Source organism: Micrococcus sp. EYE_212, from assembly GCF_023147585.1.
GTDB lineage: Bacteria > Actinomycetota > Actinomycetes > Actinomycetales > Micrococcaceae > Micrococcus.
Map to the genome: position 1 here is coordinate 1 of NZ_JAHXOZ010000018.1, position 44,284 is coordinate 44,284.

The 44,284-nt window shown below is 69.5% G+C and carries 45 protein-coding genes, 2 pseudogenes and 1 other annotated feature; of the genes and pseudogenes, 16 read left to right on the forward strand and 31 right to left on the reverse strand.

Annotated elements, in window-relative coordinates:
* The first annotated feature begins 675 nt into the window (after window positions 1-675).
* Window positions 676-1,674 carry an IS481 family transposase gene (locus KZX60_RS10490; protein WP_248118222.1) on the forward strand — a complete coding sequence of 333 codons (999 nt, stop codon included), beginning with the start codon at window positions 676-678 and terminating at the stop codon, window positions 1,672-1,674.
* Window positions 1,675-1,721: 47 nt separating this feature from the next.
* Window positions 1,722-2,617, forward strand: a pseudogene (locus tag KZX60_RS10495) (IS5 family transposase).
* Window positions 2,618-2,860: 243 nt separating this feature from the next.
* Here KZX60_RS10495 and KZX60_RS10500 read toward each other — a convergent pair.
* The 5 genes from KZX60_RS10500 to KZX60_RS10515 all read right to left on the reverse strand — a co-directional run bounded on the left by KZX60_RS10500 (window position 2,861) and on the right by KZX60_RS10515 (window position 4,967).
* A complete protein-coding gene (locus KZX60_RS10500; RefSeq protein WP_248118224.1) occupies window positions 2,861-3,769 on the reverse strand; it encodes a HEPN domain-containing protein in 909 nt (302 codons plus the stop codon).
* Window positions 3,770-3,868: 99 nt separating this feature from the next.
* A complete protein-coding gene (locus KZX60_RS10505) occupies window positions 3,869-4,069 on the reverse strand; it encodes an IS3 family transposase (RefSeq protein ID WP_248118226.1) in 201 nt (66 codons plus the stop codon).
* Window positions 4,030-4,650, reverse strand: coding sequence for an IS3 family transposase (locus tag KZX60_RS10510; RefSeq protein ID WP_248118228.1), 621 nt, complete (start codon window positions 4,648-4,650; stop codon window positions 4,030-4,032). Before KZX60_RS10510 ends, KZX60_RS10505 begins: the two co-directional genes overlap by 40 nt.
* Window positions 4,588-4,689 (reverse strand) — a sequence feature (AL1L pseudoknot). It overlaps the preceding gene by 63 nt.
* Window positions 4,647-4,778: a hypothetical protein gene (locus KZX60_RS12025; RefSeq protein WP_282442810.1), complete on the reverse strand. Its 132-nt coding sequence runs from the start codon at window positions 4,776-4,778 to the stop codon at window positions 4,647-4,649. Its footprint overlaps the feature before it by 43 nt. Before KZX60_RS12025 ends, KZX60_RS10510 begins: the two co-directional genes overlap by 4 nt.
* 36 nt (window positions 4,779-4,814) lie before the next feature.
* Window positions 4,815-4,967, reverse strand: coding sequence for a transposase (locus KZX60_RS10515; RefSeq protein ID WP_248118230.1), 153 nt, complete (start codon window positions 4,965-4,967; stop codon window positions 4,815-4,817).
* Window positions 4,968-5,234: 267 nt separating this feature from the next.
* Here KZX60_RS10515 and KZX60_RS10520 point away from each other — a divergent pair.
* Window positions 5,235-5,739: pseudogene (locus KZX60_RS10520) on the forward strand (transposase); the annotation flags it as partial.
* On the opposite strand, the gene KZX60_RS10525 reads toward KZX60_RS10520, so the two are convergent.
* From KZX60_RS10525 to KZX60_RS10635, 23 genes are all read right to left on the reverse strand, one after another.
* A complete protein-coding gene (locus KZX60_RS10525; RefSeq protein ID WP_123244365.1) occupies window positions 5,736-6,008 on the reverse strand; it encodes a hypothetical protein in 273 nt (90 codons plus the stop codon). The pseudogene KZX60_RS10520 and the gene KZX60_RS10525 overlap by 4 nt on opposite strands.
* Complete coding sequence (locus tag KZX60_RS10530) at window positions 6,005-6,718, reverse strand: DUF4145 domain-containing protein (RefSeq protein ID WP_248118232.1); 714 nt, start codon at window positions 6,716-6,718, stop codon at window positions 6,005-6,007. The genes KZX60_RS10525 and KZX60_RS10530 overlap by 4 nt, the downstream gene beginning before the upstream one ends.
* A 9-nt stretch (window positions 6,719-6,727) precedes the next feature.
* Window positions 6,728-7,183, reverse strand: a complete 456-nt coding sequence (locus tag KZX60_RS10535; protein WP_248118234.1) for a hypothetical protein — start codon at window positions 7,181-7,183, stop codon at window positions 6,728-6,730.
* The gene (locus KZX60_RS10540; RefSeq protein WP_031943847.1) at window positions 7,180-7,959 is read right to left on the reverse strand and encodes a hypothetical protein; all 780 of its coding nucleotides are present in this window, start codon (window positions 7,957-7,959) and stop codon (window positions 7,180-7,182) included. Before KZX60_RS10540 ends, KZX60_RS10535 begins: the two co-directional genes overlap by 4 nt.
* Complete coding sequence (locus tag KZX60_RS10545; RefSeq protein WP_031943848.1) at window positions 7,952-9,721, reverse strand: hypothetical protein; 1,770 nt, start codon at window positions 9,719-9,721, stop codon at window positions 7,952-7,954. Before KZX60_RS10545 ends, KZX60_RS10540 begins: the two co-directional genes overlap by 8 nt.
* Before the next feature lie 45 nt (window positions 9,722-9,766).
* Entirely contained in the window at window positions 9,767-9,970 is a 204-nt protein-coding gene (locus KZX60_RS10550; protein WP_127434972.1) for a hypothetical protein, read from the reverse strand.
* Window positions 9,960-10,808, reverse strand: coding sequence for a glutaredoxin family protein (locus KZX60_RS10555; RefSeq protein WP_248118236.1), 849 nt, complete (start codon window positions 10,806-10,808; stop codon window positions 9,960-9,962). The genes KZX60_RS10550 and KZX60_RS10555 overlap by 11 nt, the downstream gene beginning before the upstream one ends.
* Before the next feature lie 94 nt (window positions 10,809-10,902).
* The gene (locus KZX60_RS10560) at window positions 10,903-11,457 is read right to left on the reverse strand and encodes a hypothetical protein (RefSeq protein WP_248118238.1); all 555 of its coding nucleotides are present in this window, start codon (window positions 11,455-11,457) and stop codon (window positions 10,903-10,905) included.
* A 4-nt stretch (window positions 11,458-11,461) separates the two neighbouring features.
* A complete protein-coding gene (locus tag KZX60_RS10565) occupies window positions 11,462-12,097 on the reverse strand; it encodes an A24 family peptidase (protein ID WP_143741627.1) in 636 nt (211 codons plus the stop codon).
* Window positions 12,078-15,539, reverse strand: coding sequence for a hypothetical protein (locus KZX60_RS10570; protein WP_248118240.1), 3,462 nt, complete (start codon window positions 15,537-15,539; stop codon window positions 12,078-12,080). The genes KZX60_RS10565 and KZX60_RS10570 overlap by 20 nt, the downstream gene beginning before the upstream one ends.
* Before the next feature lie 94 nt (window positions 15,540-15,633).
* On the reverse strand, window positions 15,634-16,686 hold the full coding sequence (locus KZX60_RS10575) for a hypothetical protein (RefSeq protein WP_248118242.1): 1,053 nt from the start codon (window positions 16,684-16,686) through the stop codon (window positions 15,634-15,636).
* 398 nt (window positions 16,687-17,084) lie between these two features.
* Window positions 17,085-17,252, reverse strand: coding sequence for a hypothetical protein (locus tag KZX60_RS10580; protein WP_157571201.1), 168 nt, complete (start codon window positions 17,250-17,252; stop codon window positions 17,085-17,087).
* A gap of 164 nt (window positions 17,253-17,416) precedes the next feature.
* The gene (locus KZX60_RS10585) at window positions 17,417-18,202 is read right to left on the reverse strand and encodes a hypothetical protein (RefSeq protein WP_135019327.1); all 786 of its coding nucleotides are present in this window, start codon (window positions 18,200-18,202) and stop codon (window positions 17,417-17,419) included.
* 155 nt (window positions 18,203-18,357) lie between these two features.
* Window positions 18,358-19,071 (reverse strand): hypothetical protein, encoded by a 714-nt coding sequence (locus tag KZX60_RS10590; protein WP_061867360.1) that lies wholly within the window; start codon window positions 19,069-19,071, stop codon window positions 18,358-18,360.
* 15 nt (window positions 19,072-19,086) lie between these two features.
* A complete protein-coding gene (locus tag KZX60_RS10595; RefSeq protein WP_049159529.1) occupies window positions 19,087-19,503 on the reverse strand; it encodes a hypothetical protein in 417 nt (138 codons plus the stop codon).
* 2 nt (window positions 19,504-19,505) lie between these two features.
* Window positions 19,506-19,955, reverse strand: coding sequence for a pilus assembly protein (locus KZX60_RS10600; protein WP_248118243.1), 450 nt, complete (start codon window positions 19,953-19,955; stop codon window positions 19,506-19,508).
* Window positions 19,952-20,362, reverse strand: coding sequence for a hypothetical protein (locus tag KZX60_RS10605; RefSeq protein WP_031943861.1), 411 nt, complete (start codon window positions 20,360-20,362; stop codon window positions 19,952-19,954). Before KZX60_RS10605 ends, KZX60_RS10600 begins: the two co-directional genes overlap by 4 nt.
* Before the next feature lie 43 nt (window positions 20,363-20,405).
* On the reverse strand, window positions 20,406-20,588 hold the full coding sequence (locus tag KZX60_RS10610; RefSeq protein WP_061867359.1) for a hypothetical protein: 183 nt from the start codon (window positions 20,586-20,588) through the stop codon (window positions 20,406-20,408).
* 99 nt (window positions 20,589-20,687) lie between these two features.
* The gene (locus tag KZX60_RS10615) at window positions 20,688-21,560 is read right to left on the reverse strand and encodes a hypothetical protein (protein ID WP_061867358.1); all 873 of its coding nucleotides are present in this window, start codon (window positions 21,558-21,560) and stop codon (window positions 20,688-20,690) included.
* The gene (locus KZX60_RS10620; protein WP_061867357.1) at window positions 21,557-22,423 is read right to left on the reverse strand and encodes a type II secretion system F family protein; all 867 of its coding nucleotides are present in this window, start codon (window positions 22,421-22,423) and stop codon (window positions 21,557-21,559) included. The genes KZX60_RS10615 and KZX60_RS10620 overlap by 4 nt, the downstream gene beginning before the upstream one ends.
* Complete coding sequence (locus tag KZX60_RS10625; protein ID WP_061873037.1) at window positions 22,420-24,003, reverse strand: ATPase, T2SS/T4P/T4SS family; 1,584 nt, start codon at window positions 24,001-24,003, stop codon at window positions 22,420-22,422. Before KZX60_RS10625 ends, KZX60_RS10620 begins: the two co-directional genes overlap by 4 nt.
* On the reverse strand, window positions 24,000-24,824 hold the full coding sequence (locus KZX60_RS10630; protein WP_248118245.1) for a hypothetical protein: 825 nt from the start codon (window positions 24,822-24,824) through the stop codon (window positions 24,000-24,002). The genes KZX60_RS10625 and KZX60_RS10630 overlap by 4 nt, the downstream gene beginning before the upstream one ends.
* Entirely contained in the window at window positions 24,821-25,498 is a 678-nt protein-coding gene (locus KZX60_RS10635) for an SAF domain-containing protein (protein WP_248118247.1), read from the reverse strand. The genes KZX60_RS10630 and KZX60_RS10635 overlap by 4 nt, the downstream gene beginning before the upstream one ends.
* Window positions 25,499-25,669: 171 nt before the next feature.
* On the opposite strand from KZX60_RS10635, the gene KZX60_RS10640 reads away from it, so the two are divergent.
* From KZX60_RS10640 to KZX60_RS10650, 3 genes are all read left to right on the forward strand, one after another.
* Entirely contained in the window at window positions 25,670-25,966 is a 297-nt protein-coding gene (locus tag KZX60_RS10640; RefSeq protein ID WP_248118249.1) for a MarR family transcriptional regulator, read from the forward strand.
* A gap of 184 nt (window positions 25,967-26,150) precedes the next feature.
* Entirely contained in the window at window positions 26,151-27,074 is a 924-nt protein-coding gene (locus KZX60_RS10645) for a ParA family protein (protein ID WP_061873039.1), read from the forward strand.
* Between the two features lies 1 nt (window position 27,075).
* Window positions 27,076-27,702 (forward strand): hypothetical protein, encoded by a 627-nt coding sequence (locus tag KZX60_RS10650; protein ID WP_248118251.1) that lies wholly within the window; start codon window positions 27,076-27,078, stop codon window positions 27,700-27,702.
* 52 nt (window positions 27,703-27,754) lie between these two features.
* Here the strand turns inward: KZX60_RS10650 and KZX60_RS10655 are convergent, their stop codons facing one another.
* Window positions 27,755-28,660 carry a replication protein RepA gene (locus tag KZX60_RS10655; RefSeq protein WP_248118253.1) on the reverse strand — a complete coding sequence of 302 codons (906 nt, stop codon included), beginning with the start codon at window positions 28,658-28,660 and terminating at the stop codon, window positions 27,755-27,757.
* A 398-nt stretch (window positions 28,661-29,058) separates the two neighbouring features.
* On the reverse strand, window positions 29,059-29,865 hold the full coding sequence (locus KZX60_RS10660; RefSeq protein WP_031943871.1) for a hypothetical protein: 807 nt from the start codon (window positions 29,863-29,865) through the stop codon (window positions 29,059-29,061).
* Between the two features lie 262 nt (window positions 29,866-30,127).
* Here KZX60_RS10660 and KZX60_RS10665 point away from each other — a divergent pair, with 262 nt between their 5' ends.
* The 9 genes from KZX60_RS10665 to KZX60_RS10705 all read left to right on the forward strand — a co-directional run bounded on the left by KZX60_RS10665 (window position 30,128) and on the right by KZX60_RS10705 (window position 41,026).
* Window positions 30,128-30,355 (forward strand): hypothetical protein, encoded by a 228-nt coding sequence (locus tag KZX60_RS10665; RefSeq protein WP_031943872.1) that lies wholly within the window; start codon window positions 30,128-30,130, stop codon window positions 30,353-30,355.
* Window positions 30,352-31,446 (forward strand): conjugal transfer protein, encoded by a 1,095-nt coding sequence (locus KZX60_RS10670; RefSeq protein ID WP_248118255.1) that lies wholly within the window; start codon window positions 30,352-30,354, stop codon window positions 31,444-31,446. The genes KZX60_RS10665 and KZX60_RS10670 overlap by 4 nt, the downstream gene beginning before the upstream one ends.
* 26 nt (window positions 31,447-31,472) lie before the next feature.
* Window positions 31,473-31,742, forward strand: a complete 270-nt coding sequence (locus tag KZX60_RS10675) for a hypothetical protein (RefSeq protein ID WP_061867344.1) — start codon at window positions 31,473-31,475, stop codon at window positions 31,740-31,742.
* Between the two features lie 17 nt (window positions 31,743-31,759).
* On the forward strand, window positions 31,760-32,275 hold the full coding sequence (locus KZX60_RS10680; RefSeq protein WP_061867343.1) for a hypothetical protein: 516 nt from the start codon (window positions 31,760-31,762) through the stop codon (window positions 32,273-32,275).
* Window positions 32,272-34,827 (forward strand): ATP-binding protein, encoded by a 2,556-nt coding sequence (locus KZX60_RS10685; protein ID WP_248118257.1) that lies wholly within the window; start codon window positions 32,272-32,274, stop codon window positions 34,825-34,827. Before KZX60_RS10680 ends, KZX60_RS10685 begins: the two co-directional genes overlap by 4 nt.
* Complete coding sequence (locus KZX60_RS10690) at window positions 34,824-36,767, forward strand: hypothetical protein (RefSeq protein ID WP_248118259.1); 1,944 nt, start codon at window positions 34,824-34,826, stop codon at window positions 36,765-36,767. Before KZX60_RS10685 ends, KZX60_RS10690 begins: the two co-directional genes overlap by 4 nt.
* The gene (locus tag KZX60_RS10695; RefSeq protein ID WP_248118260.1) at window positions 36,764-38,530 is read left to right on the forward strand and encodes a peptidoglycan DD-metalloendopeptidase family protein; all 1,767 of its coding nucleotides are present in this window, start codon (window positions 36,764-36,766) and stop codon (window positions 38,528-38,530) included. Before KZX60_RS10690 ends, KZX60_RS10695 begins: the two co-directional genes overlap by 4 nt.
* Window positions 38,527-39,312 (forward strand): hypothetical protein, encoded by a 786-nt coding sequence (locus tag KZX60_RS10700; RefSeq protein WP_248118262.1) that lies wholly within the window; start codon window positions 38,527-38,529, stop codon window positions 39,310-39,312. The genes KZX60_RS10695 and KZX60_RS10700 overlap by 4 nt, the downstream gene beginning before the upstream one ends.
* A gap of 539 nt (window positions 39,313-39,851) precedes the next feature.
* Window positions 39,852-41,026 (forward strand): IS3 family transposase gene (locus KZX60_RS10705; protein ID WP_248118264.1). Its coding sequence is split into 2 segments (ribosomal slippage): window positions 39,852-40,136 and window positions 40,139-41,026, totalling 1,173 coding nucleotides; the frame shifts between segments, so codons are not numbered across the junction.
* A gap of 252 nt (window positions 41,027-41,278) precedes the next feature.
* Here the strand turns inward: KZX60_RS10705 and KZX60_RS10710 are convergent.
* A complete protein-coding gene (locus tag KZX60_RS10710; RefSeq protein WP_248118266.1) occupies window positions 41,279-42,532 on the reverse strand; it encodes an IS256-like element ISMlu1 family transposase in 1,254 nt (417 codons plus the stop codon).
* A 231-nt stretch (window positions 42,533-42,763) separates the two neighbouring features.
* Here KZX60_RS10710 and erm point away from each other — a divergent pair, with 231 nt between their 5' ends.
* The gene (gene erm, locus KZX60_RS10715) at window positions 42,764-43,582 is read left to right on the forward strand and encodes a 23S ribosomal RNA methyltransferase Erm (protein ID WP_031943903.1); all 819 of its coding nucleotides are present in this window, start codon (window positions 42,764-42,766) and stop codon (window positions 43,580-43,582) included.
* Window positions 43,583-44,284 lie beyond the last annotated feature (702 nt).

Below are 44,284 nucleotides of genomic sequence, written 5' to 3' on the forward strand. Positions count from 1 at the left end.
CGACTCGTACAAGTCCACCGCCCGCTGCCGGAACCCGTCCGTGTAGTTCTTCCTAGCCATCCCTTGGATTCTCGCTTCCCCATCATCGTGCTGGAATCAGCGTGTCCAAGATCAGGGGTCAAGCGCCGACCGCGAAGCAACACGCCGGGGCCAGCCATCAGCACATGTACCGTGGCATCTTGAACCGCGAGTTCAATTCCGGCTACTGGGCCGTCACGGGTTGCGAGCCCGTGGCGGCTCAGTGCTGTTTCGCTGCCAGAAAGCTTGAATCGAGATTCAGGCTTCGTGACACGAGAAACACTACATGCAGGATGTGAGGACAGACCCCTTCCCTACATGTAGTAGTCACACCTATGTAGTTGTCTGTCCACAGCCACTCAACGCATTACCCACAAGAGGATGCATTAGGAACTGGTGTGTTCACGCGCGATACGCGAGAGACCTGGGCGGCTGTCCACAACTAGGGGAGACCTGAAGAGGTGGTTTCCCCAATGCTGGTGTGAAATTCCCCCTGTCGCACAGCGGCGTGTCTGAACCCGCCAGACCACAACATCTAGGTGTGATGTCCAGGGACGTTGTTTCGGCGACACGGCCGTGAGGAGCTGAGAGGCGAGGGCCTCTGGTTGTGAAGTGGAGCTGTTGAGTTCAACCGCTTCACAAGACCTGGAGGCCCTCGTGTCCCACGCTAACGCTGCCCTGACCCCACGCGCACGACTCCGCCTGGCGCGCCTGATCGTCGAGGATCACTGGCCGCCATCAGTCGCGGCGAAGATGTTCATGGTCTCGCCTGTCACCGCCCGGAAATGGGCGGCGAGGTTCCGTGCCGAGGGCTCGGCAGGGATGGTCGATCGTTCGAGTCGGCCGCGGTCGATGCCGACGAAGACGCCGCTGCCGGTGGTCAAGCGGATCGTGAAGCGGCGGTGGCGGAGTCGCCTGGGACCGGTCCAGATCGCTGGCGAACTCGGCCTGCCCGCCTCGACCGTCCACGCGGTGCTGGTTCGATGCCGGATCAGCAGACTCAGCCATATCGACCGGGTCGACGGTGAGCCGATCCGCCGGTACGAACATAACTATCCCGGCTCGCTGATCCACGTCGATGTCACGAAGTTCGGCAACATCCCCGACGGCGGTGGTTGGCGCTTCGTCGGCCGCGTCCAGGGCGAACGTAACCGGGAGGCCACTGCCACCCGCCTGCGGAGCCGGAACAACCGCTACGAGCCTCGCCTGGGCACCGCGTTCGTCCACACCGTCATCGATGATCACTCCCGCGTCGCTTACGCCGAGATCTGCTCGGACGAGAAAGCCGCAACAGCGATCGAGGTCCTGCGCCGCGCCGTGACCTGGTTCGCAGCCCGCGGTGTCAGCGTCGAACGCGTCCTCTCAGACAACGGCTCGGCCTACAAGTCATACGCCTGGCGCGACGCCTGCGCAGAACTTGGGATCACGGCGAAGAAGACCCGCCCCTACCGACCACAAACGAACGGGAAGATTGAGCGCTTCCACCGCACGCTCGCCGACGGCTGGGCATACGCCCGCTTCTACGGATCCGAATCCGAACGCCGATCCGCGTTACCCGGCTGGCTCCACTTCTACAATCATCACAGGCACCACTCCGCGATCGGAGCCCCACCCATCAGCAGAATCGACAACAACCTGCCTGGACATCACATCTAGGGCGTGTCTGAGAATGAATCCAGGGGCCGGATGACACCCTGGAGGACGTGTCTCGTTTCCAGATGCTCTCCGATGCCCAGTGGGAGCTGATCGCCCCGATGCTCCCAGCCAGGACGGGCCGACAGGGGCGGCCGTTCGCCGATGCCCGCACGATGGTGGAGGCGATCATCTACCGGTACCGGTGCGGGATCCCCTGGCGGGATCTGCCCGAGGTCTACGGGCCCTGGCAGAGAAGTGTGGACCTGGCATCGGCGCCTGGCCGCCGAGGGCACCTGGGACACGGTGCTGGCAAAGCTGACCGCCGCAGCGGACGCGGAAGGCCTCATTGACTGGTCGGTCTCGGTGGACTCCACGATCGCCCGCGCGCATCAGCACGCGACGAACATCACCCGGCTCACAGGGGGCTGGATCGAATTACACGAATCTGCAGGATGAGCCTGCCGATCATGGCATCGGGCGCTCTCGGGGTGGGTTGAGCACGAAGATCCATCAGCTCGTGGACGGGGCGGGGCTGCCGTTGGTCAGCCTGATCACTCCAGGCCAGGCAGGGGACTCCCCGATGATGCTTCCTCTACTGGAAGAGCTGCGCGTGGCCCGGCCGGTGGGACGGCCTCGAACCCGCCCCGAGGCGGTACTGGACGACAAGGCCTACTCCTCCCGGGCGATCCGCACCCATCTGCGTGCCCGCCAGATCAAGGCGGTCATCCCTGAGCCGGCGGACCAGCAGGGCCACCGCAGACGCCGCGGCACCCGCGGCGGCCGACCCGTTGGCCTCGACGCGGCCGCCTATAAGGGCCGCAATGTGATCGAGCGCCACTACGCCCACCTCAAGCAGTGGCGAGGCCTGGCGACCCGGTACGACAAGTACGCGATCGTCTACCGGGCTGCCGTGATCCTGAACGCGGTGATCGCGTGGTCCAAACTATTGTCAGACACGCCCTAGACGCATGGAGGTCCAGATCACGTCCCTGCAGCCATCCCAAGCTTCTAACGCGACTTCGACTGAGGCGCAGGCCCGCCCAGTAAAAAACTGAACTCGATTGATGTGCACCGGCCGTACGCTTTCACTGCATATCAGACGCCAAAGACCCTGTTCTGGCAACAGATCAATAGAATCAGCGCCGAGACCACCGCTCACGCTGGCTCTGCCTAGGTAGCGCATTTGGTACTGGTCAAGCAACCCCCTCTATGCAAGCAGCTCAGCCTCCAGGTCTTCAGCACTCGGCAGCTCTCCCCTGTCAACAATCGCTTGGGCCGTGGAATGAAGAATCGACCAGCAGGCTGACCACGCCTGCCGATTCGCATCGGTCGGCTCAGAGAGGTCGTGACCATGTGCAACTTTCGATCTAACCTTGTAGGCGTCCTTGGCCTGCTTGAAGCGACGCACCCGGTCCGTCGAGTCCAATTGCGCAAGGTAGAGCGCGAGCCGAAAAGAGAGCTCGGCATGAATGGTCGGGAAGAGCGCTTCCAAACCAGTCCACATCTGCAAGATCCCCTGTCCGAGGTTGGCGATCTCAGGCGCGGTCAGGGCAGCGTCTTCGAGCACACGAAGTCGTGGGGTCTCTGCTAGCAGGCCGACCCAGACTTCCGCGGCCCGAGCCGCCGCAGAGAGAGTAGCAAAGTCTACTGATCGCTTCGCGTCATCAGGCGAAATTACGACCCTGCCACCGCGAACGCCGGCCAACCACACCGTTTCCTTTCCGGAAGCCAGAGCGCTGGCGCGCGCATGGCGCGGGTCGGTCTGATCGTCAGCGGACCGCTTGATTTCAGAAAAGTCATTGATCGAGTGGGTGGAGATCGTCGGGGTAGACATGGGCGCGACGTAGTTGGCCGCGAGAAACAGTCGTAGCGCCCGCACAAGACGAACTGCTTCAGATACGCCGTTGGCCTCGACAGCAAATTCCAGATTCACTTCCCTCGCCGCCAGATCAGCAAACTGGTATGGGACCTTCAAATTGTGTTCTATTGAAAGTAAAGCCCAGTCCCAGATGCCGACCCCCCATCTGCGCGGCACGAGCCGGAAGGGGCCGGCCTCGACCGAGGCCGAGACCTGGTCAGGAACTAGCCCCTGGGCCATGAAGTAGTAGGTGGACACTATGCAACTCTCCCCTATCGTCCGGGCGACGATCCACTGCGAAGTCAACATTGCTGCCAACTCCGCGAACGGGTCTGCCCTGAGTTTGGTTGACACGGGTTAGCAGGCGGCGGCAGCCGCCTGGACTGATTGAACCATCTCGAACTCGGCGGGGGTGAGCCTCACGAGACGGGCCTGCCTGCGACGGCCGTGATAGGTCCGCTCGATCCAGCTCACGATCGCGAGCCGGAGCTGGGCGAAGGAGTCCCAGCGACGCCGGTTCAGCACGTTCTTCTGCAACAGCGCGAAGAAGGACTCCATCGCCGCCGTGTCCCCTCGGGCACGTCACTGATCTTCCTCGCCCAGTCCTTGTTGGCCATCGCCCATACCTCCAGTGATTCTGGGGGTGTTGCGACGACCGATTGAATCCACCCGTCGGTGATGAAAGCGACGTAGCAGAACCCCGAGATCGTGCGCACGTAGGTGATGTCTGCGACCCAGAGCCGGTGTGGGCGCTCGGCAGTGAAGCGGCGCTCGACGAGGTCAGGACGAGCATCCGGCTCACCTGCCGGCCTCGTGGTGATCGGCTTACGGCCGCGCCGAACCCCTTCCACGCCGGCGAGCTTCATCAGGCGGGCGACCTGGTCCCGGCCGATCTCCCACCCGACGCGGGCCATCGCGTGGTGCATCTTCCGGACGCCGTAGACGCTGTAGTTCTCGGCGTGGATCCGGCGGAGTTCCTCCACGAGGATCTCGTCCCGCAGCGTTCTCGAAGACCTGGGGCGTGTCTTCGCGGCACGGTAGGCCCGGGAGGTGATGAACCCACACTCTGTCGCACGCAGGGTGCGGCAGATGGCCTCGACCCCGAACTGATCGCGGTGTTCGTCGATGAACGCGATCATCTCGTCGTGGGGCGGTCGAGTTCCGCTGCGAAAAAAGCCGAGGCCTTGCGCAGGATCTCGTTCGCGCGGCGCAGCTCGAGGTTCTCCCGGCGCAGCCGGCGCATCTCTTCAAACTCGTCAGTGCTCACACCGGGGGTCTCGCCTCGGTCGACACGGCTTTGCTTCTACCAGTTCCGCAGGGTGTGGGGTGAGATCCCGCCGAGGGCTTCGCCCACGGCCGCGCAGGCGGCCCAACCGGAGCACTGCTCGGCGCGGATGCGCTCCTCGATGAGCTGCAAGGCCTTCGCCTTGAACTCGGGGCTGTACTTCTGGGGCATGGTCCGATCCTCCTTGAGGAAGTAGGTTGGAACGAAACCCAGGGCGCTTCAGTGTGGGCCCGATGCCGGCGCATGACCGCCGAGGGCACCTGGGACATGGTCTTGGTCAAGCACCCCGCGGCCGCTGACTCCCAGGCGCTGGAGGACCGGTCTGTTTGAAATGGACTCCACGACCGCCCGCACCCACCAGCACGCCACGAACACCAGGCGCCACACTTCGGGGCTGGATCGAGCTACACGAATCCGCTGGATGAGCCCGCCGACCATGGGATCGGCCGCTCCCGGGGCGGGCTGAGCACGACAATCCACCAGCCCGTCGACGGGCCCGGGCCGCCACTGGCCAGCCTGACCACCCCTGGCCAGGTGAGGGGATTCCCCGATGCTGCTGCCCCTGCTGGGCCAGCTGCGCGGGGGCCGGCCGACGGGCCGGACCCGGACCCGCCCGGAGGCGGTTTTCGGGGGGGGGGGGGGACAAGGCGTACTCCTCCCGCCCGATCCGCGCCCACCTTCGCGCCCGAGGGATCAAGGCCGTCATCCCCGAGCCGGCGGACCAGCCAAGGCCACCGCCGGCGTCGTGGTTCCAGCGGCGGCCGCCCCGTCGGCCTCGACGCGGAGACCTACAAGGGGCGCAACGTGATCGAGCCCAGTACGCCCACCTGAAGCACTGACGGGGCCTGGCCACCCCGTACGCCAAGTACGGGTCGTCTACCGTGCCGCCGTGGTGTTGAACGCGGTCCTGACATGGTCGAAGCGATTGTCAGACGCGCCCTAGCCGTGCGTGCGCCCGTAGGGGGCGCGCCAGGCCGATTCTTCTGCCCGAATGCGGGTGACCCACCCAGCGGGCACCCATGCCTGCAACCGTTCGGTGCTGGGCGGCTCCTCCCAGGCGATCAGCACATGGGTGCTCGACCAGCGGGCAGCCATCGCATCGACCCGTCCCCGGTCGGGGAGCATGACCCGCACGTAGGGGGCGTCCTGGTAGAGCGCGGAGTGGACCTCCTCGGGGCTGCGGAAGGCCGGCGGCTCGTAGACCGGGATCACGATGCCGCGCGCGGGCCGCGGGCGGCGTCGTGGCGAGCCTTGCGGGCCGCGCGCATGCTGGCCTTCTGGGCCGGCTGCTCGTAGAGGACGAAGGCGGCCTCCCAGAGCAGCTCGGCGACGTCGGCGATCTCCTCGGCGGCGTACTGCACGCCGGCATGGATGCTGTCGTTGCCCACGACGCGGGACTCGTGCAGGTCCTCCAGCACCTCGGCGTCCAGCCGCGGGGTCAGGCTGTTGATCTTGGCCTTGAGGTCCCGGCCGGTGCCGCCCTGGTCCTTGACCATCTCCTCGGTAGCCGCCCGGTAGAGCACGCCAGCGGCGCGCAGAGCTCCCGCGCTCTCACACAGGCTGGCCTCCCGGTAGAGCGAGCGCATCTTCTCCGGCGCCTCCTCGGGCAGGTGGCGGACCGCGGCGAGCGGGTAGACCAGCGTGCGGGAGAGCCGGCGTGGCTCCGTGCCTTCATCCCACTGGTGCTCGGACCATGTGTCCATGACGGTGACGGGCTGCTCGCAGTGGTGGCACTGCATCACCACGATCTCTCGCGCCCCCGAAGTCGGCGGCGGAGAGTCGTTCGTCGGCGAGGGCCGGTACGGCTCCTCGTCGAGATGCGCGTACCTCGGGTAGATCTCGATACGGGACTCAGGGTCCATGGCCGCGTAGGCCTGGCAGTGCGGGCAGACGCCGGCCATGTTCTCGAAGAGGTACTCCATGGCCGCAGTTTAGGAGCGGGTCTGCGTGCCCTTCTCGCGCTGGGCCACACGGGCGCTGCGCAGGGCCCGGGGTCGCGGGGAGGTCTCGTGCTTGAAGGCCAAGTAGTCGACGACGTCGGCCTCGCACCAGAGCCGGCCGCGGGTGACCGGCTCGGGGAACTGGCGGTCGCGCTGGCGCAGGGAGCGGGCCGAGCGCTCTCCCACGCCCAGCAGCTCATTGACGCGGGCCTCGGCGACCAGGCCGATCACACGGGGGTCCAGGCCGGCATCGTGGAGCTGCTCGGCCGCAGCCGCCACGCGGTGGCGCACGGCGGTGGTGGCCGCCTCGTAGGAGTTGGCCCCGGCCGCGCGGGCGAGGATGTCCAGCAGTGCTGCGGGGGGCCGGTAGGGGCCCTGGTGTGCGTGGGGGTCCAGGGCCTCGTCCCACCGGCGTGCCGGCGGGGCCGGCTTCTCGTGCTGATTCATCCCCATCGGGTGCGTCCTCCTCGTCGTCCCCACCGGCGGGCGCCGGCCTCATCCTGGGCCACGCGTTCCTCCTTGGAGCGCACGGCGTTGAAGCTGGTCACGGACAGTCCCACCAGCTGGCCCTGCGTGACGGCGTCGCGGGCGTAGCGGTCGCCCATCTGGGAGGCGATCCATCCGCCCATGTCCCCGCCGTTGCGGTCGCGCACGTCGGAGACGACGTCGGCGGCCAGGTAGCCGCCCTTGGAGCCGACGTCGAAGGTGCGGGTGCGGCCGCCGCCGATGTCCACGGTGGCGCGGATGTGCACGCGCTTGTCCTGGTGGCGGGCGCCGCGGGCGACGTTGACGATGGACATGCGGGCCGCGTGCAGGCCGGCCCCGCGCTCGGGCGATCCGACGGTCTTGGGCAGCTGGATCCGCACGATGCGGTTGCCGTCGGGCAGGTGGGTGGTCGTGGTGGAGTGGCGGGTCAGGGAGGGCCCGCGCCGGGTGTCCTTGGGGACCACGGTGGGCTTCTTGGCACCTCGCTTGGCTCGCACGGGCACGATCTTGCCGGCCGCGTTGCGCCGGCGCCGGGGTGCCTTGGAGACGGCGCCGGTCTCGTGTAGCTCGGTCAGCGCGTCCCGGTAGGACTCGCCCGAGGTCTCCCCGCGGGCGATCTTCTGCATCATGCGCGGGGAGCGGTTCATGGCCGCACCGAGTTCGGCCCAGGTGAGTCCGTAGGCCGAGCGCACCCGGGTGACGAGCTCGGCGGGGCTCAGCTGTGCCGGGTCACTCACCGTCGGCCTCCTGCTCGTCGTCGCCGGGCAGGTAGTCCGTCCCGTCGACGGGGGCGGCCTGCATCTCGTATTCGGAGTAGGCGGCGTCCACGCCCAGGCGCGCGGCCTTGGCGCGCAGCCTGTTGCGGGCGGTCTCGTCGGCGGGAATCTTCAGCGGTCCGGGGACGTAGCCCTGGAGGCGCATGCGTCCCACCCGGCCGTCATCGCCGCCGCCACGCTCCTCGGTCAGGGACCAGGAGGGGACCTCGGTGGTGTAGATCGCGTCGCCGCGCACGCCCAGCAGGGTGTGGGCCGGCACGTGCAGGGCCCCGCCCTGGAGGCCACCGGCCATGGGTCCGGAGAGCATGCGCGCCCGGGCCCGGCCCCAGACCTGCACGGCGAACTCGGGGTGGTAGTAGCGCTGAGCCTGGCCGTCGAAGCGCGGCTTGGTGGTCCAGATGAAGGCCTTGCCGTGCTGCTTGACGTCGGGGGCATTGGCCGGGACCTCCTTGGGGTCGAAGGTGATGTGGGTCTGCACGCGCCCGCGGGCCGCAAAGTTGCCGATCGTGTTGATCAGGATCGAGCGCAGTGCCGCGGAGACGGCGGTCTTGATGATCTCGTCCATCAACGGGTCGCCGGCGACGGCGGCGCGAGCCTTGACCAGGTTGTCCTTCCAGGTGTCCAGCGGGCGTGCACGCACGCGCCGGTCGCGGTCGCGGGCGCCGGGGACATCGGTGGTGAACGCGACGGACTCGATCGGGTCCAGCTGCCAGCCGTGGCGGGCGGCGACGAAGAACTCGGCGGCGTCGATCCAGGCGCTCCCGGTGGCGCCGGGGCGGTTGGGCCAGTACCAGCCCTCGGAAGCCTTCTCGTGCTGGACGCCGATCAGGCCGATGTGGTCCCAGGTGTCGGGGACCTTGAACTGCACGTGCACGCGAGCGCGGGCGTAGGGGTTCTCCCGGAGCATGTCCGCGGTGTCGTCGCGGCGCAGCCGGTAGCCGGGGCCGATGCCCAGCTCACTGCACATGGCTCCGTACATGAAGCGGCCGTCGACGTAGGCGAAGCCGTCGATCTTGGGGGTCTTCGCCGGGTCGTGCAGGGGGATGCAGTCCGGGTGAGTGTCCGAGGAGGATCCGGCCACGAGGTGCTCGACGTGGTGCTGGCCGGAGGTGCGGTGCAGCTCCTCGGCGATGTCCTCGGTCAGCGGGTACGGCTCGAGGTTCTTCGGCAGGGTCAGGGCCCAGAGGTTGGCGCCGGTGGCGGTGGGGCTGTCCATGAGCTTGGCTCCGCGGAAGTGCGCACCGATGATGCCTTCGGTGGCCTGCCAGGCCAGGCGGGCCTGCTCCGGGCTCAGCGGGGCGTCGCCGAACCACCCGGAGACGAACTGCACCAGCATGCGCTTGCCGGTCTGGCGGTGCTCGAAACGGCCGGTGGCCGGGGAGCCGAGGTTGTGTCCTCCGTCGATCCAGCCGGGAGTCTGCACCAGCAGCCAGTGGCGCTTGCCCGGCGTGGCCACCGGGGTCTTGCCCGTGAAGAAGATCCGGTCCACACCGACGGCGGCCGCAGTGTCGAGCATGTCGGTGAGGTTCGGGTTCTTCCGACGCGGGCCGATCTTCGGCGGCACCGCCTGCCCGTTGTCCAACACGCCCCGGCCCGTGGTGTAGTCCGCCCACAGGTTCTTGCGGGCGGCGAGGTTGCGGTAGGCCACGGGGCGGAACGTGGTGGGGGTGTTGTCGCGCAGGCCAGCGCGCCCTCCGGGACGCTCGCGGTTGGAGTAGGCCATGGGGACCTCCGGTCGATCTGACAGTTAGGGCAACCCTACATTGCGCTAAGCCTCCTCGGTAGGGAGCAGGTCCAGCGCGTCGAGCTGGCCGGGCAGCACCGCGGGCGGGGACGTGTCGTGGAGATCGTCGGTGCCGGCCTCCGGGGTCGGTTGGCCGGCGTGGGCCAGCAGGGCGAGCTCGGCGGCCAGGGTGTGGGCGCCGCAGTGGCGGCTGCGGTGGCGGGCCAGGCGGCGACGGTCACCTGGCATGGGCCATCTCCGTCTCCAGGGAGATGCGCCAGAGCGAGGTGTGCACCACGGTGGAGCCGGCGGCCATGGTCTGGCCCAGGTGGTGGGCGATGCCGTGGCAGGAGACGGACAGGTGGATGCCGACGGAGCGGCCCAGGCGGTGGATGCCCAGCAGGAGGTTCTCGGCGACGTCGGCCTCGTGTTCCCCGGCCGGGGCGAGGTCGGCCCAGCGCTGGCGCAGATGGGCGTAGTCGTCCAGGACGAGCACGATGGGCTGGAAGGGCTCGGGGCGCTCCTTGGCGAGGGAGGCGACCTCCACCAGGTGGTAGCGCTCGCGCATCAGCTCGCTGGCGGCACGGATGCGCTCGAGCTGGTCGCTGACGTCGGCGGTGACCACCTGCGCGTACCGATGGTCCTCGACCTTGTCCAGCTCCCCGGGCAGGCCCAGGCCCCAGGCCTGCCAGCCCACGGAGACCGCGGTCTCCATGATCCCGCGCTGGATCACGCTCTTGCCGCTGTCGCGGTCGCCGATGATCAGCAGGTGACCCTGGTGGGGGTCCCAGAGCACGTGCTCTCCGGCCTCGACGGGGCCCAGGTCGATCGTGGCCTGCATGTCGGCGGCCGGCGCGGCCTCTGGGGCCGGGGAGGCGTAGCGGTCGGGGAGGTAGCCGTGCCAGTGCTCCCCGGTGGCCTCGTCCACGGTGACCGGCGCGCTGGAGTAGCCCATCTTGCGCAGCTTCTCGACGGCCGCGGGGTCCTGGGAGACGTCGACGAGGGTGTGCGGGATCTTGTGGGCGCGCAGGTGGGCCTTCACGGTCATGCAGGGGCCGCAGCCGGGGCTGGTGTAGATCGTGTACATGGGTGCTCCTCGGTCGGAGATGGTCGGGGCCGTGGCCGGCCCTCACTTCCCATAAGGCCGGCATCCGGCGCTGATGTCCCTCCCCGTTCCGGGGTCAGCTTTCATGCGCCGGGTGCAGCAGCAGCGCGTCGGCGGGGATCGTCGAGGTGTGCTCGAGGTGCCCGACCTCGAGGCCGGCGGCCAGCAGGGCCTGGACCGCGGGGTGGTCCTCGGCCAGGTCCTGGAGGAGGACCAGGGGGACGTGTCGCGGAGATGCGGCCGGCGCCGCTTCCTCGGCCGGCGCGGCCGGCAGCGGCGGCTCCGTCGCACTATCCGCAGTGAGGGTGCCTTCTGGCTCGGCTTCTGGCGTGGGTTGTGGTGTGGGGTCCAGGCCGGCCTTCCGTTGCAGGCGGGCGAGGTCGGCGTGGCGGGCCGGGGGCAGCTTGGCGGTCTCGAGCAGCTCGAGGGCGCGGGTGAGTCCGGTGTGGTCGCCGCTGGCGAGCCAGGTGGCCACGATCAGGCCCACGCGGCCGGCCTTGCCGGAGTCGTGGCCGGGGTCGCCGGGAACAGGGTGGGCCGCGGTGAGGTCGTCGAGCTGGGCGTGCTTGAGCCCGGCGGTGAGCAGGCCGGTCAGTGCACGGCGGTCGCGGGCGGAGAAGGTGCGGGGCACCTGGTCAGGATGCCAGGTAGCCCAGGACGGCGAGCAAGGCGAGCACGTGCCCGGCGACGAGGTACGGGGCCATGGGTACGCGGGTCTTGCGCTGGCCGCGCAGCAGGGCCGGGACCGCACCGAACAGGGCGGCGAGCACGTAGCTGGCCAGGATGGCCAGCACCCAGGCACCGGGGCCGTGGGCGCCGATGGCCAGGGCGGCCACGGTGACGAGCTTGACGTCGCCCATGCCGGTGCCGCCGATCAGGTGCATCACCATCAGCACGACGGCGGCGATCACGGTGACCACCAGCCCCTGGAGGGCCCAGGCGCCGTAGCCGGTGACCAGCAGCCCCACCGCGGCGCCGAGGTTGATGGCGCCCAGGGCGGCCACGGCCCAGTTCGGGATGAGCCGGTGGGCCCGGTCCACGCGCGCCATGTAGATGCCCAGGCAGGCCAGGGCGATCAGGGCGAGCGCGGCGTGGACCATGAGCACGGGCAGCCCGGCGACCGCGGCGCCAGCGATGCCCAGCAGGGCAGCCAGGGCCCCGCCGGGGCCGATCAGGGTGCGCACCGTCCGCGGCGGCACCGTGTAGGGCGCCGGCGCGGGGTCGGTGGCCGCGGGGGACGTGTCGTGGAGATCAGGCGACACGGTAGCCATGGGCCCGCAGCTCCTCGATCAGGGCGGTGGTCTCCACCTCGGGCTCGAGGTCCTCCTCGAAGGACTCCAGGTAGGAGTAGAGCTTCTCGATCAGGCGGGTGACCTCGGTGTGGTTGCCGGCGGCGGCCTCGGTGACCAGAGCGTCGCGCCAGGCGGCCTCGTTGGCGGGGTCGATGGCGCGGCCGACGCGGGCGGCCAGCTGGGCGTGCTCGCGGTGGCCGGCGGCCAGGGAGCGGGCCACGAGCTCGTGGGCGGCGTCGCAGATGGTCTGGACCATCTCCTGGACCAGGGTCTCGGTCCAGGCGACGTTGGAGGCCTTGGCGTGCTCGAAGGGCACTCCCCTCACCAGACGCATGGCGGCGACCAGGGCGGGGGTGGAGGCCTTCACGGGGTCATCGCCGATCAGGGACTGCACGACCTGCCAGTCGGTGAGCACGTCCTCGTGGACGCGGTAGCCCTCGCTGCCCACGGCGGGCAGGTAGGGGGCGCCGTCCGCGGCCTGGCCGAGCAGGCGGCGGGTCTGGCCGGTGAGCTTGTTGCGGTTGCTGGAGGCGGACTTGCCGTCGGAGCGCTGGGTGGGCCAGAACGCGGCGTGGACGGCCTCGGCGCTCGCGCCGGGGTGCAGGGCCAGGTAGGCGGCCAGGGCGACGCAGCGGGCGGTCTGGGTCGTCGAGACCTCGCCGGTGGCCGCGGTGACGGGGGCCTGGCCCTGGGCGCCGACGAGCTTGAGCTCGCCGAGCATCAGGATCATCGGGGCCTGGGTGGTGGCCTGCTCCAGCAGGTGTGCGGCGTCCAGGTCGATCTGCTTCTGCGGGTCGGTCGAGGCCAGCTGCTCGGGGGCGGCGTCCTTCTCGTCCTCGTCCTCGTCCTCCGCGGGGGACGTGTCGTGGAGATCGGTGGCCGCCTCCTGCTGCGCCGGCTCGGGCTCGGGCTCGGGCTCGGGCTCGGGCTCGGGCTCGGGGGCAGTCTCGGCGGGTCCCGCGGTCTCGGTGACTGCGACGACGGCCGGGGTCTGGTCCTGGGCCTCGGGGGTGATGTCCTCGGGCTCGGTCGGCACGGCGGTCGCCGCGGCCTGGTGCTGGCTCTCCTCGTCCTCGTCCTCGTCCTCGTCCATGGTGTCGTGCGGGGCGGGCGCAGGGGTCGGGGTGTGGCGGGCGGCCTGGGCGGCGAGCACGTCCTCCTTGTTCTCCTCGGCCGGATCGGTCTCGTCCTCGGCGGTCTCAGCGGCGGGGACCGCGGGCTCGGGGGTCAGGGGCAGGTCCTGGGTGTTCTCCTCCTCGTGGAGCATCTCCTCGAGATCGGCCACCGCGCTGAGGTGGGGGCGCTCGTCCAGGACGGTGTTGATGTCGATCGTGGCGGTCGTCCCACGGCCGGTGGAGCGGGGGTCCTCCAGGGCGGTGGCCAGCAGCTCCTTGATCCGCTCGCCCTCCTCGGGGGTGATCTTCTGCGGGCGCAGGTGCTGATTGACCGGGAGCAGGTCGGCGTGGTCCTCGTCCTCGAGGTTCAGGATCCAGTCGGAGGCCAGGGGGTTGGCGGTGGTGACCGCGGCGATGCCCAGCCGCGGGATGGCGCCGGCCAGGTCGGTGAGGCGACGAGCCTGGGCGGGGGTGGGCTCCAGGCCCAGCAGGACGATCTCGGGGCCGAAGGCCTCTTCCTGGTTGGCGGCGCGGGCCTGGTCGAGGGTGGCGGCGTCCTGCTCGTCGAGGGCGCGGCGGATGTCCTTGGCCTTGCCGTCGAGCTGGCCGATCAGCTGGTCCAGGTCGTCGATCTGGCGGACGCGGCCGTCGCTGACGACCTTGGCCAGGCCGTCGGCGACTCCGACGAGCGTGATGGTGACGTTCTCGGACCAGCTGGAGGTGGCCAGCTCCACGGCCATGGCATCGAGGACCTGGGTGGTCAGCTGGGGGTCGCCGTCGATGCCGAGGGTGCCCAGGCGTTCGAGGTCGAGCAGGACCTGGGAGCGAGTGTCGTCCTGGCCGACGGTGACCAGCGAGGGGTAGGGGGCGGCGGGCAGGTCGGGGTCGATGTCGATGGAGCCGGAGGCCAGCGTCCAGACGACGCCGTCGTCGGTCTCGGCCACGAAGGGCTCGGGCAGCTGCGCGGGGGCCATGAGGTAGAGGGCGATCTGCTCGGGCGAGACGCGCACGAGGAACAGCTCGGGCAGGTCCTGGCCGTTCTCGTGGGCCCAGCGGGCCAGCCAGCGCTGGACGACGTCGAGCTCCTCAGCCTGCTCGGGCTCGGCGACCACGCGCAGCTGGGTCTCCAGCTGCGCGGTCTGCTCCTCGGGCATGGGGACGGACTGGCCGGGCTGGCGGCGGCGGCGCTGGAGCTGGCGGCGCAGGCCGACGATGCCCAGCAGTCCGGCCGCGGCGAAGGCGCCGATGCCGCCGATGGTGGCCCATGCGGGGACCTCCTCCGGGGCAGCCTGCTCCTGGTGGGAGGACAGATCGGCGGGGGCCGGCGCGGTCTGCGTGAACGCGCCGCCGGGGACGGCGGAGGGGCCCTCCTGCTCGGCGGGGGCCGTGGAGGGTGCCGCAGACACGGCCTCGCCGGGCAGCGGGTGCTGCGCGTCCTGGGCCGGCGTGGAGTCCGAGGCGGCGCTCGGGGCGGCGGCCGCCTCGGGGGCCGGCGTGGCCGAGTCGTCGGCAGGGGCGGAGGGTTCGGCCGACGCCGATACGGAGGGGGCCGCAGGAGCGGGGGCGGGCTGGCTCGGCGCCGCCGGTGCGGGGGCCGGCTGGGCGTCCGTGCCGGTCTGCGCCGGGGCGGGTGCCTGCTGGGAGGGGGACGGTGTCGCGGAGGTGGAGCCGGCGCCGGTGGGGCCGTCGGGCAGCTCCACGGTCCAGCCGGTCATGATGAGGTCGGGATCGGTGAGGGTCTGGCCGTCGGCCTGGGGCGTGGAGCGCATCTGCTCGGCGAGCTCGCCCCACCGGCTGCCCTGGCCCAGCTCGTCCCGGGCGATGCCCCAGAGCGTGTCTCCCTCCTGCACGGTGTAGGTCCGCTCCCCCGCGGCGGCCGGGGTGTCCTGGGTGGTCTGGCCCTCCTGGGCCATGGCGACGGCGGCGGGAGCGGAGGCGGTGTCCTGTGGGGTCAGGGCGAAGGCGGGGCTGCCACCGCCGAGAGCGAGCACGGCGGCGATCAGCGCGCCGGCCAGGGCCTGCTGCGGGCGCAGCGCTCCGCCCAGGTTGGGGGTCTCGACGCGGCGGATGAGGCTGATCACCTCGACCACGAGCGAGTAGACGAAGGAGGCCCAGAAGCCCCACGCGATCAGGGGCAGCACGGTGCCCATCAGGAACGTGCCGCCGAAGTCGATGCCGGTCAGGGCCTGCTGGAGCTCGGCGGTGCTGGGGATGGGGTTGCTGACCAGCAGGATCAGGGCGGCGGGGATGCCGACCACCAGGGCGGTCAGGGCCAGCAGGGCCGCAAGGCCTTTGAGGGTGCGCATGGGGCGTGTCTCCGCTCGCGTGGGTAGAGGTCTTCACGGGGTAGAAGGCTGGGGCGGTCCCCCGATGTCCCTTCTAAGTTGATCTGAGGTCAGTTTAGGCGGTGAGGTGGGCCGCCTCAAGGCTGTCACGCTCCGCGCCACCTTGCCGGAACAGCATCCGCATGGCCGCCAGGGCCGCGATTCGAGCCGGAGACTCCACTCCCGCGGCCGCCGCGCGCGCTCGCGCATCCGCCTGGCGATCCCGGTGCATCGCCTCGCGCGCCGCCTCCGCCCGCTCACGAGCTCGGGCAGAGGCTGAGGCGAGCACGAGCCCGCCGGGGTCCTTCCAGTGCTCCAGGCGCCACCGCAGGTAGCCGCGAGCTCGAGCGGCGTCCTGGCCGGCGTCCAGGCTGTGGAGCCGGTGCGCGCCCTGGGGGGTGTGGTCCAGGGCGTGGAGCAGGTCGGCCGGGGTCCAGCCGGCCTCGAGGAAGGGACGGATCAGCGAGCGGACGTCCCGGGCCGAGAGCACGCGCAGACCCAGAGCGCGATCCTGGACGGTGCGGGCGGCGGCCAGCTGCTGACGACGGGTGGCCACTGCGCGGTTGCAGGGCCAGAGCTCGACGAGTCCGCGGTCGCGCGCGTGCGTGGTTCCTCTACGAGTTCTAGTAAGTGAATCCTCTAGCGAGGAAGGGTGCCAGTTTTTCTCCACAGCCCCACGGATCCGACGCTGACCTGCACGCTCCCGTGCTTCGGCCGCGGCGTCGGCACGGTGCCTGGCGAGGATCTTCTCCACGTCCAGGTGGGCGGTGCAGCACAGCACGTAGACCGCCGCCTCGTTGATCCGCTTGCCACGCTCGTCCGGGGTCGCGTAGGCGGCAGAGCGTCCGGCGGCGACGCGTCCGATCACCCCGTGTCGCATCAGCCAGGCGATGGCCGCGGTCACCGTCGAGGCGCTCCGGCCGATCATCTTCGCCAGGCGCTTGTGCCCGGGACGGGAGATCATCTTCGACCAGTCCGCGCAGGCCGCCAGCGCACCCACCAGAGATTCCATCAGCCGCCGACGGATCCGGGAGAGGTCCTGCCAGGCAGGCAGTGCCCGCAGGGCGGGAACGGCGTCGCCCAGGTGCTCCAGACGCCGGGACCCGGCGGGCACCGCGGCCAAGATCACGTCGATGTCGCCCTCCCGGGCACGCGAGGGCCGGCGCCAGTTCTGACGACACGGATTCGTGATCCGACCCCGCACGGGCCGGGCTGGTTTCTGGCGATGGCGCAGCAGTCGGGCGAGGGTGGACTCCCCCAGGCACGGCGCCGAGGACACGGCCGACGGGAGGGGGGACGTGTCGCGGAGAGGGATTTTGGGTAGACTTGGGCACGACAAGAGCGACGTACCTCCTTCCAGGGAGGGACAGAGCCGGATCCCTTGGCGGGGATCCACCCGAGATCGAGAGCTTCACTGGCGAGTGAGAAGCAGCTCTCGAACAACTGAAATCTTCAGACAGGCACCCTTGGCGGGGTGCTAGTCGCAAGAAGGCGGTTCCGTTGGCGCGGGGCCGCCTTCTTGCATGCTCAGGCGATCTTCACGTCGAAGGCCTCCTGTCCGTTCGACTCGGGGACCTCGTTGGCGTCGAGGTCGGCCAGGATCAGGGATGCGACGTAGTCGGTGACGGTCTCGCCCCGGTAGTCCACGCGGGCGTGCAGCTTCTCCTCGTAGGACCTGGGGAGCTTCGTGGTCACGCTGAAGCGGTCTCCCTTGGACGGGCGACCGCCAGTGCGCCTGGTGGGGCGAGGGTTCGACGGGGGCGTGCGCATGGTCACAGAGTATCCCAATCCGATTCGTCCGAGCCTGCATCTGGAAACAACACGCCGGGGCAGACCAAAGGCCTGCCCCGGCGCGCACGTTACGGCCGCACGTTCAGCGCCTGGAACTCGCCGATCCGCACGTCCTGCGAGGAGCGCGTGAGGGTCTCGATCACCCCGGACTGGCCCTGGGCGGTCCACTCCACGGACCATGTCGTGATCGCCGTGACCTTGTAGGTGGGGTTGGACATCTTCATGTACGTGTGCCCGCAGTCCGGGGACTCCTGCTTGCCGAAGCGGTCCTCGTAGACGGTGCCGGGACCGTCGCAGACCACCTGCGTCCCATCGCCCATGTCCCAGGTGACGTGCACCGGCCGCGCCGTGGCCTGCACGGCGATCCCGTTCACGTCCTTGGAGACCGTGTACGGCCCCCACGCCTGCGGATCGTCAGGGTTCCCGACCCACATCCACGCCGGCAGACCCACAGCACCCGTGCCGTTTTCCGCCACCGGGTACGGCACCATGCCGATCTCGATGCCCTTGAGCTGCATCTCCTTCACGACTGTCTGGGCGGCCTGGCGGATCTCCCCCGGCCCGGCCTGCGTGGAATCCATCCAGCGCGTCTTCACTGGCTGACCGAGCGTCAGCCCATCGCTCGGGTTGCACTGCTCCCACGCGCCCCGTTCTGGATCCTTGCCCGCCGGCGGAGTCGGCTGCGGCGACATGTTCACCCACACGCAGTCATTGACCGGGTCGTAGTTCACGTCACAGCGGTACGGGACGCTGTCGCCAGGCAGAGGCTCGTTGATCTCGCAGAAGTTCGCCCGCTTCGGGGCCTTCCCGTCCCGGCCCAGCACGGGCTGCGCGTTCTGTCCCTTACCCGGCACCGTGGCCTCCACCAGGCAGCTAGAACCCGTGCTGCCTGCACGGCATCGCCCATCAGCGGTCGTCCCCGTGGCCTGGGCCGCTGCCCCCGTCGCGCCGACGAGAGCGCTCGCGGTCAGAACCCCCGCGGCCGCCATGGCGGCCCACCTGTTACGGGTCAGCACGAGGTCTCCTCCGGTCCGTTCAGCGGAGGCAGCTCGCTGGAGACGACGCTCCAGACGCCGTCGTCCTCGTTCCAGAGCACCGCGTACTTCACGATGAACCGCTGCGTGGCGCCGGTGTCCACAGGCTTGCCATCCTTGCCGGTGATCTTCACACCCGAGTTGTCCTCGCACACGCGCAGGTTCACCGAGGCGTTCTCGACCAAGGTGCCATCAGCATGGACGGACGGGCCCGCCAGGCCGTCGATCAGCTCCACCTTCGAGGCGCCCCGGTAGGTGGCCCCCGTGGCGAGCGTCTTCTCCACGTTGGCCTTCTGCTGAGTCAGCTCGCCCTGCTGTGCCGCCACGGACAGGCGATCCGCGTTCTTCGCGTCACCGCTGTTCAGCACGTCCGACGAGACCGTGTAGAGCAGCTCAACCGCCTTGAACGCGCTCGCCTTCGCCTCCTCCTGGCCCCCCGGCTTCTTCGAGGTGACCGGCTTGTACTCCGGCAGCGCAGACGACGACGCGCTCGTCGAGCTCGAGGAAGCGGAGGACGAAGACACGTTCGCGGACGACGACCCGTCCTCGATCGGCGCAAGCGAAGACTGCGAGGCGCTCGCGGACGTGGAGTTGCCACCCGGCGTGCCACCGCCGTTGCAGCCGGTGAGCGTGAGCGCCAGAGCCAGGACGGCTCCGGTGTATGCGGTGGTCTTGGTGACGCGGCTCATGGTGTCTCCTTGCGGTCAGCGGGTGTTCGAGTGGATCTGGGCGGTGCCCTGGCCGTGGCCGGTCAGGACGCCGGTGGGGATGAAGCGTGGGGTGTAGGGGACGTCGACGTCCACAGTGACCTTGGTGGGGGTGACGTTGACGGTGCCGGTGGCTCCGGCTTCGGCGATCATCCCCTGGGCGGCGCGCGCGGCGGCCGCTCTGTCCAGGGTGATGTCCTCGCCGCGGGCGGCTCCGGCCGTGGTGCCAGCGTTGGCGCCGGCGCGGGCGGCCTGGTGGGCGATGGTGACGGCCTCCTCGGAGGCGCGCACCTTGCCGTTCCAGTCGATGCCGATGCCGAAGCCGACGAGCACGATGATGGGGACGAGCATCAGGACCAGCAGGGAGGACTCTCCGTGCTCGCGGCCGAGCCAGGCGCGGAAGCGGGCGATCATGCTCAGCCCCTCTCTCGATAGGTGTCCACGGGGGACGTGGCGTCGGCGGTGATGGTCCAGGACCCGGGAGTGCCGGGGATGGCCAGGTCGGAGAGCGGCACCGTGCAGGTGATGGTGGCGGAGACGGACCCGGGGATGCCGGGGGCGTTGCGCAGGGCGGAGGTGTCCAGCGTGATGTTCTGGGAGCCGCACGTGAAGTCGGTCTGGTCCAGGGTCATGCGGGCGGACTGGCGCGCATTGGACTCGGCCTGGCCGGGGTTGCGGGCCAGGGTGGCCTCGCGGGCGGCGACGCCGGCCGCCGACTCGATGGAGGTCTGTGCTGCTCCGATGCGGCCGCCCATGACGGCGATGGCGATGAGCAGTCCGATGGCCGGAGCCACGATGAGCAGCCCGACGCCGGACTCGCCGCGCTCATCACGCAGCCAGGTCAGGGACGTGTCGCGGAGGTTCACTTGACCACCCTCTCGACGGGCCCGGTCACGGACCGGGAGACGGACGGGCTGATCCACTGCCCGGTGTAGGCCGGCGCGGTGCCGGTGACGGTGACGGTCATCCGCTCCCCGGTGGTGCTGATGTTCACGGAGGCGCCCTGGAGGGTGCCCGAGTGCTGGGAGATGACCTGCTGGGCGGCCGCCTGGCCCTCGGCGCTCGAGCCGCCCATGACTCGGGAAGTTGCGTAGGCCGCGTTGGCCGCGGACTGGGCCACGGTCGAGGCCTGGTAGTAGGCGCCGGCCTGGGGGACGAGGAACACGAGCAGGAGGGCCACCGGCACGATCAGCAGCGAGGCGATGTTCGAGGAACCCGTCTCGTTGCGTGCATGGGCCTCGAGGTGCGCTCGAAGCGGTGCCGTGATGTTCATGGTGACCCCCCTGCTCGTGGTGTTCCGTCCCTGGCTGGTCTAGTCAGCCCAGCTCGCCGACCTTGTTGGTAGCGAAGGTGTTGATGCCGGCCCAGACCAGGGCGGCCAGCACGACGGCGGCGAGCACGCCGAGGATGATCTCGATGGTCTCGGCGCCGGCCTCGTCCTCGTGCTTGTCCTGGATCCAGGCGCGGAGGATCAGGTACTGCTGCATCAGCTTGTTCATGGTGAGTCCCCTCGTGTGGTGGAAATGGCCTCGGGACGGTCCCGATGCGGGTGGGTGGGTGGATGGGAGATCACGATCTCCGGGAGGAGCTCGCGCGTCTCACGCGCTCATCAGCGTCAGCATCAGAGGGGTGAGGACGATTAGCGTGAACATCAACGCGATGAACATGATGATGTTCTTCATGCGGCCGGAAGCCTCATTCTCACGGGCTGCCTCGGCGTTGAGCATCCGCACGCGCATGTTGCGACCCAACGCGCGCAAAGGCTCGTAGACGCTGGCCCCATTGTCTCCGCTCAGGCGCATGATGCGGGCGGCATCGGTGAGCTCGGGGACGTGGAGCTGCGTGGCCAGGGTCTCCAGGGCGGTCCAGGGCTGGACCTTGGTGAAGCGAGCCCGGACCAGTTCCTGACGGATCCGCTGGAAAGCCCAGGTGTCGCCGATGGCGGCTGCGTTTTCCAGAGCCACCGTGGGCTGGGCGTTGCGGCCGCGCTCAGAGGCCAGCAGCTCGACGAATACCGCGACCGCGCGTGCGAAGTCAGTGCGTGCCTTGGTCGCTCGCTTGCGGGCGGCCGAGTCAGGTGCCAGCCAGGCGACGGCGGCGACGAGCAGGCTGATCAGCAGGGACAGCCACAGCGGCAGGGAGTAGAGCACCTGTGCGGCCACGCTCAGGGCGAGGCAGACCACGAACACGAGTGTGGCGCCGTAGATCTTGGCCCAGGTGTGGCGGCTGCGGGTGGTGCCCAGGATGTCCAGGTCGGCGTCGGTGAGGCCGTTGACCAGGGCCGGCGGCAGCGTGCGCATCGTCCACTGCGAGGCCCGCTCCTGCCAAGAGAGCGCGCCGCCTCCGGAGGTGCTGGTCACGATGCCGTCGAAGGCCGCCGCGCGCAGGCGCGGACGCTGGGGCAGCAGGGGCCAGATCAGCGCGGTCGCGGCCAGGCCGAACAGCATGCCGGCGATGATGATCATCATCATGACGAGCTCCTAGCGGTCAGCAGGCGGACCTGCGGCGGCGGGGCTACCACGCGGGTCATCCAGATGATGAGCCCTGCGGTGACCAGAGCCAGGACGAGGTAGAGCGCCTGGCCCAGCGGGGTCTGGTAGGCGGCCATGGGCCCGCCCATTCCGGGGACCAGGCACAGGGAAATCACCACGATAGTGATCACGATGCGGGCCTCACGGCGGGCGCCGGCGCGGTCGGCGTAGATGGCCCGGCGCTTGGAGACCTCTTCCTCCACGGAGGTGGAGAGGTCGTCCAGGGCGTTCGCCAGGCCCTGGCCGCGCTGATTGGCGGCCAGGATCAGCTGCATGACGACCAGGTCGCCGGTCTGGTCTCCCCATTCCAGGCCCAGGCGCTTGAGGGCGTCTGCGGTAGGCCAGCCGGCCTTGATGCGGGCATTCATCGTGGCGATCTCGTCCCGGATCAGGTCGCCGGCGTTGGGCATGGAAGCGGCCAGTGCGGTCTCCAGGGAGGTTCCTGCGACGATCAGGCCGGAGAGCGAGCGCGTCCACATCTCCATCTGCGCCAGCTTCTCGATCTGGGCCGATCCCCCGCCGGAGCCGAAGGCCAAGCGCAGAAGGATGACGGCGCCGGGCAGGGCGACGAGGTAGACGAGCAGGCCGGTGAACAGCGCAATGAAGAAGCCCACGGCGGCGGCGATGCCCACCATGATCCACGTGTTGCGGTCCATGCGGCGGCCGAGTCCCTTGAGGGCGGTGAGCCAGCGCGGATCGGGTGCAGGGGCCTTGGGAGGGGCGGGCCAGAGCCAGTTCACGGCAGCCATGCCCAGGCCGAGGATGCCCAGGGCAAAGCTCAGAGGGAGCAGGAGCGAGCTCATCGGGCACCTCCGGCCAGGCGCAGCAGGTCGAAGCCGGTGCGCTCGAGATCGTTGCGCAGGCGGTTGTCCACGGGAGGGGCCACGGGCACGGCGTTCTCGTCGCCGGGACCCATGCGGAACAGGTCGGCCACCGAAATGCCCTTGTCGGTGTCGCCGGGCAGCACCTCGGAGATCGAGATGATCTTGCGCTTCACCGAGCCATCGGGCTGAGGCACCTTGCGCATCTGCACGACGACGTCGATGTGGTAGCCCAGCTGGCGAGCCATGTAGGTCTCGGAGAACTCGTTCATGCCCAGGCCGACCAGACGGCGCACGGCCTCCTCGCCGGAGTAGGCGTGGACGGTGCAGTAAGTTCCCGCGCCGGTCTGCATCGCGGAGATCATCGCGCCGATCTCCGAACCGCGGACCTCGCCGACCAGGATGCGTGCGGAGTTCAGACGCAGGGCCTTCTCCATGGCCATGGTCAACGTGTACTCGCCGATGGTGCTGCCGTCGGCGGCGCGCTCGCCCGATCCGGGGCGAGCCTGAAGCTCGATCGGCGGGACCAGGCGAGAGTCGAGCCGGTCCAGGTGCAGCTCGCGCTCCTTCTCGATGGTCACGATCTGCTCCAGCGGGCCGATCTTCTCCGCCAGGGCGCGCATCAGGGTCGTCTTGCCGTCGCCGCCGAAGCCGCTGATGACGATCGTCTTGCCGGCCTGCACGAGCGCCGTGAGGAACTCGGCGGCCAGGGGGCTCAGGGTGCCGTTGTCGACCAGCTGCTCCAGGGTGATGTTCACCAGCCGATGGATGCGGAATACGGCGGTGGGCCGCGTGGAGACCGGGCGGGCGGTGGCGGCCAGACGGACCGAGCCCATCAGGTCCATGTCCAGGTCGGGGTGGGCCGCAGAGAAGGGGCGGGACTCCTCCCCCGCGTTCGCGGCGAGGAACTGGAGCTCGGCCATCATCTGCTCATCGGTCTCGAAGACGGGAGGGCGGCGCTCCATGCTGCCGCCGGCCTTCTCCACCCAGACGTGGTCGGAACCGATCATGTGGATGTTCTCCACCCCGGGCTCGTCCACGAGTGCCTGGAATCGGCCCAGACGGAACATCGCATCGAAGGTGGCCTGGCGCAGTGCCGCCTGCTCTTCGGCAGTCCATGCGGCGTCGCGGCCGCCGGTCTGCACGTTCTCACGCATCTGCTCGATGATCGCGCGGTCGATGTGCCGCCAGCCCATGGCGTGCAGCTCGCTCTCGGGCAGGTCGATGCGGTCGGCGGTCTCCTCGGCGTGCCAGTCCACGGCCTTGGCGCGCAGCACGTCGACGATCGACCAGAAGCCCGTCAGCTCCGTGGTGTTGCTCGGCCGGGCCGGGGCGCTCTGCTCGGCCTGCGGTGCCGGCTCGGGCACAGCAGTCAGCGGCCGGGACAGCCCGGGCAGCTCAGCGGAATCGGTGGGAGACGGGGTAGTGCCCAGCGGGCGAGCCAGGTGAGCGCCGGCGGAGGCGGGGATCAGGGACGGCCGGGCCGGCTTGGCCGGGGTGCTCTCGGTCAGGAACGGGAGGTTGAGCAGGTCCAGGGACATGTCGGGGGTCTGATCCTTCATCGCTGCTCTCCTCCGGTCTCGGTGGGCATGTCTGCCTCGATGAGCTGGCGGCGGGCCATCAGCGCGTCCGCGAGGGAGGCGTTGGCGGCACCGATGGCCCGCGTGTAGGAACGCAGCCTCCAGGACGTCGCCTGGGCGCCCCCGCCGAAGTGAGCGCCGGCTTCCGGGCTCTGGGGAAGGCGTCCACGCACCGGCAGGCCCAGCACCTTGGAGATGTCCTTGGAGGGGAACTCCTGGGCTCGATCTTCGACCACGAGCAGGGAGGACGTGTCCACTGCCCCCGCGGTGGCGCGGGCCTCCAGCACGGCCGGCAGATAGGCACGCGCCGCGGCCACGGAGACCAGGTCGCTGCGCACCACGACGCTCAGGTGGTCGCTGTCGCGCCAGAGCGCCTCCCGGCCGTGGGCGTTCTCGGAGCGGCCAGTGTCGACGATCACGTCGATGTCCTGGCCGGAGACGGCGCGCAGAGCCATCATCAACTCCGGCCAGAGGCCCCGCATGGATCGCGCGGCCAGCGGCTCGGACATGGCGGGCAGGAGCCAGCGGGAAGGCTGGCCAGCGTCCTGGCCCGTTCCCAGGTCGACGGCGTAGTCCCAGATGTCCTGCTCCGTCAGGGCCTGTCGCATGGAGTTGTGGGCGATGCCCATCAGGCCGCTGTCGGCCGGCATGCTGCCCTGCAACCACCCGGCGAGCACGGATGAGGGCTTGCTGACGTCGGCCTCCACGAGCAGCACAGGGCGCGGCCACTGCAACGTCATGGCCACGGCCGTGGTGCTCACCCCCGGGCTGACGCCGAAGGCCGCAAGGGTCAGGATGCTCACTTCTGCGCTCCCTGCATGATCACGCTGGCGGTGCCGGCGGCACCCCAGGTGGCGACCTTCTGGGCGTCGGCCTGCTTCACGCGCAGATCCACGGTGGTCTTCCCGCTGTTCTGGTCATGGTGGCTGGCCTCGATCACGGCCGCGACGGGGTCGTGATTCTGGTTCTCGTCACCGGCCTTGGTGTTCTGGTTGCCCGGGGTGAAGAGGACCTGGACGTGATCTCCTGCGGCCATCTCCCGGGCAGGCAGGCGCCCGACCTCCAGAGCCAGGCCCACCAGCGATTCGCCGTCCTCCACACCCAAGGACGTTGCCGTGGACGTGCGCGTGATGGTGCTGCCCGGCTGGAGGTCGGTCGTGGCCACCTGCCCCTGGATCTGCTGGGCCTCGGTCGCAGGGACCAGCGCGCTGGGGTCGCCAGCCACGCGCACGGACGACAGCATGGATGACTCGATCTTCTGCCCTCGCTCCACGGGAGCGTTCACCACCAGGTAGGGCTTGGCCTCGTTGGCCTGGGTCCCCACGAACGCGCCGAGGCCGCCCAGGGCAGCCAGGGCGACGGCGACAGCCACACCGCCCACGCGGCGCTTGGCCACCGGCGTCGGCGCAGGACGGCCCACGGGAGCCGCCGCGCTGGAGCCGGCCTCGCTGACGCGCGGGTTCTCGGTGGGGGTCACCTTGGGCGACCGCTTTCTCAGAGCCACCTTGGCCTGCCTTTCTCGCTACTGAGGGGACTGCACGGGGAGCGTATCAAACCTGCCAGCCGTAATGGCAGGTGGCTTGGTCCTTCACCAGACATAAAGCCCGGACCGCCCCCTCATGTCCCTCTGTACGGTAGACATTTCTGCATGAGCGCCCCCGCATCCCCCCTCGACACGGCCGTCGTCGCGTTCAACTCCACGCTGCGCATGCGCATCCTCGTGTTGATCGCCCGCTCCCCCGGCCTCGGCGCCCACGACCTCGCCACGTCCCTGGACGTCCCCCGCGCAACCCTCTCCCTGAACCTGCGCACCCTCGAGGAGGCCGGCCTGCTGACCTCCAGCGACACCTCCGAAGCGCGCCGGGGCCGACGCCTGACCTACCGCCTCAACCGGGAGGCCTACAGCGCGATGATCGAGGCCCTGGGCGCGATCGTCGAGCGGTGACCTCATGCCATACCGGCGCCACATCAGGAGTGCCGTGCATGCCATAACACCGCCGTCTGCGCGCCAGTCCCCAACCGTCCGCTACACCAGTTGAACGCCATAACACTGCGGGAAATCTCTCGGTATTTCCCGAGAGATGCAGTAGACTGGAGGAGTCAGATCACAGGGAACCTAGGAGGTCCTCATGTCCACCCCTGCGCGCTCATACGCCATCCCAGGCGTCCTGGCGGTCGCCAACGGCAAGGGCGGTACCGGCAAGACGTCGCTGGTCGCCAACCTCTCCGGTCTGGCCGCGGCCGCCGGCATCCGCACCCTCACCATCGACCTGGATCCCCAGGGCAACCTCTCCCCCGACCTCGGCCTAGAGAAGTCGGACGGAATCGAGCTGCGTCGAGCCCTCGAAGATGGGGCGCCGCTGCCGATCTCCACGGATCCCATGCGCCCAGGCCTGGGCGTCGTTCGCGGCGGTCCTCGTTTGGCCGACATCATCAGCCTGCTGGTGGCACGCGGCTACGACGCCCCGCCCCTCGGGGCTCTTCTGCACCGGAGCCTGAGCCAGGTCATGGAGGAGTGGGACCTGGTCGTCATCGACACGCCCCCGGGAGACCGCGCCCTGGTCGAGGCCGCCTTCAGCGTCGCCGAGGGCGTGGTCATCGTCTCCAAGACGGATCTCCGCTCCCTCGATGGCGTCGCTGTGACGGCCGAGCGCTTCCAGGCCGTTCACGAGACCACGAACCCCGACGTGCAGCTGTTGGGCCTGGCGCTGTTCGACGTGGAGGCGCGCGCCGTGAAGATCGAGCGAGAGGCCCGCCAGGCGCTCGAGCAGATGCTCCAGGGGCTGGCCTTCGACGAGGCCGTCTTCACCGCCCGTATTCGGCACGCCGCCGGCGCCGCCCAGGACCTGCGCAAGAGCGGACGCCTGGTGCACGAGCTCGAGAGCGATGTGGCCCGCGCTCACCGAGAGCGCTTCGCGCGCATCAAGGCCGGTGAAGCCTCGACCTTCCATGCGTCGACCATGGATGGCCTGGCAGGGGACTACGCCGCACTGGCCCAGGAGATTCTGGGACGCCTGAGCGCCCTGGGCCAGGACGAGGAGGAGGACGCCTGAGATGGAGACCCCCAATCGAGCAGACGGACTCGGCGCTGTGTTCAACGCGCGTGGCCGGGGCAAGAAGAAGCCGGCAGAGAAGGTCGACTCTGTGCCATACGCCATGCCAGAAACCACGCCAGATGCCACACCGGAATCCACGCAGGACACCACACCGGAAACGGTGCCTGTCGCCACGCGGGATACCGCACCGGAACTGATGCCAGACGTGAGGCGCGCGGTCCCGCAGGAAGGCGCGCAGGTGGTCGAGCTGGACCGTGTGGACGTCCCCGAAGAGGAAGAGCTGGTCGTGCGCAACACGGCCGTCTACCTCCCCGTCCCGGTCCTGGATCGGTTGCGGACCGCGGCCGCCAAGCGGCATCGGACCTACACGGACCTGCTGATCGACGCGTTCGACGAGCTCAGCGACGATCAGCTCTTGGCGGCCTGCGGGCACAAGCCGCGTGGGGACGGGGGGATGCCGCGTGGGCGCCGAGGTGCCGCGCGCGGCCAGGGCGGCGTGCAGGTGCAGCTGCGCCTGGATCAGGAGCAGCGGGGTTGGCTGGATGAACAGGTGGCCCGTCTAGGCGCCCCCTCCCGGAGCGCCATGGTCGCCTCGGTGTACGACGCCTGGCTGCCGAAGAGCTGAGCCGGCATGAGAAGGGGGGCGGCCCGGCAGGGCCGCCCCCCTTCGTGGTGCATCAGCCCACGCGCAGGTGCCGGGGGCGCTGGTGGGCTGCCCGCGGGACGTGGGTGGCGGAGGGGTGCAGGCGCAGGCCGGAGTCCACCACGGCCACCTTCGCCTGGGGGTAGATCAGCTTCACGGGCTCGAGGTTCTTCAAGAAGGCGGCCTTGAACTGGCGCGGCTGAGCGTACTGGGCGCCGAACTGGGTCTCCAGCTGGCGCCAGGAGACGGTGGTGGTGCGCTGGAGCGTGGACATCCTGTAGGAGAGCCAGACGTAGAGGTCCATGCGCATGGGGGAGCCGCCCAGGGCTGCCAGGGCGGAGGAGAGGACCGGGACGGGGGAGCGCATGACCTCCTCGAAGTAGGGCTCGCTGAGCTCGATGCGCGCGTGGTCGGCCCCACGCTGGTACGTGAGCTCGTAGCGGTGGGCCACGTGCATGTTCTGGCCGCTGAGGGTGCGCCGGTCGGGCGTCTCGCGGCTGGTCTCAATGATGATCGAGGTCGTGCTGAGCCGGTGGAGCTGGTCCATCACACGGCGCTGATTCGCCCCGGAGGGGTAGGTGCCGACGCTGGAGAGGAACGCGCGCAGGGAGGGGCCGGGGTCCAGGTGGCGGGAGCGGGTGCGCACGGCCTCGGTGGACATCCAGGTGAGCAGGGAGCGGGCCAGGACGCCGAAGGGGAAGCCAGCCGGGCCAGGGGAGAGCGTCAGGGTGGTGTCTCCGTTGCGTCGGCTCCAGTGGGGGACCGTGGCTCCAGGGTCGCGGTAGGGCAGGCTCAGCTGGGCCCAGATGCGGGTGGAGAAGGCGACCTCGCCGGGGTTCTGCTCGATCTCCTCGCTGAGCTCGAGCAGCCGCAGGCGCCTGGGCGAGAGGGCCGGGCGCGGGGCCGCGTCGATGGAGGTGATGTCCGGCGTGTGGTTCATGGCTGAGGTGACCTTTCGGACCCGATGACGGGTGGGCGTGGAGGGGACGGAGCGGGTGTGGAGAACTTCGGTCGCCGGGGAGTTATCCACGTGCATCTTGTGACGGGGGCTCATAGTCGGCGGAGTGGACGCAGATTGGGGGCGAAATCGGCGGGATCAAGCCGATCGCGTGTGTGCATCTTCTGACGGTGCGCCGGTCGGGCCGGAGGTTATCCACGTGCATCTTGTGACGGCCAGTGTGTGCATCTTGTGACGGCCACCCCGTCAGAATCGGCATGATTGCAACGATTTTGGAGGGTCCCCATGTAGTAAAACCACATGTATTCCTCCTGTAGTGGGGGGCGGTTTCGCTGTGCATCCGTGGATAGCCGTTCGGTGAGGTGGTCGCGGTCTGGGGTTCAGGCGGCCGGGGCCTGCTCCATGAGGGCCGCGTAGTCGGGAGCCAGCCCGCTGCGCTCCATGGCGTAGTCCTTCACGGCCTGGGTCAGGCGAGTGCGCAGGACGTTGATGCGCTTGCACAGGCCGCGGCCGCTGTAGCCGTACTCGTCGCTCAGGGCTGCGCGCTCGGCCTCGTCGGCCAGCTGGTAGCGCAGGAAGACCGCGGCGTCGCGGCTGGAGAAGACGGCGTTGTCTCGAGCCCAGGCGATCAGGGCGCACAGGTCCCGGGTGGCACGGCCGTTGTCGGCGGCCTCATCGTCGGCCGGCTCCTCGGCCAGCTGCGGCAGCCAGGAGGGCAGGGCCTCGACGTCGGACTGGCCGTCGTAGAGCTTGCGCTCGAGCAGGGAGTCCTTGAGCACGTCCATGGCGAGGTTGCCGATGCACGAGCCAGCCCGGTGCAGGGAGGGCCTGCGGATCCACTTCCACGCTGCGGCGATGACGGCGGCGGAGACCTCCTCGCGGGCGGAGTGGTCTCCGTGCATGGTGGCCATGCGCATGCGGGTGTGACGGCCGGCGATCAGGGTGAAGCGAGGCAGCATCAGCTGGAGGACGGCGCGGGCGCAGTCCTCGTCGCCGACCGCGGCCTGCTCGAGCAGGCCGCGCATGATCTGCTCGCGGACCTCCACGGTGCTGCGGGCCACCGTCTGGACGAGCTCGATGCCGGTCTGAGCGCCGTGAGGCCAGGGGTGGGAGGTCTCGGCGTAGCGCACGGCCCACTCGGCGTTCAGGCGGTCGATCACGGTCGGGGCGTAGGTGGTGGTGCTCATCGGACTCGGTCCCTCCATCAGTGGTGTCCGGGCGTCCCGGACGGGTCACTGACCAGCCAAACGAGCAGGTCGGGAAACGAATCTGGATCTGGATCTGGATCTGCCGATCGTCTGGATTTCCAGAACCTGGACCGCAGGAGATCGGCGTAATCATGCGGATGTGGGGGAGGGGCGGAGAAAAAGTTCCCGCACGGGAGGGACATCGGTTCCCGCGGGCGGCCTTTAGTCCGGTGAGAGATCGCCCGTCCAAGGAGCCCCCGTGATGTCCGAGCAGACCCCCGAGATCGTGACCGATGAGCAGCTGGCCAGCTTCGTGCGTGAGGGCCAGACCATGCGGGAGGCCGAGGCCGTCCTGGAGGCGGGTCTGGCGGACCTGTGTGCGCGGCCGTTCGACCAGGCCAGCCAGGAGGAGATGCGTCGCCTCCTGGACTCCGACCAGCTGCGCGAGGCCACCCTCATCGCCCGGCGGATGGGAGGGCAGGATCGGTGAAACTGCTCTCTCGCAAGAAGAAGACCGAGCCCGCCGCGGAGGCGCCGGAGCAGAACAGCCCGACGCCGGCCAAGTCCAAGGTGAACAGCCTGGCCTCCCGGGTCCTGCTCTACGGGTTCTACGGGGCGATGGTGCTGTGCCTGGGCCTGTCCGGCCTGGCCGTCGTCCTGGCCGCCTCGACGGCATCCCAGCCGGCGCCGACGGTGGAGGTGCCCGACACGTCCACCGCTGAGGGCGTGGCGACGTCCTACGTCTCGGCGTGGCTGCGTGCTACCCGCGACGACCAGAGCCTGCTGGAGCCCTATATCGGGGGGACGAAGATCCCCCAGCTGCCCGTGGAGCCGTTGGGTGTGCGCGACGTCGCCGTGGCCGGTGTCCAGCGCGGCAAGGACCCGAGCATCACCTCCGTGACCGTCGCTGCCCATGTGGAGCAGCGCTCCGGGGCGCCGAGCGCTCCGCAGGGAGCGGAGGCGACCAAGAGCCTGTCCCTGCTGGAGCAGGCGACCGCCTCGCCGACGTCCTCCGCCTCGCCGTCTCCCTCGCCGTCTTCGGCCAGTCCGTCTCCGGCGGCTGGGGCCACCGCCAAGCCGGTCCCCTACACGCTGCGGTACTACCAGGTGGCCGTTCACGAGCAGGCCCCCGGCCAGTTGCAGGTCATCGGCTACCCCACCCCGGTGCCGGGGCCGGCTCATGGAGACCCCGTCACCCTGAACTACTCCCAGCGGGTCGGCCCGGACACCGACCTGGGAAAGATGCTCGACGGCTTCCTCCAGGCCTACGGCGCCGGCCGCTCGGATGTCTCCCGCTTCCTGGCCCCCGGCTACAAGCTCGCCGCCATCGACCCCGCCCCCTACACCCGCCTGTTCATCCAGGAGATCCGCACCGATCAGGCCCTGGACTCCGTCCAGCCTGGCACCCCGGTGCGCGCCCTGATCCAGGCGGAGGCAGAGCTGCCCGATGAGCGCAACTCGCGTATGGGCGTGACGGTGCCGGTCACCGTGACCTTCCGCGACGGCCGATGGGAGGTGACCTCCCTCGACCCGGCCCCCCTGATCGACACCTCAGCCCCTCAGTCCGCCCCGACCCACTGACCCCTCATCTCTGAAAGGGAGACCTCGTGAACGTCTTCACCCCGTACCTCCACTCTTCCCTCACGCTCGGCGCCAACTTCTTCACCTCGATCAACAACCTGATCGCCCAGGCCCAGACCGTGCTCAACGCGCTGATCATCTTCCTGGGCGTGGTGATCTTCCTGATCGGCTCGGCCCGCGGCAAGTGGACCCTGCCGGCGATCCTGCTCTCCGCTCTGGCCGGCGGCCTGTTCATCTGGGGCGGCGTGGCCGGCGTCCAGTGGGCCGCGGACTCCGCCGGCTCGACCATCAAGTGATCGGCCAGGAGTAAGCCATGACCGAGACCGGACGGTTCTACAGCAGCATCCGCCGCATCCCCACCACGCTCTACCGGCTGCCCGACGGCACCCGCGTGCCCGGGGGCCCCTACACGCTCGTGCAGGGCGTGGGCGGGGCGATCACGGTGGCGCTGCTGTGGGCCGTCCGGGGGTCCTGGTCCACCGGCTTCGACCTGTTCGATTTCGCCGGCGCCCTGGCCGCTGGCTTGGCGGTCACCTGGCTGCTGCGCTTCGCCCCGGACAACCTCCACGAGCTGGGCCTGGTCATCACCGGAGCCTTCCTGGCCTGGTCCAAGCCCCCGCACGGGCATTACCGCGGCGAGACGTTCGCCCCCAAGAAGGCTCCCGCAGGGATGCCCGAGAAGCCCTCCAGTCCCACCGCTCTCACCCGCGCGCCGGCCACCGACGAACCGCAGGGCGAGCCCGCGCCGACGTACCGGCCGATGGGCACCTCCTCCGTGGCACGCCTCCTCCAGCAGAGCACGACCGAGAACAAGGACACCCAGCGATGAAGAACTCCCTCCTGTACCTGCGCGAGAACCTCATGTGGACCTCCACGGGCACGGTGTGGGCGATGTGGCGCGTGCACGGGCTGCCCTACGGCTTCGGCAAGGGCGAGCACAAGGAGCGGGCCATGCTCGCCCACCAGGCCCTCTTCCAGGGCCTGCGCGGGGAGGCCATGCTCATGGGCCTGTGCGCCGAGCTCGACCCCGCCGCCGTCGTCGAGCGCATGCTCGACGGTGTCGACCTGGAGCAGTGCCCCAACTACCTCGAGGAGGTCGAGCTCTCTTTGGACGAGCTCGAGACGATCCCCGTGGGCGAGCGAGCCTACTGGCTGGCCGTGCCGCTGCCGTCCAAGTCGATCACCGACCGCCTCCAGACCCTGATCCGCTCCGTCGACGGCAAGCTGCGCGAGCAGCTGGCCCTGCCCACCTGGCGACCCACGGAGGCGGAGATCCAGGCTCTGGGGCGCACGGCCGAGCACATCGGCCGGGCCATCCCCGCCGCCTTCAAGGCCGTCCCCTCCTCTCCGGCCGAGGTCGCCTGGATCTACGCCCACTCCCAGAGCCGGGGCCTGGGATCGGATCCCACTGCGCCCGCCGGCGGGGAGGACGTGCAGGCGTTCACCTCCGGGGCGAGCATTCCCGAGCCGCTTGTGGACGAGGGCGGCCAGTCCGACGTCAGCGCCAAGGAACGGCTGAACCCCTTCGGCCGCCGGTACGTGAAGATCGCCTCCGAGACCACGGCAGGACAGGCCTCGTACCAGGTGGTGATGGCCCTGACCGCCGGCCCCCGCGAGGGCTTCACCTTCCCCGACGACGAGTACGTCTCCTACATCGACTCCCTCAGCGTCAACGCGGACTGGATCATGCGCATGAACGTGCTGCCGGCCAAGCGCGCCGCCGCACGGAACAAGCGTGCCGAGGAGAAGCTCAACGAGGAGTACAACCAGCAGGAGGGCGACTCCCACGCGATCACCGGCGGATCCACCCGCCTGGACGCGATCGCCGAGGACCTCAAGGCCTACCACGCCGCACTGAACTCCTCGGAGGCCGAGGTCTCCATCGACGTCGCGGTGATGTTTATCGTCGGCGCCGAGACCCCCGAACAGGCCCAGGGCCAGGCCCAGATGATCCAGGCGGCCTACTCGGCGCGCGACTTCAAGGTGATCACGCCCCTGGGCTACCAGGAGTCGCTGTGGTGGGCGTGCCTGCCGGGCACGCCGGCCTCCTCCGTGGTGAAGAAGCTCGAGCTGCTGGTCACCGGCCGGCACCTGGCCTTCGGCGTGCCCCTGGTGACCGACGCGCTGGGCACCCGCACCGGATTCCGGCTGGGCACGAACATCTCCTCCTCGCGCCGCAGTCCGGTGTTCATGAACATCGGCGGCCTCATGGAGGCCGACATGTCCGGCTCGTTCGCCGTCACCGGCGAGAACGGCTCCGGCAAGTCCACCCTGCTGAAGATCGTGGCCGGCAACGTCTTCGACCGCGGAGGCCAGATCGTGGCCATCGACCGCTCCGACAACACCGAGTGGGCGGCCCTGGGTCGACTGCTCACCGAGCGCGAAGGCTCCCAGCCCACCGTCGTCGAGCTCGGCGACACCCGCTGGTCGATCGACCCCCTGCGCCTGTTCCCGGGCAAGGTCGCCGCGCGCGTGACCCGCTCCCTGGTCTCCGTGCTGCTGGGCTTCGGCTCGAACTCCGCCGAGGGCCGGCTGCTCGGCCAGCTGCTGCACCCCGACTACGCGGAGGAGCATCAGATCACCTCCATGGGGTCCCTGGTAGCCCACCTGCTCTCTGGCCAGGGCTTGGCGGGGGAGGAGCCGGAACAGACCCGCGCGATCGCGTTCGGCCTCCAGAACGTGCAGTCCACCGAGTTCGGGCCCCTGCTCTTCGACGAGTCCCTGCCGACCCTGGACCTGTCCTCGCGCTTCCTCACCTTCTGCACCCGCGGCGTGGAGCTGCCCCGACGCCAGGAGCTGGAGTCCGCCGCGCTGAAGTCGGAGCTGCCGGTGGAGAAGGTCATCGGCCGCGCCCTCTATGCCCTGATCGTGGCCGTCAGCCGCGTCGTGCTCTACGCCGACGACTCTATCGAGTCGCTGATGATCGTCGACGAGGCCCACCACGCCACCGGCTCCCCGGAGACCGAGCTGGAGCTGTCCAACGTGGTCCGCTACGGCCGCAAGCACAAGGCCGCTGTGGCGTTGGGCTCGCATGACGCGTCAACGGACTTCGGATCCCAGCAGCTCCAGGCGCTGATCCCCGTGCGCATCGTCTGCCGTTCCCGCGACTCCAAGATGGCCCAGCGCAACCTCGACTGGATGGCCGACATGGGGCAGGACGAGTGGGTCGAGCTGGTCACCTCCGGGCTCTCCCCCCTGGACGACAACGAGGAGGTGGCCCCCGAGCGCCGCGGTGAGGCGCTGATGCGTGACGCCTACGGAAACGTCGCCAAGATCAAGGTGCTTCCTCCGCTCTCGCCGGCCCGCTTCAAGGCCGTGATGAGCTCCCCGCCCAAGCGCGGAGCCTTCACCGAGACCGCCAAGGAGTTGGTGCACGCATGAGCGCACGCGGATGGATGCGACGAGCTGGCGTCAGCGCTGCCGTGTTGCTGAGCATGCTCTGGGCCGCCCCGGCCGCCTCTGCGGCCCCGGCAGCCCCGGCGCAGTCGGGGGTGATGGGCCTGGAGGAGTGGTCCCAGCAGGTCACCGACTCCTCCGGTGTGCCCATCTCCAAGTACGAGGCACTGCCCCTGGACCACGGCGCCGGCGGCATTGACATCAACCCCGCCCGCGACGCGCTGGTCTCCGTGCTCGACTTCTTCTGGGGCCTGCACTACATGTGCGTGACCACGTGCATGTGGCTGCTGCACACCCTGCTCGGCTTCCAGTGGGTCTCCTGGTTCTCCGGCCCGATGGAGGTCCTCGGCCAGAACTTCGGGCAGCTGGTCGCGCAGATCCACTGGATCCCGCTGGCGGCGATGATCTCCGGCACGACCATCGGCCTGCTGTTCTTCATGCGCAAGCGCGGCGCGGCCTGGGGGGAGATGTTCGTCTCCGTGATGATGGTCGTGGTCGCCACGAACATCGCGCTGAACCCGGTCGCCTACATCACCGGCCCGGACGGCGTCCTCCAGACCTCCCAGCAGACCGCGGCGCAGATCGCCGTGGAGGCCACCGGAGGTAAGGGCGCGATGGACGGCGGCGCGGACGCCTCCTCGGCCCTGGGCCAGTCCGTGATGGCCGACCTGACGGACGCGATGCTGCGCGGGCCCTCCCAGGCCGTCGCCTTCGGCCAGTTGCTCGAGGGCGGCTGCGCCAGCACCTTCACCGAGACGATGAAGGCCGCGGACCCCATGGATGTGGAGTCCAAGTCGGTGATGGACCCGGTCAAGGGGTGCAGTGATTCGGCCAAGAGCTGGTCCGAGTCGACCTCCTTCACCAAGGTCGCCCCCATGCTCATGACCAACCTGGGCTCGGCAGCCTTCGCCGTGCTCGTGGCCACCATGGCGGTAGTGCTGTTCCTGGCCGTGCTTATGGCCCTGTTCTACGGGGTCTACCAGGTGCTGGCCGTGATGATCTCGATCCTGCCGGGCACCTCCCGCAAGGAGTTCTTCGGCGCGTTCGTCGGCGTGATTGCCTGCGGTGTGGTCATCGTGGCCGCGATCGTGCTCGTGGCCGTGTCCCTACGCCTGGTGGCCAGCATGTTGCTGACTACCGCAGCCCTCGGCGTGACCCTCCAGATGCTGTTGCTGGTGCTCATGCTGGTCGCGCTGATCTGGCTGGTGCTGCGCGTGCGTCACGGGATCATGAAGAAGGGCGACCAGACCGCCCGCTGGCTTTCGCGCTTGGGCGCCGGCCAGGAGAAGAAGTCCAGCGTGCCGATGAAGTCGCTGGTGGGCATGGCCGGCACGGCCCTGGGCGGCTACAAGTTCGGCCGCCTCGGTCTGGCCAAGGGCGGCGGCCAGGACGGGCCTGCGCGCTCCCGGCCGACCGGCGGCGGCGGCCCCTCGGGCGGCTCCGATACGCCCAGCGGAGGACCGCGCCGGCCGGATCCCCGCGGCCCCCAGGTCTTCGGCCGTGCCGCGCGCGCCGACGGCGGCAGCGGGCCCGCGCGCCGGCGCCGTCCGGGCGGGCAGCTGCCCCCGGCTCCGCTGGTGCGTGCCGTCGGCGTCGGGGCGGCTGCCATCGGTGGTCCGATGGGTGGGGCGGTCAACGTCGTTGCCCAGGGCGCGGCCTGGTCCATCGAGCGCCAGAACCGCAAGGAGCTCACCGGCCCCGGCAAGCCCCAGCGGGTGCCTCGCCAGTCCCGGATCACGGTGGGCAGCGACGGCAAGGCCACCGTGGCCCCTCGCCGGCCCGAGGTTGTGGAGGGCACCGTCGTGGATTCGAGACAGGGCCCCCAGCAGCCCCCGCGGCGGCCGCGGTCGGACAGCACGGAGGCCACCCAGCGGATGCGCGAGCGCCTCCGGGCCGCCCAGGGCCCGCGGGGGCAGCACGCATGAAGCGCCGCGCCGTCTTCATCGGGGCCGGCGCCGTGGTGGCGGTCGTCGCCTTCGTGGTGGTGCTGATCCTGCTGATCATCCTGATGATCGGTGGCGCCCAGCAGAAGCTGAAGATGCAGCAGTCCTCTCTCTCCTGTGTCGTGGGGGGCCTGACTGCCGCGGACGGGTCCCTGGCCATCCCGCTGATGGGCCGGGTCACCTCCGACTACGGGCCGCGCCCGAACCCCTTCGGGCCCGGGTACATCCCCCCGGGCTACACGAGCGAGGCGCCCTTGCTTTTCCACGGTGGCGTGGACATCGGCGGCATCCCCGAGGGAACCCCCATCAACGCCGTCATGGGCGGCACGGTCATCGGCACCAACATGGAGGGTGAAGAGGGCGGCAACATCCTCAAGATCGACTCGGGCAACGGGATCGAGTGGCGCTATGTCCACATCGCCAACGGCACCACCGTGGTCAAGCCCGGCCAGCAGGTGAAGGCCGGGGACCACCTGGCCGGAGCCGGCGAGACCGGCGTGGCCACGGGCGTTCACCTGCACCTGATGCTCTACGTCAACGGCGAGCGGTCCAACCCGCAGACCTGGCTGGCCGAGCGCGGCCTGATCCTGGAGAAGGGCCAGATGCCCCGGCTGACCTCTCCGGCCGGCGGCGGTGCCGCGGGGGCGGCGTCCTCGAGCTCGGCGGCAGCCTCCTCAAGTTCGGCTCCCTCGGCCAAGCTGGCCAGCGGATCCTCGCCCACGGGCGCCGCCGCCTCGGACAGGCAGCCCCCCAAGGTCAACGGGCCGGTGCGGATCACCTTGCCCGAGGGCAGCGAGTGGACACTCTCCCCGGAGCAGGTGGAGAACGCGGCCCTGATCATCGGGGTGGCGCGCGAGCTCAACATCTCGGACAAGGGGATCCAGGTGGCGCTGATGACCGGGCTCCAGGAGACCATGCTCCAGAACATGGCGAACCCGACCCTGCCGGAGTCCATGAACTTCCCGCACCAGAAGACCGGCACCAACAAGGACTCGGTCAACGTCTTCCAGCAGCGCACCGTGGCCGGCTGGGGAAGCGTGCCGGAGCTGATGAACCCCGAGTACGCCGCACGAGCGTTCTTCGGCGGCCCAACCGGCCCGAACAAGGGCATGCCCCCGGGCCTGCTGGACATCCCCGGTTGGGAGGGCATGGCCCCCGGGTCGGCTGCCCAGGCCGTACAGAACTCGCGCCACCCCGACGAGTACAACAAGTGGGAGAACGCGGCGAACCAGATCCTGGGCCAGGTCACCGGCACCACCCCCATGATGTGCCAGGGCGCCGGCGGGGCTGAGGCCGCGGCCAGCGCCACCTCCAGCACCGCCCCCGAGGGCAACCACGCCCTGGACGAGGACACCAAGCGCCTGGAGATCCCGGCCGACTTCTCGCGCTCGAAGATCGTCTCCCGCGCCGAAGCCGGCATCGGCGGCACCTACACCTACGGTGCCGCGGACTTCCGATCCTGGGATGCCACCGGGCTGGTCTCACGCGTCTACCAGGACAACGGGATCGACATGCCCCGCCAAGCCCCGTGGACCGTGGGCAAGCGCACCGAGACCCCGCAGCCCGGCGACATCGTCGCCCAGAAGTGGGACCCCACCCGCGGGCGGTGGGAGCACGTGGGCATCTACGTCGGCGACGGCATGATGATCTCCGCGATCAACGAGTCCGCCGGCACCCGCAAGCACCCGGTCACCCAGACCGGCACCGACACCGTCTACTTCGACGTGTTCCAGGAGAAGAAGTGAGCCGCACGGACACCACCCGCCACCCCCAGGACCCCCAGCCCCGCACGGGGCGGGCCTGGCCCTTCCTGGTCGGCGCTCTCGCCGCGGCAGGCGCCGGCGCGTGGCTGCTCACCGGCACCCCCGGCGAGCAGGCGCCGGAGGGACCGGCCCCCACGCCCGCGGCGGCCGCGAGCTCGACGGCCGGGGCCTGGCCTCAGCCGTCGGCCAGCACCGCCCCGGCCAGCGCTGCGAGTCAGGAAACGAATCGGGAAACGACCCCCTCCACGGGGCCGTCGAAATCTGGAAACGCCCAGGTCAGCCCGTCAGCTGTCAGTGCGGCGCGCAGCTCCCAGATCGAGGTGGAGAAGGCCGCCCAGGAGCGAGCCGTCCAGGGTCTGGACCCCGACGCCCGCAAGCGTGCCGAGGACGTGGCCAGCCGGTTTGCGCAGGCCATGAACGCGCGCACGTGGCAGACCAGCCGGCAGCAGTGGCGGGAGGCGCTGGCGCCCACGGTGAGCCCTGAGCTGCTGAAGACGCTCGACGTCGATCGGGATTGGGAATCCGACGCCCAGCACCGCTTCGTACATGCCAAGGCCAGCACGTCGGTTCAGGTGCTCGAGTCGCGCGCGCAAACCGTTCAGGGCGAGCGCGTCGACGTCGCGCTCATGGTGGCCACCGAGACCACCGGCGAGGACCCCTGGGTCACCGCGCCGCGGACCGAGCGCCCCATGACCGTCGTCGTGGACACCACCCAGAACCGGGTTGTTGCACAGATCGACATGACCCCGCACGGCGGCCTCTGAGACGCCCCCCGGCCGGGCCCTACGACACGTAGACCAGCGGCTGCGACATCTTCACGCGAGCTCCCCAGCGGGAAGCCGTGCCATACGAGCACCAGCGACCGGCGAGCATCCAAGGAGCACCGAAGGTAGACGGGAGCCAGAGCGCAGCCGTGCGCGGGCGAGCAGACCGGGAGCAGGCAGCCAGGGGCCCGGCGGAAACCAAGCCGCACGAGGGCCAGGGGGAGGGGAGTCTGCCGCCACTGCCCGGCCACGGATCCACGGGAACCTCGAGGTAGGCCCGCCAGGTCCAGGCCAGCGAGCCGCCCCTGATCCACGCCCCAGAGACCCCCTCTGGGCCTGGATCAGGGGCGGCTCCGTTCGGGGGATGAGCAGCAGTGGCGAGGCGATGTGCATGGGCCACACGGGGGCGGGAGGTTGTCGAGATGCCGCGAAGATTTCACACGACACGCGGTGAACACTTCCGACATCCGAGGGACTGACGCACGTGTAGGTGACATACGATCTGTGGTGTTACCACACCGCAGGGAAGGATGTGCACCATGCCCGCCCCCTACCCCCAAGAGTTCCGCGACGACGTCGTCCGCGTCGCCCAGAACCGTGAGCCCGGCACCCACTTGAAGCAGATCGCGAAGGACTTCGGGATCAGCTTCTCCTGTCTGACGAACTGGATGCGCCAGGCCGAGATCGAAGCCGGCAACAAGCCCGGCACCACCGCCACGGAGGCCGAAGAACTCCGCGCAGCCCGCCGCAGGATCCGGCTGCTCGAGCAGGAGAACGAAGTCCTACGCCGCGCCGCGGCCTACCTCTCCCAGGCGAACCTGCCGAAAAAATGATGTACCCGCTCGTGTCCGAGCTCGCCGCCGACCAGATCCCGGTCGCGGTGTCCTTGCGGGTCCTCAAGCTCGCCCGCCAGCCCTACTACCGCTGGCGGGACCACCCCGTGAGTCCCTCCCACATCGAGCAGGCCTACCGGGCCAACGCGCTACACGACGCGCACCTCAACGATCCGGAGTTCGGGTACCGGCTGCTGCGGGACGAGGCCGAGGCGGCCGGGGAACCCATGGCCACCCGGACTGCCTGGCGGCTCTGCCATGAGAACCAGTGGCACTCCGCATTCGGGGCCAAGCACGGCAAGAACGGACGCCGCCCAGGCCCGCCCGTGCACGATGACCGCGTCCGCCGGGACTTCTCTGCCGAGGAGCCCAACCGGCTGTGGTTGACCGACATCACGGAGCACCCCACCGGTGAGGGCAAGCTCTACCTCTGCGCGATCAAGGATCTCTACGCCGGCAGGATCGTGGGGTACTCCATGGCCGGCCGTATGCAGGCCTCGTTGGCCGTGAACGCGCTCGAGCAGGCCGTGGCCCGCCGCGGAGGCACCGACGTGGTCGCCGGGTGCATCGTGCACTCGGACCGCGGCTCGCAGTTCCGCTCGGCCCTATTCCAGGACGCCCTCACCACCCACGGGCTGATCGGGTCCATGGGCCAGGTCGGTGCTGCCGGGGACAACGCGGCCATGGAATCCTTCTTCGCGTTGCTGCAGAAGAACGTGCTGGACCGACGCGACTGGGACACCCGGGACGAGCTGCGGGCCGGGATCATCACCTGGATCGAGCGGGCCTACCACCGCCGCCGCCGGCAGGTGCGCCTGGGCCGATTGACGCCGGTCGAGTACGAGTTGATCATGGACCACACGCCCGCAGACGCGGCGTGAAGACGACTGTCACCTATGGGTGCATCAGTCCCCTCGTCGGGCACGGACAGACTGTGAGCTGGTTCTGGCCGGTGGTGATACGGATCTGCGCGTCTTTGACGCATGGACGGGCTATTGGGTCGCCGAGTGGCGATGGGGTCGCCTACGCTGGTTGGCATGTTGGTTTACGGCACTGCTTCGCTGCGTCTGCGCAGCCGCTAACGGGTCAAGTCCCGAGTAGTGGTGTAACGCTCTGATCCTCCATTGGTGCTGTTAGGCGCTGAGTTCGAGGGTGGTTTCCGGTTCGGCGTTCACCTCGTTCCCGGTGTCGTCCACGGTGGTGAGGCGGCAGCGGGCCAACACCTCGAGGCCGAGGTAGCGGCGGCCCTCGGCCCACTCATCGGTCTGCTCAGCCAGCACCGCCCCGACCAGGCGCACGATCGCTGCCCGGTTCGGGAAGATGCCCACGGCGTCGGTGCGACGCCGGATCTCGCGGTTGAGCCGTTCGGCCGGGTTGTTCGACCAGATCTGGGTCCACACGTCCTTGGGGAACGTGGTGAACGCCAGGATGTCCGCCCGGGCACCATCGAGGTGCTCAGCCACGGTGGGCAGCTTTTCGCTGACGTAGTCCAGCAGCCGGTCGAACTGGGCGTCCACGCTGGCGGCGTCGGGCTGGTCATACACCGAGTGCAGCATGGCCTTCACGGCCGGCCACATGTTCTTCGGGGTGATGCCCATCAGGTTCGCCGCGTAGTGGGTCCGGCACCGCTGCCAGGTCGCTCCGGGCAGGTTCGCGGCGATGGCGTCCTTGAGCCCGGTGTGGGCGTCGGAAGTGACCAGGCGGACTCCGGTCAGGCCCCGGGCCACCAGGTCGGCGAAGAACTCGTTCCACGCCGACCCCGTCTCCGAGGTGGCCACCCGCAGGCCGAGGACCTCGCGGTGGCCGTCACCATTGACCCCGGTGGCCAGCAGCACCACGGCGTTGACCACCCGGCCGCCCTCGCGGACCTTCATGCTCAGCGCGTCGGCGGCCACGAACGTGAACGGCCCAGCCTCCCCGAGCGGGCGATGACGGAAGGACTCGACCTGCTCGTCCAGCTCGGTGGCCATCCGCGAGACCTGGGACTTCGACAGCGCGTTGATCCCGAGGGTCTTGACCAGTTTGTCCATCCGCCGGGTCGAGACCCCGGCCAGGTAGCAGTCGGCGACCACCGTGATCAGCGCGGATTCGGCCCTTTTGCGGCGCTCGAGCAGCCACTCCGGGAAGTACGTGCCCGACCTGAGTTTGGGGATCGCCACGTCCAGGGTCCCGACCCGGGTGTCCAGGTCCCGGTGCCGGTACCCGTTGCGCTGGGTAGCTCGGCCCGGGGTGGGTTTACCCCATTCGGCGCCGACCACCGCGTCGGCGTCAGCGGAGAGCAGGGAGTTGATCACGGTCTGCAGCAACGAACGCATCAAATCCGGGGATGCTTCGGACAGGGCTTCGCCGAGCAGGCCGGCAGGGTCGAGAATATGAGGAGCGGTCATCGTGATGACTCCGTTCGAGGATTCTGTGGAAGGTTGACTCGAAGGATCACACGGTGGCCGCGTCCACATCCGGAACGACGTGCCCAGTCACCGTGCGCTACACCACTCTATGGGGCACTACTCGCTAACGGCGGCGAGCACACTCCCACGCGTTGTTGCTCCCGCCCCCGGTGATCACGGCCGGGCGGCTCTTTCAGCGTGCCCGGCTCCGCAACAACCACGGAGCAAACAGTGCCTACCTATCAAGGTGGCCGTCATGAGCACGGCCAGAACTTCCTGACTGACCCATCCACCGTCACCACGATCACCCGGCTCGTGTCCGCCACCGAGGGCCCGATCATCGAGATCGGCCCCGGTGACGGAGCACTCACCTCGCCGTTGGCCCAGCTCGGGCGACCGGTCACAGCCGTCGAGATCGACACCCGGCTCGCCCGACGCTTGGCCCAACGGCTCCCGTCGCACGTGGAGGTCGTCGCCGATGACTTCTTGACCTACCGGCTTCCCACGTCTGCGCATGTGCTCGTCGGCAACCTGCCGTTTCACCAGACCACGGCAATGCTGCGACGCATCCTGCACGCCCCGGCATGGACCGATGCCATTGTGCTCGTGCAATGGGAAGTTGCGCGGCGCAGAGCGGGCGTTGGCGGTGCCACGATGATGACCGCGCAATGGGCGCCCTGGTTCACCTTCACGTTGCACAGTCGTGTTCCCGCTCGCGCGTTCACCCCGCGTCCGGGAGTCGACGGCGGAATCCTCACCATTCACCGTCGCGAACATCCGCTGCTGTCGCCGGCAGGGCGACGCCAGTTCCATGCCCTGGTCCACCGCGTCTACACCGGTCCCGGACGTGGGCTGGCCCAGATCCTCGCGCGCAACACCTCGCTCGGCTCGCCACAGGCGGCACAGGCGTGGCTGACACGCCAGGGCGTGAACGCTGCCGGACTGCCGAAGGACCTGCCCGTCGAGGCATGGGTGGACTTGTTCAAGACCACGGGCTCCTCGCCACCGTCCCGCCGCACGCAGTCGTCCTCAGGAAGGCGGCGGCGATGAGCATCGACCCCTCGTGGCGAGTCTGCCCGGACGAGACCACCCCCAGCCATGCGTGCCCGACTGAGACAGCCGTACACCATGCAGCACGGCTCCTCGCTCAAGACCCCGGACGGGATTGGCGACTTCGTGACCTTGCCGACCTCGTGCACCTGTCTACGTCACAATTGGGCAGGGCCTTCAGCCAACGTTTCGGGATGCCTCCCATCCAGTACCTGGCTCACCTTCGCGCCCACATACTGGCCGAGCTCCTGATAGAGACTGATCTTCCGATCGGTGTCGCCATGACACAGGTCGGGTGGCGCAGCCGCGGCCACGCCGCACGACAGTTCACCGCCATCGTCGGGGTCAGCCCATCCGCGTATCGACGTACCGCGACCCAACGAGCAAGCCTGAAATGCCCGTGCTGTGGACAGCGAAGCGAGTTGCCCCGATGACGGCCACAGAGCACTCTGGCCTCGGCCCTACCAGGACAGAGATCCGTGACACGGTCATTCGGATGCGAGCTGATCTCGCTCACCGGTGGACCTTGGCCGAACTCGCACAGGATGCCCATCTGTCGCCGTCGCGGCTCGGGGGGCGCTTGACCCCTGATCTTGGACACGCTGATTCCAGCACGATGATGGGGAAGCGAGAATCCAAGGGATGGCTAGGAAGAACTACACGGACGGGTTCCGGCAGCGGGCGGTGGACTTGTACGAGTCG

Excerpts from the sequence above, each read along its gene's own strand:
- KZX60_RS10710 (WP_248118266.1), bottom strand. The coding sequence starts at position 42,532 with ATGACCGCTCCTCATATTCTCGACCCTGCCGGCCTGCTCGGCGAAGCC.
- KZX60_RS10545 (WP_031943848.1), bottom strand. The coding sequence starts at position 9,721 with ATGGCCTACTCCAACCGCGAGCGTCCCGGAGGGCGCGCTGGCCTGCGC.
- KZX60_RS10535 (WP_248118234.1), bottom strand. The coding sequence starts at position 7,183 with ATGAATCAGCACGAGAAGCCGGCCCCGCCGGCACGCCGGTGGGACGAG.
- KZX60_RS10640 (WP_248118249.1), top strand. The coding sequence starts at position 25,670 with ATGAGCGCCCCCGCATCCCCCCTCGACACGGCCGTCGTCGCGTTCAAC.
- KZX60_RS10510 (WP_248118228.1), bottom strand. The coding sequence starts at position 4,650 with ATGATCGCGTTCATCGACGAACACCGCGATCAGTTCGGGGTCGAGGCC.
- KZX60_RS10680 (WP_061867343.1), top strand. The coding sequence starts at position 31,760 with ATGACCGAGACCGGACGGTTCTACAGCAGCATCCGCCGCATCCCCACC.
- KZX60_RS10615 (WP_061867358.1), bottom strand. The coding sequence starts at position 21,560 with ATGATGATGATCATCATCGCCGGCATGCTGTTCGGCCTGGCCGCGACC.
- KZX60_RS10660 (WP_031943871.1), bottom strand. The coding sequence starts at position 29,865 with ATGAGCACCACCACCTACGCCCCGACCGTGATCGACCGCCTGAACGCC.
- KZX60_RS10555 (WP_248118236.1), bottom strand. The coding sequence starts at position 10,808 with ATGTACACGATCTACACCAGCCCCGGCTGCGGCCCCTGCATGACCGTG.
- KZX60_RS10685 (WP_248118257.1), top strand. The coding sequence starts at position 32,272 with ATGAAGAACTCCCTCCTGTACCTGCGCGAGAACCTCATGTGGACCTCC.
- KZX60_RS10530 (WP_248118232.1), bottom strand. The coding sequence starts at position 6,718 with ATGGAGTACCTCTTCGAGAACATGGCCGGCGTCTGCCCGCACTGCCAG.
- KZX60_RS10515 (WP_248118230.1), bottom strand. The coding sequence starts at position 4,967 with ATGCCCCAGAAGTACAGCCCCGAGTTCAAGGCGAAGGCCTTGCAGCTC.
- KZX60_RS10550 (WP_127434972.1), bottom strand. The coding sequence starts at position 9,970 with ATGCCAGGTGACCGTCGCCGCCTGGCCCGCCACCGCAGCCGCCACTGC.
- KZX60_RS10605 (WP_031943861.1), bottom strand. The coding sequence starts at position 20,362 with ATGAACATCACGGCACCGCTTCGAGCGCACCTCGAGGCCCATGCACGC.
- KZX60_RS10505 (WP_248118226.1), bottom strand. The coding sequence starts at position 4,069 with ATGGAGTCCTTCTTCGCGCTGTTGCAGAAGAACGTGCTGAACCGGCGT.
- KZX60_RS10650 (WP_248118251.1), top strand. The coding sequence starts at position 27,076 with ATGGAGACCCCCAATCGAGCAGACGGACTCGGCGCTGTGTTCAACGCG.
- KZX60_RS10655 (WP_248118253.1), bottom strand. The coding sequence starts at position 28,660 with ATGAACCACACGCCGGACATCACCTCCATCGACGCGGCCCCGCGCCCG.
- KZX60_RS10610 (WP_061867359.1), bottom strand. The coding sequence starts at position 20,588 with ATGAACAAGCTGATGCAGCAGTACCTGATCCTCCGCGCCTGGATCCAG.
- KZX60_RS10590 (WP_061867360.1), bottom strand. The coding sequence starts at position 19,071 with ATGAGCCGCGTCACCAAGACCACCGCATACACCGGAGCCGTCCTGGCT.
- KZX60_RS10695 (WP_248118260.1), top strand. The coding sequence starts at position 36,764 with ATGAAGCGCCGCGCCGTCTTCATCGGGGCCGGCGCCGTGGTGGCGGTC.
- KZX60_RS10690 (WP_248118259.1), top strand. The coding sequence starts at position 34,824 with ATGAGCGCACGCGGATGGATGCGACGAGCTGGCGTCAGCGCTGCCGTG.
- KZX60_RS10595 (WP_049159529.1), bottom strand. The coding sequence starts at position 19,503 with ATGATCGCCCGCTTCCGCGCCTGGCTCGGCCGCGAGCACGGAGAGTCC.
- KZX60_RS10620 (WP_061867357.1), bottom strand. The coding sequence starts at position 22,423 with ATGAGCTCGCTCCTGCTCCCTCTGAGCTTTGCCCTGGGCATCCTCGGC.
- KZX60_RS10665 (WP_031943872.1), top strand. The coding sequence starts at position 30,128 with ATGTCCGAGCAGACCCCCGAGATCGTGACCGATGAGCAGCTGGCCAGC.
- KZX60_RS10625 (WP_061873037.1), bottom strand. The coding sequence starts at position 24,003 with ATGAAGGATCAGACCCCCGACATGTCCCTGGACCTGCTCAACCTCCCG.
- KZX60_RS10645 (WP_061873039.1), top strand. The coding sequence starts at position 26,151 with ATGTCCACCCCTGCGCGCTCATACGCCATCCCAGGCGTCCTGGCGGTC.
- KZX60_RS10565 (WP_143741627.1), bottom strand. The coding sequence starts at position 12,097 with ATGGCTACCGTGTCGCCTGATCTCCACGACACGTCCCCCGCGGCCACC.
- KZX60_RS10570 (WP_248118240.1), bottom strand. The coding sequence starts at position 15,539 with ATGCGCACCCTCAAAGGCCTTGCGGCCCTGCTGGCCCTGACCGCCCTG.